The sequence below is a fragment of the Sorangium sp. So ce327 genome, assembly GCF_051530205.1.
Lineage (GTDB): Bacteria > Myxococcota_A > Polyangia > Polyangiales > Polyangiaceae > Sorangium > Sorangium cellulosum_B.
The window spans coordinates 11,814,794-11,872,464 of record NZ_CP150330.1 but is presented as its reverse complement, the minus strand read 5'-3'; the positions used below and the strand labels follow the sequence as shown (position 1 = coordinate 11,872,464).

General features: G+C 71.5%; 46 protein-coding genes and 1 tRNA gene (2 of these 47 running past the window's edge). 29 read left to right on the top strand and 18 right to left on the bottom strand.

Annotation, left to right across the window (positions count from 1 at the left end):
* The 5 genes from tssI to WME95_RS44615 form a co-directional block, all read left to right on the top strand.
* Nucleotides 1-631, top strand: partial view of a type VI secretion system tip protein TssI/VgrG gene (tssI, locus tag WME95_RS44635; protein WP_437905276.1) — the 3' end only. Its footprint begins 2,027 nt before the window's first position; 631 of the gene's 2,658 nt are visible here — the last part of the coding sequence; its start codon lies beyond the left edge, outside the window; the stop codon is at nt 629-631.
* Nucleotides 632-682: 51 nt separating this feature from the next.
* Nucleotides 683-2,356: a hypothetical protein gene (locus WME95_RS44630; protein WP_437905275.1), complete on the top strand. Its 1,674-nt coding sequence runs from the start codon at nt 683-685 to the stop codon at nt 2,354-2,356.
* Between the two features lie 222 nt (nt 2,357-2,578).
* Nucleotides 2,579-3,376 carry a hypothetical protein gene (locus WME95_RS44625; protein WP_437905273.1) on the top strand — a complete coding sequence of 266 codons (798 nt, stop codon included), beginning with the start codon at nt 2,579-2,581 and terminating at the stop codon, nt 3,374-3,376.
* A 34-nt stretch (nt 3,377-3,410) separates the two neighbouring features.
* The gene (locus tag WME95_RS44620; RefSeq protein WP_437905272.1) at nt 3,411-3,827 is read left to right on the top strand and encodes a PAAR domain-containing protein; all 417 of its coding nucleotides are present in this window, start codon (nt 3,411-3,413) and stop codon (nt 3,825-3,827) included.
* Between the two features lie 11 nt (nt 3,828-3,838).
* Nucleotides 3,839-5,638 (top strand): hypothetical protein, encoded by a 1,800-nt coding sequence (locus WME95_RS44615; protein WP_437905271.1) that lies wholly within the window; start codon nt 3,839-3,841, stop codon nt 5,636-5,638.
* Nucleotides 5,639-5,830: 192 nt separating this feature from the next.
* Here the strand turns inward: WME95_RS44615 and WME95_RS44610 are convergent.
* The 3 genes from WME95_RS44610 to rpe all read right to left on the bottom strand — a co-directional run bounded on the left by WME95_RS44610 (nt 5,831) and on the right by rpe (nt 8,239).
* Nucleotides 5,831-5,917, bottom strand: a tRNA-Ser gene (locus WME95_RS44610).
* A gap of 151 nt (nt 5,918-6,068) precedes the next feature.
* Complete coding sequence (locus WME95_RS44605) at nt 6,069-7,340, bottom strand: hypothetical protein (protein ID WP_437905270.1); 1,272 nt, start codon at nt 7,338-7,340, stop codon at nt 6,069-6,071.
* 185 nt (nt 7,341-7,525) lie between these two features.
* The gene (gene rpe, locus WME95_RS44600; protein ID WP_437905269.1) at nt 7,526-8,239 is read right to left on the bottom strand and encodes a ribulose-phosphate 3-epimerase; all 714 of its coding nucleotides are present in this window, start codon (nt 8,237-8,239) and stop codon (nt 7,526-7,528) included.
* A gap of 174 nt (nt 8,240-8,413) precedes the next feature.
* Between rpe and WME95_RS44595 the strand changes: the two genes are divergently transcribed.
* A complete protein-coding gene (locus WME95_RS44595; protein WP_437546919.1) occupies nt 8,414-8,848 on the top strand; it encodes an N-acetyltransferase family protein in 435 nt (144 codons plus the stop codon).
* A 185-nt stretch (nt 8,849-9,033) separates the two neighbouring features.
* Nucleotides 9,034-9,537, top strand: a complete 504-nt coding sequence (locus tag WME95_RS44590; RefSeq protein ID WP_437905268.1) for a cyclic nucleotide-binding domain-containing protein — start codon at nt 9,034-9,036, stop codon at nt 9,535-9,537.
* A 679-nt stretch (nt 9,538-10,216) separates the two neighbouring features.
* Here WME95_RS44590 and WME95_RS44585 read toward each other — a convergent pair.
* Nucleotides 10,217-10,663 (bottom strand): hypothetical protein, encoded by a 447-nt coding sequence (locus WME95_RS44585; protein WP_437905267.1) that lies wholly within the window; start codon nt 10,661-10,663, stop codon nt 10,217-10,219.
* 216 nt (nt 10,664-10,879) lie between these two features.
* Here WME95_RS44585 and WME95_RS44580 point away from each other — a divergent pair, with 216 nt between their 5' ends.
* The 3 genes from WME95_RS44580 to WME95_RS44570 are packed head-to-tail and all read left to right on the top strand — an operon-like array spanning nt 10,880 to nt 13,541.
* Nucleotides 10,880-11,575, top strand: coding sequence for a YggS family pyridoxal phosphate-dependent enzyme (locus tag WME95_RS44580; RefSeq protein ID WP_437905266.1), 696 nt, complete (start codon nt 10,880-10,882; stop codon nt 11,573-11,575).
* The gene (locus WME95_RS44575) at nt 11,572-12,156 is read left to right on the top strand and encodes a TlpA family protein disulfide reductase (RefSeq protein ID WP_437905265.1); all 585 of its coding nucleotides are present in this window, start codon (nt 11,572-11,574) and stop codon (nt 12,154-12,156) included. The genes WME95_RS44580 and WME95_RS44575 overlap by 4 nt, the downstream gene beginning before the upstream one ends.
* On the top strand, nt 12,153-13,541 hold the full coding sequence (locus WME95_RS44570) for a replication-associated recombination protein A (RefSeq protein ID WP_437905264.1): 1,389 nt from the start codon (nt 12,153-12,155) through the stop codon (nt 13,539-13,541). Before WME95_RS44575 ends, WME95_RS44570 begins: the two co-directional genes overlap by 4 nt.
* Before the next feature lie 33 nt (nt 13,542-13,574).
* Here the strand turns inward: WME95_RS44570 and WME95_RS44565 are convergent, their stop codons facing one another.
* Together WME95_RS44565 and hpt are read right to left on the bottom strand one after the other, a co-directional pair.
* Nucleotides 13,575-13,907, bottom strand: coding sequence for a tetratricopeptide repeat protein (locus tag WME95_RS44565; protein ID WP_437546905.1), 333 nt, complete (start codon nt 13,905-13,907; stop codon nt 13,575-13,577).
* Nucleotides 13,904-14,425, bottom strand: a complete 522-nt coding sequence (gene hpt, locus WME95_RS44560) for a hypoxanthine phosphoribosyltransferase (protein WP_437905263.1) — start codon at nt 14,423-14,425, stop codon at nt 13,904-13,906. Before hpt ends, WME95_RS44565 begins: the two co-directional genes overlap by 4 nt.
* A gap of 151 nt (nt 14,426-14,576) precedes the next feature.
* Here hpt and WME95_RS44555 point away from each other — a divergent pair, with 151 nt between their 5' ends.
* On the top strand, nt 14,577-15,023 hold the full coding sequence (locus tag WME95_RS44555; protein WP_437546901.1) for an acyl-CoA thioesterase: 447 nt from the start codon (nt 14,577-14,579) through the stop codon (nt 15,021-15,023).
* Nucleotides 15,024-15,069: 46 nt separating this feature from the next.
* On the opposite strand, the gene WME95_RS44550 is transcribed toward WME95_RS44555, so the two are convergent.
* Nucleotides 15,070-16,374: a hypothetical protein gene (locus tag WME95_RS44550; protein WP_437905262.1), complete on the bottom strand. Its 1,305-nt coding sequence runs from the start codon at nt 16,372-16,374 to the stop codon at nt 15,070-15,072.
* The gene (locus tag WME95_RS44545; protein WP_437546897.1) at nt 16,371-17,126 is read right to left on the bottom strand and encodes an HAD family hydrolase; all 756 of its coding nucleotides are present in this window, start codon (nt 17,124-17,126) and stop codon (nt 16,371-16,373) included. The genes WME95_RS44550 and WME95_RS44545 overlap by 4 nt, the downstream gene beginning before the upstream one ends.
* A 218-nt stretch (nt 17,127-17,344) precedes the next feature.
* On the opposite strand from WME95_RS44545, the gene WME95_RS44540 reads away from it, so the two are divergent.
* Nucleotides 17,345-17,737: a hypothetical protein gene (locus WME95_RS44540; RefSeq protein ID WP_437905261.1), complete on the top strand. Its 393-nt coding sequence runs from the start codon at nt 17,345-17,347 to the stop codon at nt 17,735-17,737.
* Between the two features lie 9 nt (nt 17,738-17,746).
* Here WME95_RS44540 and WME95_RS44535 read toward each other — a convergent pair whose 3' ends face one another.
* On the bottom strand, nt 17,747-20,746 hold the full coding sequence (locus WME95_RS44535) for a carboxypeptidase regulatory-like domain-containing protein (protein WP_437905260.1): 3,000 nt from the start codon (nt 20,744-20,746) through the stop codon (nt 17,747-17,749).
* 88 nt (nt 20,747-20,834) lie between these two features.
* Nucleotides 20,835-22,097 carry a LeuA family protein gene (locus WME95_RS44530; protein ID WP_437905259.1) on the bottom strand — a complete coding sequence of 421 codons (1,263 nt, stop codon included), beginning with the start codon at nt 22,095-22,097 and terminating at the stop codon, nt 20,835-20,837.
* Nucleotides 22,098-22,255: 158 nt separating this feature from the next.
* On the opposite strand from WME95_RS44530, the gene WME95_RS44525 reads away from it, so the two are divergent.
* The 6 genes from WME95_RS44525 (at nt 22,256) to WME95_RS44500 (ending at nt 29,797) form a co-directional block, all read left to right on the top strand.
* A complete protein-coding gene (locus WME95_RS44525; protein ID WP_437905258.1) occupies nt 22,256-24,550 on the top strand; it encodes a heme lyase CcmF/NrfE family subunit in 2,295 nt (764 codons plus the stop codon).
* Entirely contained in the window at nt 24,547-25,119 is a 573-nt protein-coding gene (locus WME95_RS44520; protein WP_437742437.1) for a cytochrome c-type biogenesis protein, read from the top strand. The genes WME95_RS44525 and WME95_RS44520 overlap by 4 nt, the downstream gene beginning before the upstream one ends.
* Nucleotides 25,116-25,865: a hypothetical protein gene (locus WME95_RS44515; protein ID WP_437905257.1), complete on the top strand. Its 750-nt coding sequence runs from the start codon at nt 25,116-25,118 to the stop codon at nt 25,863-25,865. Before WME95_RS44520 ends, WME95_RS44515 begins: the two co-directional genes overlap by 4 nt.
* The gene (locus WME95_RS44510; RefSeq protein ID WP_437905256.1) at nt 25,862-27,442 is read left to right on the top strand and encodes a carboxypeptidase-like regulatory domain-containing protein; all 1,581 of its coding nucleotides are present in this window, start codon (nt 25,862-25,864) and stop codon (nt 27,440-27,442) included. The genes WME95_RS44515 and WME95_RS44510 overlap by 4 nt, the downstream gene beginning before the upstream one ends.
* Before the next feature lie 30 nt (nt 27,443-27,472).
* A complete protein-coding gene (locus WME95_RS44505; protein WP_437905255.1) occupies nt 27,473-28,345 on the top strand; it encodes a formylglycine-generating enzyme family protein in 873 nt (290 codons plus the stop codon).
* A 210-nt stretch (nt 28,346-28,555) separates the two neighbouring features.
* Entirely contained in the window at nt 28,556-29,797 is a 1,242-nt protein-coding gene (locus tag WME95_RS44500; RefSeq protein ID WP_437905254.1) for a CinA family nicotinamide mononucleotide deamidase-related protein, read from the top strand.
* Between the two features lie 97 nt (nt 29,798-29,894).
* Here WME95_RS44500 and clpB read toward each other — a convergent pair whose 3' ends face one another.
* The 4 genes from clpB to dnaN all read right to left on the bottom strand — a co-directional run bounded on the left by clpB (nt 29,895) and on the right by dnaN (nt 38,020).
* On the bottom strand, nt 29,895-32,504 hold the full coding sequence (clpB, locus tag WME95_RS44495) for an ATP-dependent chaperone ClpB (RefSeq protein WP_437905253.1): 2,610 nt from the start codon (nt 32,502-32,504) through the stop codon (nt 29,895-29,897).
* Nucleotides 32,505-32,812: 308 nt separating this feature from the next.
* Nucleotides 32,813-35,311 (bottom strand): DNA topoisomerase (ATP-hydrolyzing) subunit B, encoded by a 2,499-nt coding sequence (gene gyrB, locus WME95_RS44490; protein ID WP_437905252.1) that lies wholly within the window; start codon nt 35,309-35,311, stop codon nt 32,813-32,815.
* 430 nt (nt 35,312-35,741) lie between these two features.
* Nucleotides 35,742-36,893 carry a DNA replication/repair protein RecF gene (recF, locus tag WME95_RS44485; protein ID WP_437546873.1) on the bottom strand — a complete coding sequence of 384 codons (1,152 nt, stop codon included), beginning with the start codon at nt 36,891-36,893 and terminating at the stop codon, nt 35,742-35,744.
* The gene (gene dnaN / locus WME95_RS44480) at nt 36,890-38,020 is read right to left on the bottom strand and encodes a DNA polymerase III subunit beta (protein ID WP_012240773.1); all 1,131 of its coding nucleotides are present in this window, start codon (nt 38,018-38,020) and stop codon (nt 36,890-36,892) included. The genes recF and dnaN overlap by 4 nt, the downstream gene beginning before the upstream one ends.
* Nucleotides 38,021-38,390: 370 nt before the next feature.
* On the opposite strand from dnaN, the gene WME95_RS44475 reads away from it, so the two are divergent.
* Nucleotides 38,391-39,947 (top strand): protein kinase domain-containing protein, encoded by a 1,557-nt coding sequence (locus tag WME95_RS44475; RefSeq protein WP_437905251.1) that lies wholly within the window; start codon nt 38,391-38,393, stop codon nt 39,945-39,947.
* A 33-nt stretch (nt 39,948-39,980) separates the two neighbouring features.
* Nucleotides 39,981-40,628, top strand: a complete 648-nt coding sequence (locus WME95_RS44470) for an ATP-binding cassette domain-containing protein (RefSeq protein ID WP_437905250.1) — start codon at nt 39,981-39,983, stop codon at nt 40,626-40,628.
* A gap of 148 nt (nt 40,629-40,776) precedes the next feature.
* Here WME95_RS44470 and bioD read toward each other — a convergent pair whose 3' ends face one another.
* The 3 genes from bioD to zapA all read right to left on the bottom strand — a co-directional run bounded on the left by bioD (nt 40,777) and on the right by zapA (nt 43,029).
* Complete coding sequence (bioD, locus tag WME95_RS44465; protein WP_437905249.1) at nt 40,777-41,475, bottom strand: dethiobiotin synthase; 699 nt, start codon at nt 41,473-41,475, stop codon at nt 40,777-40,779.
* Nucleotides 41,472-42,626, bottom strand: a complete 1,155-nt coding sequence (locus tag WME95_RS44460) for an aminotransferase class I/II-fold pyridoxal phosphate-dependent enzyme (RefSeq protein WP_437905248.1) — start codon at nt 42,624-42,626, stop codon at nt 41,472-41,474. The genes bioD and WME95_RS44460 overlap by 4 nt, the downstream gene beginning before the upstream one ends.
* 73 nt (nt 42,627-42,699) lie before the next feature.
* Entirely contained in the window at nt 42,700-43,029 is a 330-nt protein-coding gene (gene zapA, locus WME95_RS44455) for a cell division protein ZapA (protein WP_012240768.1), read from the bottom strand.
* A gap of 187 nt (nt 43,030-43,216) precedes the next feature.
* On the opposite strand from zapA, the gene WME95_RS44450 reads away from it, so the two are divergent.
* Complete coding sequence (locus WME95_RS44450) at nt 43,217-43,831, top strand: hypothetical protein (protein WP_437905247.1); 615 nt, start codon at nt 43,217-43,219, stop codon at nt 43,829-43,831.
* 33 nt (nt 43,832-43,864) lie between these two features.
* Here the strand turns inward: WME95_RS44450 and WME95_RS44445 are convergent, their stop codons facing one another.
* Nucleotides 43,865-44,620 (bottom strand): hypothetical protein, encoded by a 756-nt coding sequence (locus WME95_RS44445; protein WP_437905246.1) that lies wholly within the window; start codon nt 44,618-44,620, stop codon nt 43,865-43,867.
* 259 nt (nt 44,621-44,879) lie between these two features.
* Between WME95_RS44445 and WME95_RS44440 the strand changes: the two genes are divergently transcribed.
* The 8 genes from WME95_RS44440 to WME95_RS44405 form a co-directional block, all read left to right on the top strand.
* Nucleotides 44,880-45,218 (top strand): DUF167 domain-containing protein, encoded by a 339-nt coding sequence (locus WME95_RS44440; RefSeq protein WP_437546856.1) that lies wholly within the window; start codon nt 44,880-44,882, stop codon nt 45,216-45,218.
* On the top strand, nt 45,215-46,012 hold the full coding sequence (gene dapF, locus WME95_RS44435) for a diaminopimelate epimerase (protein WP_437905245.1): 798 nt from the start codon (nt 45,215-45,217) through the stop codon (nt 46,010-46,012). The genes WME95_RS44440 and dapF overlap by 4 nt, the downstream gene beginning before the upstream one ends.
* Entirely contained in the window at nt 46,009-47,895 is a 1,887-nt protein-coding gene (locus tag WME95_RS44430; protein WP_437905244.1) for a diguanylate cyclase domain-containing protein, read from the top strand. Before dapF ends, WME95_RS44430 begins: the two co-directional genes overlap by 4 nt.
* 37 nt (nt 47,896-47,932) lie before the next feature.
* Nucleotides 47,933-49,567 (top strand): DUF4388 domain-containing protein, encoded by a 1,635-nt coding sequence (locus WME95_RS44425; protein WP_437905243.1) that lies wholly within the window; start codon nt 47,933-47,935, stop codon nt 49,565-49,567.
* A 156-nt stretch (nt 49,568-49,723) separates the two neighbouring features.
* The gene (ald, locus tag WME95_RS44420; RefSeq protein WP_437905242.1) at nt 49,724-50,836 is read left to right on the top strand and encodes an alanine dehydrogenase; all 1,113 of its coding nucleotides are present in this window, start codon (nt 49,724-49,726) and stop codon (nt 50,834-50,836) included.
* 16 nt (nt 50,837-50,852) lie between these two features.
* A complete protein-coding gene (locus tag WME95_RS44415; RefSeq protein WP_437905241.1) occupies nt 50,853-51,944 on the top strand; it encodes an isocitrate/isopropylmalate dehydrogenase family protein in 1,092 nt (363 codons plus the stop codon).
* Between the two features lie 122 nt (nt 51,945-52,066).
* A complete protein-coding gene (locus tag WME95_RS44410; RefSeq protein WP_437905240.1) occupies nt 52,067-55,729 on the top strand; it encodes a response regulator in 3,663 nt (1,220 codons plus the stop codon).
* Between the two features lie 99 nt (nt 55,730-55,828).
* Nucleotides 55,829-57,671, top strand: partial view of a sulfatase-like hydrolase/transferase gene (locus WME95_RS44405; protein WP_437905239.1) — the 5' portion only. Its footprint extends 467 nt past the window's final position; the window shows 1,843 of its 2,310 coding nt (coding positions 1-1,843); the start codon lies at nt 55,829-55,831; its stop codon lies off the right edge, out of view.

Below are 57,671 nucleotides of genomic sequence, written 5' to 3'. Positions count from 1 at the left end.
GAACGGGGCGAGCATCAAAGGAAAGGGTCCTGCGCTCGAGCTGGGCGAGGAGGCTGAGCTCGTCGCCAAGAAGATCCGGATCTTCTCCCCGAACGCCTCGCTCGATCTGGACGACGATGCGCACTTGCGCGGCAAGCTGGTCAAGCTCAACTGCGACTCGGCCGACCTGCTCTCCGGCGATGAAAACGACGAGCCGCCGAGGACCCGGCCGCTGCGGCTCAAGCTGTCGGACGTCGCGATGGTACCCTACGCGGAAAAGACCTATCGCCTCACGGTCGACGGTCACGTCTACGAGGGAACCACGGGCCCGAACGGTGAGCTCGAGCTGGAGGTACCGGAAGCCGCAAGAAGCGCGGTGCTTGTCGTCTGGATCGAGAGCTACCCGGAGGGGCCACGCCAGCAGTGGACCCTCAGCCTGCGCGAGAGCGCGCCGGCGGACTCGGTGCCCGGCGCAGCGCTCAGGCTGCGCAACCTGGGCTACTACGAGGGGCCGCTCCGGGACGACATGGCCGAGCTACCCGAGGGAGCCGTGCGAGGGCTCAAGGATTTCCAGCGAGACCATGGCGTGCAGGTGACCGGTAAGCTCGATGCGGCGACGGTCGCGAAGCTGAGGGAGACATACGGCCACTGAGGTCGTGATGCGGGCGCGAGTGAGGCAAACAAGGTCTGATTGAGGTGTTGCATGAACTGGACGGATGGCGGTGGCGGCGCCGGGGGAGCGAGCGGAGGGAACGACCCGCGATTCGATGGGGCCGAGGGCGGGCCGCAGGCGTACGATTATCACACGCCCGATCCCCACGAGCCCGAGGCGCTGCCGCCCGAGCAGCCACCGGCCCCTCCACCGCCGCCTCCTCCCCCGAGCACCTTGCCAAAAGATCCGCCACCACCCGCGGCTGCAGACGTAAGCCCAGGACCTGACAACCACATATCCCAGGCAGCCGGCACGCCCTTCACGGGCGCGTTGCCGAAGTGGGTTCTCGAGATTACCAAGACGCAGGACGCCGCCGATCTGGAGCTTACCTACCCTAAAGGCGGGCCGACCACCAAGCGAACCGTTCGGCTCTATTGGTTCCGATTTCTTGGCGTCGGTTTCCTTTCTGAAAATGTGATGGGTGTCAATCGGGAGCTCCTCAAGAAGCTGCTTCGCGCGCAGGAGGAGCTCTATCGACAGTACCGCGAATCGATGGGCGCTCCGGTCGACGATGCCGATGATCAGAAGAAGTTCAAGGAGTGGTGTGCGGCGAAGGAGCTTGTCGGAGGACAGGGGAAGCGCGGCGGGGGCAACCACCGAGATGGGAGTGCGATCGATATCGAGTATACGGCCTCGCCGTGGGTACCGATCTACGGCGGCGATGGCCCAACCGGCGAGATCCACAACAACAGGAACGTCGAGTGGAGCAGGATCAACGTGTGGGAGCCTTGCTTGGAGGTGTGCCAGCGGGCCACGCTCTTCTGCTTCGGCCACAGCATTCAGCCGCGCAAGTCGAGCGATGCATCACGCTCCTACGATACGTTCAAGAAGGTCCATGATGGGCTGATAGGCTACCTCGCCTACCGTTATCCCAACGGCGCACAGGGGGACCTGACCGAGGCATCCCTGAGCGACTTCATTAACCGTGTCAAATCTGAGAAGGATACAACGCTCAGCGGTTGCAAGATTTTACTCCGCGATGGGAGCGGAAAGCTCGCTGAACGGAGCCCATACGACGAGCAAGGGGGCCTCGATGAGCGGCTCCTGGGCGAGGCGTACGCCCAGATCGAGGCCGATCGCAAAGTGATGCGGTACGGCATGGTGAAGAACGCCTTGAAGATAAACGCCGACCGAATCGATGAGAGCGCGACCAATTTCCGAGAACCCTGCCGAGGGTTTCTGATGCTCAAGAAAGAGGTCGTGCTGGCGCTGATCAAGGTGGGCCTACGCTGGGGAGGACAGGATTTTGGCGACATGATGCACTTCGATATGGGATTCGAGGTGCTCAACGAGTTCTACGATGTCTCCGTCGCACACAAGGCATTGCAGTCCTTGAAGTTGTTGGGGACGAAGGACGATGTCGGCCTCCAGAAGCTGAGGGATGCGGCCGCGGCAGTCAAGAGTGCAGCAGAGACGGCGGGGCCAGCGGCCAACCAGGCAAGCCTCGCCGGCAACACGGCGAAGGAGGACGCATGCCGCGCGGCGGTACGCTCGGCGGACGCAGCGCTCAGCAAGGTTGTCGCTGCCGTTGATGCCGTGAAGAGAGCGGCTTCCAGCGAGAAGATGCCAGAAAACAAGAGGCAAAAGGCGCTGGATGCTGCGGACGCGGCGCTGGCGGCAGCCAAGCAGGCCGAAACCGAGGCACAACAGGCGGCCGCGATGTAGGTCGACGCCGTGTCCCAGCCGTTCCGATCCGGTATCATGAGGCGCGAGATGAGTCGTCTTGTTCTCCTTGGTCTGTTTGTTGCAATCGGTGTGACCTCCTCTTCCTGTCGGCCAGCGGCGCGACAAGCCCAGCCCGAAGCCGGTGTCGCGCACGCCGCTCCTCGTCCGTCCGCAGCGTCGAGGGAGCAGGTCGGCCTATGTCCCCCGATTCAACGCGCCCGGGTGGCCACGTTCAATGAAGAACAACGCACCCATGACAAGCGCTGGCTCTTGCCCGAAGTGGTGGAGAGTCCGCCCAGAGAGCCCGTGCAGGAGGACTCCGAGGTACCGCTGGACGAAGCCAGCGCGCGGGCGCGAGGTGCCACCTCTAGCAACGATCCGGTGTGGATACTGGGCGACGGGGTTCCGCCGTGCCGGATGATGCCGAAGCAGTATCTGCTCCAGCGCGAGAGCTGGGGACCCCAGATCGCGAGAGTCGTGCGGGTGCTCGAGGGGGTGTGCCCTGAGCAGGGTCGGTCGGCACGGTCGGTCGTGTTTCAGCAGACCGAATCGCCGGAGAGGTGCCTCTTGCATAAGAAAGAGACATTGACCCAACGTGCTCCACCCGAAGGTCTCATTCCCCAGAAGCGTTGCGAGGAGCCGGAGTGCCGCTATATGGAGGAGGTGGGCGGCGGTGAACTACCCGGCGGTAGCGGAAGCGCGGTGCTCGAAGTTACAGCCACCTGGCTCTACCCTACGGAAGAGCATGAATGTTCCTGGGCGCACGACGACTTCTACGGCATCTTCGTCCAGGCGAGAAAAGAACTACCGTTTATCAAGATTCCCGAGGTGGACAGCCTTTTCGGTGTCCTGGTCGATGGTCGAGGGCTCCGTGCCGTGATCGGCGACGCGTTATGGATCATGACTTTCGTGCCCATTGCGCCGTCTGGGCAACCGGAGAAGTCGCTCAGCGTGACGGCCCATGTGGCCCATCATGAGGAGAAGACCTGGAACTCGCTCGCGCCCTACTGCGGGCCGTGAGCCGGTGGTTGCCGCGAGAGAAGGAGAGGCGAACATGCCAGCGCATCAATTGAAGGCGGGCAAGCCCGCGGCAAAGCAAGGGGACAAGGTCGTCGGCATCGACACGCACGTGGTGATGATCCCCTCGCCTGGCGGGCCGGTGCCCACGCCGACGGCGCTGCCCTTCAGCGGGACATTGAGCGGCGATCTGAGCCGCGACGTCCTGATCGAGGGCAAAGCGGCCGCGATCCAGGGCAGCACCGCGGCGAATGCGCCCGCGCATGTACCTCCAGGGGGCACGTTCCAGCGGCCACCGTCAAACCAGGCCCGTGTTCAGGCGGGCAGCAAGACGGTGCTCATCAACAACAAGCCCGCCGCGCACCTCGGGGATCCGGCGATGACCTGCAACGACCCGGCCGACGCGCCGAACGGCAGCGTGATCGCCTCCGGAGCCGTGCTGGTCGGCGACTAGGGATCCGGGGGATGGCGGCAGCCACGAAGCCCGCAACAGGGGCGCAGGAAGCGAGCGAAGGGATCTCGCTGGCGCAGTACGCAGCCGTCAGGGCGGCGGTGACGGAGGGGTTCTCGCTGGCGGACGTCCTCGCGGTCGAGGGGCTCACCCCGCGTACGTTCGCGCGGGCCGATCTCGCCTGGAAGCAGCGGCTGGCCGCCGAGCCGGAGCTGCTCGCGGCCTACGAGCAAGAGCTGGCACAGGCGGAGGATTGGCTGGATCGACCGGTCGAGCCGCTCGCGGAAGACCCGACCGCCTGGGCGAGCTTTCTTGCCGCCTTCGGGGCGCACCCGGCCCCATTCGATCTGCTTCAGGAGAACGACCTGGGCATGAACGACGTCGCGCGACTCCGCCGCCGATGGGCGCGGCGCGTTGAAGAGGACGCGAAGGTCGGCGAACTCCTCGAGGATCTCCACGCGAAGCCGGGGAAGCTGGGATCGCTCCGGGTCGGCCCCCGGGTGCTGCAGCCGTCGAGGGTGGCCGAAGCGCGGGGCTCGGGGAAGGCGGTCGCAGATGAGCACTCTGCGGCGGTGCCGCTGGGCGAGCCCGGGCTGGGCCTGGCCGAGTACGCTGCGCTCTGCGCGGAGCTCGACGCGCTGCCTGAGCAACGCGAACGGGTACTGCGGCGCCACGGTCTGGCCGATGAGGAGATGCGGGCCGCGCTGGATCGGCAATGGCGGGCAGCGCTGGGGCGTGACGCGGCGCTGGCGAAGGACTTCGAGCGGCTCCACGCGCATCACGCGCGTCGGCTGGAGATGCTCCTCGCCCGAGCGCGGGAGGTCGGCAACGTCGAGCGCCGGCCAGCATCCGTCGCCGCCTCGTTCGCGCCTGCCGCGCCGTCTTCCGAGGCGATGGCCGGTCCTGGAGCACCCCTCATGTCCTCGGCGCCGCTGCAGGGCACGGGGCCCCTGCTGGATGTCCCCCGAGGCGCAGCGGTCCCCTTCGTGCCCGTGCACGCCCAGCTCGCGACCGTGAAGGCAGAGCCGAAGCCTCCTCGCGCTGCGGAGTCGCTCACCGGCACCGCTCCCCTGCCCGACATTCGGCGAGGGCCGGAGCTGCCGTTCCCTCAATCGGGTGCGGCGAAGGTGGTGAAGCGCCCGCCTCCTGTGATCGCGGAAACCGCACCGCTTTCTGACATTCCCCGCGGCCCCGCTCTCCCGTTCACGGCCGGAGCATCGGGGACTCCCGTGCCGTCCACATCGACAGCCCGGCCGCAGCAGCCGCGAGCCCCCTCGGAGGTCGCAGAGACGTCACCGTCGCAGGCTCCCCCTTGCGGCCCGGTGATCCCCTTCACGGCAACGGACCCTACGAGGCGCGCCGGAGCGCTGGCAGCATCGAGGCCCGCTCCGCCGGCCGCAGCAGACCTCCGGGAAACGTCGCTGAACCTCGCAATTCCCCGTGAGCTGCTGACACAAACCGCGTCCTCGCCGGCCCCGGTGACCGGAGCAGCCTCCCAGACGGCCAAGGTGCCGCCGCGCTCCGCGCCGTCGAGCACAGCCGGGGACGGAGGTACAGCGCCCCCCTCCGAGGCGCTGGAGACGATCCTGCCGCTCGCGCGGTATGCCGCGCTCTGCGCGGAACTGGCCCTGTCCCCCGCCATGGCCGAGTCGATCTTCCAGCGCTACGGCCTGGGTTCCAGCGAGATGCGATCAGCGGTCGATGCGGCCTGGAAGGAGCGGCTCCGAGAGCACCCGGCGGAGTACGCGAGGTGGCAGGACATGTACCAGCGCTACTACGCGCACTTCGCCAGGCGAGGTGCGCCCCCGCGGTGAACAGCAGCTCGCCGGCCACCTGCACCTCTCCGCCACGCAGCGCTACGCGCACACCAACGACAACCTGAAGGAAGAACGCAGTGCAGGCCTTCACGCGGCGGTCGGCGTAGCCGTGTGAATGGCGTGTGAATGATCTCCGCTAGCCCGCTCGAGGACGCCCTCGCCCCTCGATGAAATTCTCAATGGTTTCAGCGGAGGAGAAGGGATTCGAACCCCTGGTTGAGTTGCCCCAACGGCGGTTTTCAAAACCGCTGCCTTCGACCGCTCGGCCACTCCTCCAAACATCCAGAACGACTCGCTTTTCTGCCTCTTCTACCGCCCCCTGTCAACGCCGCCCTGAGACCCGCCCCCTGCCCTGGTCAGGGCAGCGCCTGCGCCCTCCATCCCCGGCCCGGCCGCTTCCGCCCCCACCGCCCTTCGCCCCCTGCCCTTACTTCTCCCTCCCCACCGCCACCGCCCCGGCGCCCTGCCTCCCCACCCCGCCCTTCATCACCTCCGCCAGCCACTTCCCCGCCCCCGCGCACGTCCCCGCCGCGCTGACCTCCCCTCCCCCGCCTCCCCCACGCCTCGCGTACGGCCCAGCCACGATCGCCACGTCGCTCCCTCGCGCCGTCCACGCGATCGGCCCGAGCGCCGCCCGCTGCCGGCACACCTTCCCGAAGCGCCGCTCGATCACCTTCCCCGCCTCTGCCGCGTCGCCCGCGCTGTCGAACCGCAGCCGCCACGCGAGCGCGAACTCCCTCCGCGACGGGTCCTCCGGGTCGTCTCGCCGCACCACCGCGAACCGATCCCCGCCCCACCCCGCCGCCGCGCCGATCGCCGCATCGCGGTGAGCATACGCCGCGAACGCGATGCGCAGCGCCTGCTCGCCCATCACGTCATCGAAGACCACACGAAACCCCGGGCCGAGCGCCGCGGCCGTCGGGACCGCCACCGCGACGGCGGGCTCCCGCGCCGCGAGCTTCTCCGGATGGAGCAGCTGCTCGGTGGTCTCCGGCAGCGCGCGCCAGACCGCATCCACCGAAGCCCACCCGCCGTCCCGGCGCAGCGCCTGCACGAACGCGAAGCCGTCCGTGTACGGGGCGCCCAGCGACTCCTGCAGCACGAGCGGCGTGTCGCCCACGGACGACAGCGCCGTCGACATCGCCACGAGCCTGCGGAGCATCGACTCGTCGACCTGGAACGCCGAGCCGACCAGCACGTCGAACATCGCGCTCATCGCCTCGCCCTCGACGAGCGCGTGCGTGGCCGCCAGGCGATCGCTGTCGCCGAGCTTGAAGTCGAGCAGCCTCCCCAGCGAGAAGCTCTGGTCCTGGAGCGCGTGGACGAGCTCGTGCGCCAGCGTCTCCTCGGCCTCGGCCTCGCTGAGATCATCGACGAGGTACATCGTCGCGTCCTCCGGCTCGTAGAAGCCTGCGATGCGGCCCTCGAGCAGGCGGTACATCCCGGCGGTGAAGTCGTAGTCGGCCGGGATGAGCTCGAGCGCCGCGAGCACCTCGCGCTGGTGATCGAGCACGCCCTCGGGGATCTCTCGCTCCACGTGCGCGCGGACCCGCTCCAGGATCTGCCCGCGGGCGAGCACGCGGCTCCGCACCTCGCGGTGGACCGGCAGGCCCCGCGCCTTCGCCACGCGTGCGAGCACGCGCGCGATCTCGCCGTCGGTCAGGCGAGCCGCGTCCTCGTCGAGCTCGCCCGCATCCACCGGGCTTGCGCCCCCAGCCGGCCGAGGCGCAACCGACGCCGCAGGGAGCGCCGCAGCCGAGGCCTGCGCTCGCGGCGGCGCCGCAGGCGCGGCCGTCGGCGCGCACCCGGCGAGCACAACCGCCCCGACCAACCCGATCGCGCAGCACGCCCGACCCACCGCAGCAGCGTCCTCGACGCGCCGGGTCACGCCTGCTCCCCGCCGGGCGCGCGGAGCGCGCGGATCGCCTCGGCGTACCGTGCGACGCGCGCATCGAACGGCACATCCTCGCCCCGCGCCACCGCGCCGAACACCGCCGAGCCCGCGACGAGCGCCCGCGCCCCGGCGGCGATGACCTTCCCGGCGGTCGACGGGGCGACGCCGCCGTCGACCTCGAGCGCGATGTCCAGGCCTGCCTGGTCGATCGTCTGCCGCAGGCTCTGCAGCTTGGTGAGCGCCCCTGGGATGAACTGCTGGCCGCCGAACCCGGGGTTGACGCTCATCACAAGCACCAGATCGATGTCCGCCATCACGTGCCGGATCGACTCCTCCGGCGTGTGGGGGTTCAGCACGACGCCAGGGCTCGCGCCTGCGTCCCTGATCTGCTGGAGCGTCCGGTGCAGGTGAGGCGACGCCTCGACGTGGACCGAGATGCGATCGGCGCCGGCGGCCGCGAACTCCGCGACGTAGCGCTCCGGCTCGACGATCATCAGGTGGACATCGAGGGGAAGACGCGTCGCGGCGCGGACCGCGCGAACGACGAGCGGCCCGATCGTGATGTTTGGCACAAACCGGCCATCCATCACGTCGACGTGGATCCAGTCGGCGCCAGCGGCCTCAGCGGCCCGCACTTCCTCCGCGAGACGACCGAAGTCAGCCGACAGGATCGACGGAGCGACGATGATTTTCTCGTGACGCACAGGGTAGCGCTAGCAGGCGTGACGCGCGGCGGCTAGCCGAGCATCCACGAGCGCGCTTACGGGGAGGCCGGCGCGGCTGCTAGGCTGCGCAGGTCTTCGCAAAGCGTTCGTGTCGTGCGCGCGGACGCTGCAGATCGAAGGCTGGGGATCCGAACCGTTCGAGTGAGGTGATGCATGGAGACACGGCCGCTGACGAAGCCCGACTACGACCGGATCGTGGGCGAGATCGATCGGTGGTGGGCGGGCCCAACCAGCGCGCTCGCGCACCCGATCTTCTTCTACGAGCTCGGCAGGCTCGCGCGCGTCGTCGAGGATCGCGGGCTGCTCGTCGGCTTCCTGCTCGGGTTCAGGTGCCCGGACGCGGCGATCGGGTACGTGCACCTCGTCGGCATTCACCCGGACTATCGCCGCCGCGGCGTCGGCAGAATGCTCTATGCCGCGTTCGAGGAGGACTGCCGCCGCGAGGGCTGCCGGCAGCTCAAGGCGATCACGACCCTGGGCAACGAGGGCTCGGTGCGCTTCCACGCCGCGGTCGGCTGGTCGGCCGCCGAGATCGAGGACTACGCCGGGCCTGGGCGTCCGCGGATCGTGTTCACCAAGGACCTCTAGGTGCGGCCTCTGGTGCAGATCGCGCGGAGCACGCGCGTGTTGCGGCGTACGCTCTCGACGGGGTACATCTGCTCGGGACCGCGAGGTGAAGCGATGCGAGAAGGCGGGCATGTTCGCGACGTGGTGGTAGGCGTTGTCGGGTCAGCCGGCAGGACGGTCGCCGCGGGCGCCCTCGGTGCATCCAGGTGAGCCGTAACCCTTCGCTGATCACGCAGCTGCGCGAGATCGGGCTGTTCGGAGGCCTGGGCGATCACGTCCTCCAGGGCCTCGCCGACAGCCTGGAGCTGCTCGATCTGGAGCCGGGCGCCGTCGCCTTTCGCGAGGGCGACAACGGCCGCGAGATGTTCGTGCTGCTCTCGGGGGAGATGGAAGTGCTCAAGCGGTCGAAGCGCGACGTCGAGGCGCGCGTCGCGGTCCTCGGGCCGAACGACTGGTTCGGCGAGATGTCGATCCTCGACGTGATGCCTCGCTCGGCGACCGTCCGGGCGATCGCCCCGTCGCGCTTGCTGCGCGTCACCGCGCACGATCTCGACGCCCTCTACCGGCGCGATCTCAAGTCGTACACGCTGCTGGTGCTGAACATCGCGCGCGAGATGTCGCGCCGCCTTCGCGTGGCGGACAGCCTGCTCGCCGAGCTGGTGGCGAACATGCTCGACGAGTACGCGCGGCCGCGGCGACCCGCGATCTGAGCCGGCGCCGCCGCGTCAGTCGACGCCGGGCGCTCTGCCCGAGGGCGCCGGGCCCAGCGGTCGCCTCATCCGCCGTCTGGGCCGATCGCTCCACCGGCGCCGGCTTCGCCGCCAGCGCCGCCACCTGCACCACCTGCACCACCGCTTCCGGCTTCGCCACCGGCGCCGGCTTCGCCACCCGCGCCGCCTGCACCACCGCCGTCGGCTTTGCCACCCGCGCCGCCCGCACCACCGCCGCCGGCAGGGTTGGCCGGTTCGCCCCCCGTGCTGGTTGAACCGGTGCTGCTAGCGGACCCAGTCGAACCGGCGCCGTTAGCGGCCGCGTCTGGCGGCAGGAGGCCACCGCCGCCCGCGCCGTCGTCTTCGCTGGGATCGCCGGCCGCGATGCCCCCTCCTGCGCCGGTCGCGCCGAGGTCGTCGCAATCACCGCACCCGATGCCCCCCTCGGCGGGAGGCTCCGGTTGTGGATTGAACACACAGCCCGCAAGGACGACCCCGAACACAAGGACGACAAGCTGGCGCATAAGCTCCCTCCTCATAGCACCCTGCGCATCTCCCTGCCCGCTTGTGCGGCGCCCTCGTCCGCGGGAATGCTGCGTCGAGCGCGCTCCGTCGGCTGCTTCTCGCTCGCTCTTACCGCCGGGTCGACATCGCCGTCAGACCCGGCCCGCGTGCTCCTTCAGCCGCACTCGACCGCTCCAGCGCCTCCAGCGCCTCCAGCGCCCCCCGCACCGCAGGGCTCGCCGCCCGCGCCGCCCGCGCCGCCCTGGCCGCCCGCGCCGCCCTGGCCGCCCGCGCCGCCCTGACCGCCCGCGCCGCCCTGACCGCCCGCGCCGCCCTGACCGCCCTCGCCCCCTCCAGCACCGCCCTGAGCGCCCATACCGCCGTGGCCGCCCGCCGCGCCCCCATTGCCGCTGCCGCCCGCGCCCGTGGTCTCGCCGCTGCCAGTGCTGGCCCCTACCGCTGTGTTGCCGGCGCCGGTGCCACCCGAACCTGAGGTGCCGACCGCCCCACCGGTCGACGACGACGAGGGATAGGGATCCCTGTCATCGAACGGCGGTTCAGGCTGCGGGTTGAACGAGCATCCAACCGCGAGGAGCAGGGTGAGGAACAGCAGGCTTCGCATGGCGGGTACGCCGAGTATGGCAATCAACATGCCACATGAAAATAGCCGGAAAGTACCTCGATCGGTCCACTATTGACGCGGTGCTCAGGCACACTCTGGCACGCCTCTCGGGCGGTTGGATCCGGCACTTCCCTCCGCGCCACGACCTGCGCGGGCCGTCCGCTGCGGGTGTCCCCCTGGTGTCCACGGCGGCAGCTCGCGGTATCGTGCGGCGTGATGTCGGAAGACCTGGGGAACGTCGCGTCGCGGCTCGACGAGGTGCGGCGCCGGATAACGAGCGCCGCCGCGCGGGCAGGGCGCGGGCCAGAGGAGGTCCGGCTCATCGCCGTGTCCAAGGGGAAGCCCGCGGAGGCCATCCGCGCCGCCTACGCCGCCGGGCAGCGCGATTTCGGCGAGAACTACGCGCAGGAGCTCGTCGAAAAGGCCGAGGCGCTCGCCGATCTCGACGGGCTCGTGTGGCACGCCATCGGCCAGCTCCAGAGGAACAAGGCGAAGCTCGTTGCGCGCGTCGCGCACGTCGTGCAGTCGGTCGACCGGGAGGAGCTCGCCGTGGAGCTCGATCGGCGCGCGGCCGCGCTCAACCGCACCCTCGACGTCCTGATCGAGGTGAACGTCGGCGGCGAAGCCTCGAAGGGCGGATGCGCCCCCGGCGACTTCGCGCCGCTCCTCGGCGCGATCGCCCGGTGCGCGCACCTCCGGCCGATCGGCCTCATGACCATCGCGCCGTTCCTCGAGGACCCGAACGACGTCGCGCCGTTCTTCGCGCAGCTGCGCGCCCTGCGCGACGCGCACGGCGGCCGGGCCGTGCTGCCCGAGCTCTCGATGGGCATGTCGCACGATTTCGAGGCAGCCATCGCGCAAGGCGCGACGTGGGTCCGCGTCGGCACCGCCATCTTCGGAGCCCGCGGATGACGGCCACGTCCGCCGCGTCGCGCCTCGGCTCGGCCCTCCCTGGCGGTGGCGTCGCGCGCGGCGCCACGCTGGCTGCGTGCGCGCTGCTCGCGCTCGGGTGCGGGCCGGGCGCGATGCCCGCGTCGGTGCGCCACCCGCTCGTCGGCAGCGCCGCGCCGGAGTTCCACGCAGAGTCCACGGCGGCGGTCACCGTCGGCGTGCCCGGCACGCGCAGGACGCGGGTCACCGTGATCGACTTCTGGGCGTCCTGGTGCGCGTCGTGCAGCCGGACCATGCCGGCGCTCGACCGGCTCTGGCGCGACCGCAAGGCGGACGGGGTGGCCGTGATCGGCGTGAACGTCGACGACTCGGAGGCCGCCGCGGCGGCCGCCGCCTACGAGCTCGGCGCGACGTTCCCCATCGTCGCGGATCTCGATCAGCGGCTCTCCGGGACCTACGGCGTCGCGCAGGTCCCCCTCACGTTCGTGGTCGACGGCGCGGGCACCGTGCGCTGGGTCGGTCACGATCCGGCGAGCGCGCGCCGCGCCGTCGATGTCCTCCTCTCGGAGCGCCCCGCGGGCGCGCGGTCGGTCTTCGAATGAGCGCGTCCCGGGGCGGCGGCGGCGCGCGACGGCGGCCCGCGGGCGACGACCCGACGCTCTTCGACGCCGCCCGGCAACGGGAGCCGGAGCTCAAGGCCACGGTCCCCCTCGCCGAGCGCATGCGCCCGCGCTCGCTCGAGGACATGATCGGCCAGGGCCACCTCCTCGGCGAGGGCAAGCTGCTCGCGCGCGCGATCGCGGCCGACCGGATCCCCTCGATGATCCTGTGGGGCCCGCCGGGCGCCGGAAAGACCACGCTCGCGCGCGTCGTCGCGCACACGACGAACGCCCGCTTCGTCCCCTTCAACGCCGTGCTGGGCGGCGTGCCGGAGCTCCGCGAGATCCTCGCCCAGGCGCGCACCGCGCGCTCCTACGAGGGCAAGCGGACGATCCTGTTCGTCGACGAGATCCACCGCTTCAACAAGGCCCAGCAGGACGCCTTCCTCCCGCACGTCGAGGACGGGACGATCACGCTCATCGGGGCGACCACCGAGAACCCCTCGTTCGCGGTCAACGCGCCGCTGCTCTCCCGGTGCAAGGTCTTCCGGCTCCAGGGCCTCGGCGCCTCGGAGCTCGTCGAGCTCCTGCGCCGCGCCCTCGAGTCGCCCGCCGGGCTCGCCGGCGCGATCGGCGCCGACGACGACGCGCTCTCGGCGATCGCGGCGCTCGCGCAGGGCGACGCGCGCAGGGCGCTCACCACGCTGGAGATCGCCGCGGACGAGGCGGGGCGCGCGGGCGCCTCCACGATCACGCGCGAGCTCATCGCCGGCGCGAGCGAGCACAAGACGCTGCTCTACGACAAGGCCGGCGAGGAGCACTACAACGTCATCAGCGCCTTCATCAAGTCGATGCGCGGCTCCGATCCCGACGCCGCCATCTACTGGCTGATGCGCATGATCGAGTCCGGCGACGACCCGCTCTTCCTGCTGCGCCGGATGATGATCTTCGCCTCCGAGGACATCGGCAACGCCGACCCGCGCGCGCTGGAGATCGCCGTCGCCGCGGACGCCGCGTTCCGGCGCATGGGGATGCCGGAGGGGCTCTACCCGATCACGCAGGCGGCGCTCTACCTCGCCACGGCCCCGAAATCGAACGCCTGCAAGACCGCCTGGCACGCGGCGCAGGCCGCCGTGCGCGAGCACGGCGCGCTCCCGGTCCCGCTCACGCTGCGCAACGCGGTCACGCGGCTGATGCGCGACGAGGGCTACGGCGAAGGCTACCGCTACGCGCACGACGAGCCGGGCGGCGTCGCGCTGGGCGAGGCCTACCTGCCCGAGCCGCTCGCGGGCAGCCGGTTCTACGAGCCGACCGATCGCGGCTACGAGCGGACCATCGGCGAGCGCCTCCGCCGGATCCGCGGCGAGGGGGAGGGCGAGGGCGGCTGAGGCGCGGCGCCGGCCGGCCCATCCGTCACGGCGTCACGCGTCGTCGTCGTCGCCGCCGCCCGCGCCGGCAAGGGCCTGCTCGAGCTCGCTCAGCGCGTGCTGATCTCCCTTGCTGCGCGCGGCCCCGATGCCGTCGACGAGCCAGGCGCGCCCCTCGTCGAGGCGGCCTGCCTTCACCAGCATCGTCCCGCACATGAGGTACATCGGCACGTACGCCGGATCCATCGCCCGGAGCGCGCCGAACGTGGCGAGCGCGTCGTCGTGGCGGCCCTGGCCCGCGTACTCCAGCGCGAGCGCGTACCAGTGAAACGGATCCTTCGACCCATCCCGGGTCATCTTCTCGAGCATCAGCAGCCGCTTGCTCACGTCGCCTCCACAACCCCGATGAACGGCAGGTTCCGATAGCGCTCGGCCCAGTCGAGCCCGTAGCCGACCACGAATTTGTCCTCGATCGTGAAGCCCAGGTAGTCGACGGGCACCTCGACCCGCGCGCGCGCCGGCTTGTGCAGGAGCGCGCAGACCTTCACGCTGTTCGGCATCCTCGTGCGGAAGAGCTGGAGCAGGTGCGAGATCGTGAGGCCCGTATCCACGATGTCCTCGATGAGGAGGATGTCCTCGCCCTCGATCGGGCGGGTGAGGTCCTGCGTGATCTGGACGACGCCGGTCGAGGCCGTGCCCTCGCCGTAGCTGCGCACGCCGAGGAACTCGATGCGCACCGGCAGGTCGATGTGGCGCGCGATGTCGGCGGTGAACACGAAGCTCCCCTTGAGCACGGAGACGAGCACGAGCCGGCGCTCCGCGTAGTCCCGGGTGATCTGCGCGCCGAGGTCGCGCACGCGAGCGCCGATCTGTTCGGCGGACAGGAGCGTCCGGACATTCGCCATGGTGCCCGCTAACATCGCGGCGCCCGCGCCACCAGCGCCCAGGCGGACCCTCCGTCGCCGCGCGCCGCGATCCCATGTCATGCCGCTGATGTCGCGCGGTCGCTCTGCTGCTGCCCGGGTCGAAACTGGGTTAGTCTCTGCGCCTCCCGCGATGCCGCTCCCTTCTCCGCCCGACGCGCCCCCGCACCTCACCTCGCGCACGCCCCTGGCCGTCCGCTTCTGCGAGACGGATCTCATGGGCATCGTCCACCACGCGAACTACGTCATCTACCTGGAGGCTGGCCGCATCGACTGGCTGAAGCGCCGCGGCCTCTCCTACGAGGAGATGGTGCGGCGCGACCTTCACCTCGCCGTCGCGGAGCTGCGGATCAAGTACCGCCAGGCCGCGCGGTTCGGCGACGACCTCGTGGTCGAGACGACCTGCCGCGAGGTCCAGCGCGTCACCGCGCGCTTCAGCTACCGGATCCTCCGGGGCGAGGACGTGATCTGCGACGGCGACATCCTCCTCGCGTGCCTGGGATCGAACCTGACGCTGACGCGGATCCCGGACGACATCGTCCAGCTCCTGGCGAGCCCCGAGACGACGGCCGATCGCTAGGGCAGGGGACGCCGCCCTCGCTTCCGCCGCCGTCCGCCGCCCCGCTTCAGCCGCCGTCCGCCGCCCCGGCCTCGGCCCCGCTGTGCACGATGCGCGCCGGCATCTCGACCGTCTGCGGCGGCTCGATGCGCTCGCCGAGGAACGTGCGCCACTGGACGACGTAGCGCCCGCGCAGGGGCCCGATCACGTAGCGCTCGCTCGCCGGAGGCACGGCGACCGCCGGGATCCCGTCGACGAGCAGGTAGAGCAGCGCGTCGGTCTGGTTGACAGCGACGAACCCCTCGCCGGGCGCGCCCGGGTCGACGCTCGCGGGCAGCTGGAGCGGCTCTTCTCGGATGGCCGCGAGCTCGTCGCGCGTCAGGAAGACGCCGCCCTGCGCCGACGGGAGCCCGGCGGCGGCGTACGCGGCGCTCGGGGGCGGCATGAGCATGTCGGTCGAGATCAGGTCCGTTCGCCGGGCGATCGACGTGACCTCGAACGCGACGCCGCCGCCGCCTTGCCAGGCATAACTCGCGTAGAGCGGCACCTCGCCGGCCACGCACTCGGGCGACTTCGGATCCACGCCGACGATCTCCAGCAGCGCCCGGCAGAGCAGCGGCCCCCCGTCGCCGGCCTCGGGGACCCTGCCGAGCTCGACGTACAGCGCGCCGAGGCTCCCGTGCACCTCGACCTTGCGGACGTCGATCTCGAGCCGCTTGCCGTCGCCGACAGGGCGCGCCGAGCCCGTCGACAGCGGCGTCACGTCGACGCGCCGCTCGCCGAGGAGCGTGCGGAGCGCCCCCGGCGGCACGACCCGGTACTGGGTCAGGGACGGCCAGAGCAGCACCTCGCCGTACACGTCGTGGCGCGCGCGGAGCTCGGAGCCCGCGGGCAGCGGGAGCGCGCGCGACGTGAACTGGACCCGCATCCGGCCCGTCTCCGCGAGCTCGACCTTCCACGTCAACTCGGTGAGCTTCTGCGCCGCGTGGATCCCGGAGGCCGCCACCTCAGGCGCCTTGGGGGGCTGCGGCACGTCACGGAAGCGGAACGCCGCCTCGAGCATCACGCCGGGGAGCTCGCGGGGCGAGAGCGCGTCGTCCGGCAGGGGGGTTGCGGGCGAGAGCGGCAGCGGCGACTGCGGGCTCGCCTCGGACATGATCAGCCGGCCGTAGTCGTCGGCGATGATCTTCGCGGTCGCCTCCGCGGCGGACGCGTCGAGCAGGTCCGGCGTCTCGTTCGCGAGCGGCGCGGGGAGGATTTTCGCGTTCGGGCTCGCGCCGGCGTCCAGGGGATCGACGGGCGCGTGGCGCGACGGCTCGCACCCGGCGGCGGCGAGCAGCAGGAAGGCCGCGGCGACGCGCGTGGCGATCACGGCTCCAGCTCGAACGTGTGGATGACGCGCACGCGCGCGTCGAGCGGCGGCGGGTCGGGCGCGCACTGCGTGTCCAGGAAGACCGCGGTGCAGCGGGGATGGCAGCCCAGGAGCAGGTTGCAGTTGGCCGCCTCGTTGTCGAACACCGCGATGACCCGCCCGAGCCGCGAGAGCTGCGGCGCGACGCTCCGCTTGAACTCGGTGTCGGGCATCTCGAACCTCGGCTTCACGACGAGCTCCGTGCCGATGACCCCGATGGGGAAGCCGAGGTCGCGCAGGCTCGCGAACGAGCCGAGCGCCATCTTCGGCAGGTCGCGGCCGGTGAGGTACACGAGGGTCGCCCCCGCCGCGTGGCAGTCGCGCGCGTACTGGCTCGCGCCCGGCACCTCGACGTCGTGCCGGATGTGCGGATCGTTGAAGAAGCGGGCCCTCCAGAAATCGAACGCGTGCAGGTGGAGCGCCTCGTCGTCGATGCCGAGCCGCCGCAGGTTGTCCTGGAACCCGTACACGATGCCGTCGGGCGACGCGCCCTCGAGGAGGGCGGCGGCGTGCGGGTGCTTGCGGCGCCACTCCTCCGCCAGCTCATGGAGGATCGCGACCACCCGCGGCCGGTTGTCCATGAGGGTGCCGTCCAGATCGAAGACGATCACGGGAGGCCCCTCCGACCGATCGGCCGCGCGCTCGACGATGGATCTCAGGAGCCGCGTCCGCTCGAGAGGGACGAGGCGCTTCTCGTGAAACAGCGTGCTCAAGGTCGTCGCGCCGCGGAAACGCGCACCGTCCGCGCGGCTCCTCGGGCCGGAACCCTAGCGCGAACTGGCCCTCCCCAGAAGCGGCGGCGCCCCACCCCTTCGCCGGGCCCTGCGGGTCTGCGTAAGTGTGCAGAAATATCCTACATTGTTGGCCTATTCATTCCGCTCTTCGTAGGATTTTCCAAATCGGGACCCGTCGAGGCTCCGAAGGAAGGCCCATGCAGAACCGCATCAAGACCGCTCTGGCCCTGGCGATGGCGATGACCGCCGTGGTGGGCTGCTCGAAGACCCCTCGCGATCGTCTGCAGGGGCGCTGGTATGGCGATGCCATCGAGAACGCCCCTGTGGAACAGCTCACCAAGGCGACCGGATGGGTGAAGGGAACGGCGCTCGAGTTCAACGGCAGCAAGGTGACGGTGACCGTGCCCGCGGAGACGCCGCGCAGCGGCACCTTCAAGGTGACGAAGGCGGACGGCGATCAGGTGACCGTCGCGTTCCTCCGCCCCGAGGGAGGGCTCGATGAAGCGGCGTTCCGCTTCACCACGGATCAGACGCTGCGCTGGGAGATCGGCGACGGCCGCGCCATCGTGCTGACGAAGGCGAAGAACTGAGCTCGGCGGCTATCGCCGCACCCGCTCCCTCCGCACCCGCGTGAGCCACCGCGCCTCGCCGCGATCGCCGTCCCGCGCGAGCAGCACCACGACATCCTCCGAGAGCGGCCCGGTGAGGCGCCGCCGCGCTTCCTCGATGGAGCGCACCTCGACGCCGTTCACGGACAGGAGCCGATCGCCGGGCTCGATGCCGGCCTCCTCGGCCTCGCTCGCCGGGGGCACCGACACAACGGTCACGGTCTTTCGCTCCTCGCCGAGCGTCACCGCCAGGCTCCCTGCGCCCTTCGGATCTTGCCGCGCGCCGTCTCCTGGCAGCGCGATCCTCACGCGCTCGGTCGTCCTGCCGGCCCGGACCTGCACCGGCTGCGACTCGGCGCGCCCGAGATCCGCGCTGTACGCCTCGAGGATCGCCGTGCCCTCGGGCAGCCCGCCGAGCTGGAACCGCCCGTCGCGGTCGGTGGTCACCACGCCCGGCGGCAGCGGGCCGAGCGGCAGGTACGTCGGCACGCGGTCGCGCGCGACGCGGGCCCCCGCGACCGCGTCCCCGCGCTGATCGACGACCTGGCCGGCGACCTCTCCCGCCTCGGACAGGTCGATGCGCCCGAGGTCCGTCGGGCGATCGGGATCGCCGGCGATCGTCACCCGCAGCGTCGCCGGCGCGTACCCGTCGCGGCTCACCGTCACGCGGAACTGGCCCTGCGCGAGGTCGGCGAGCGTGAAGGCCCCCTCCGCGTCGCTCGTGGCGCGGCGCGGCCCCGTCGTCGAGAACAGCGTGATCCGCGCGCCCTCGAGCCGCTCCCGCCCGCCGCGCCCGGTCACGGTGCCGGTCGCCTTGAGGGCGGCGCCCATCTCGAGCCGCAGCTCCTTCGGCGCGGCGTCGACCTGCTCGACGCGCGGGGACTTGCCGGAGCGCACGAGGCTTACCCGGAGCGGCAGGCCGGCGGCGTCGGGCAGCAGCGCGTCGCCGTCGTCGTCCGTGAACAGCGTCTTTCGGAGCGGAACGGCCACGTCGAGCGAGAGCACGCGCACCTCCACCCGATCGAGCGGGTAGCCGCGATCGTCGGCGACGTGGATGGCCACCGCCTCGCGCACCTTCGGGAGGACGACCTCGATCTCCTTGCGATCGCGCTCCGGCACCTCGACGACGAGCCGCGCCACGACGTCGCCTGGCGACTCGGCCCGGGAGACCGAGACGAGCACCTCGTCGGGGACCGCGGCGAAGGCGAACGTGCCGTCGTCCGCGGAGTACGTCACCCGCTCGAGCGAGCCGGCGGTCGCGGCCAGCTCCACGCGCGCGCCGGCGACCGGCTTGCGGTCCTCCTCGAGGACGCGTCCCTCGAGCAGGCCGCCCTGGCGCATCACCACGCGCACGCGGGCCTCGCCGCCCGGCTGCAGGGTCACGATCTCGCTGGGCGTCTCGACGTACTCCGGGTGCCGGACGATGGCGTGGACGCGCCCGGGGGTGACGGGCTCGGCCCGGAACGTGCCGTCGGCGCGCGTGACCCACGGCTCGCCCGACCGCACCGAGGCGGCCGGCAGGACGGCGTCGCCACGCGGCAGGTCCGGGATGGGGCCCGGCATCACCCCGAGCTCGCCCGCGGGGATCAGCGGCGCCGGGCCGGGCAGGGCGCGCTCGAAGTGCTCGTCCCTGAACTCGGACATCGCGGTGGTCTCGTCGATGGGCATCCCCTCGGCGTCGGCGCCCACGACCTCGATCGTCGCGCCCGGGACCGGGTAGCCGCGGTCGTCGACGACCTCACCCACGAGCGCGCCGCCGCGGAGCAGGGGGATGCGCACCTCGGTGGCGCCCGCGTCGACCTGCACGGCGTTCCTCGGCACGAAGCCGGCCGCCAGGGCCGAGGCGCTCGCGTATCCCGGCGCGATGGGCCCGAGCGTCACGGACCCGTCGTCGCCCGTGCGGCCGTGCAGCGGGAACGCCGACAGCCCCTGCTCGACGAGCACGACGTTCGCGCCCTTCACGGCCGGCGCGTCCTCGCCGTCGCCGTCGGTCACGAGGAGCCGCACGTGGCGGCCGGGCCCGAGGACGAGCTTCACCTCCTTGCCCTCGCCGCGCCTCACGGGCACGGCCAGCGCGGTCGCGCTCACGGCGGCGCCGCGCCGGGCCTTGAGGTCGTACACCCCGTCGCGGAGCCCGGCGATCCTCGCGACGCCCGTCGCGTCGGCGGTCGTGCTGCGCGCTGGCCACAGCCCGGTGCCGGCGGCGAGCACGGTCGCGCCGCCGGCCGGCTGCCCCTCCGCGTCCACCACGCGGACCGTGAGGGCGCCGAGCCGATCCATCCGGAGCCTGAGCGGCGCCGGCCCGGGCACGATGCCTGTCCGCACGGTGTCCTCGAAGCCGAGCGCCGACGCGCGGACGACGTAGGGCGCCGCCCCGAGCCGATCGAACCGCGCGCGGCCGCCTTCGGCGGTGGTCGCCACGAAGGGGAGGGGATCGGCGGTCGCGACCGTCACCTCGGCGCCGTCGATCGGGCGCTCGGCCTCGTCGACGACCAGCACGTCCAGCACCTTCGCGGGCCGCAGCACGAGGTCGACGGCGCGGGGGCCTGGCTCGAGCGCGACGCGGGTCGAGGCGCGGGCCCGCTCCGCGCCGTACGCCATGATCCAGGCCTCCCCGGACGGCAGCCCGGTGAAGCGAGCCTCGCCCGAGGGATCGGTCTTCAGCTCGCCCGCGAAGTAGGCGCGGTCCTCGCGCAGGGCGAAGACGCGCACGGTGGCGTCCTTCAGCGGGCGCCCCTGCTCGTCGCGCACGGTGGCGGTGAGCTCTGCCGCGCGCCCTTCCACCCACGCGGGCACCGGCGGCGCCGGGATCGGCGCCCGCGGCAGGTACCGCGGCCCCAAATCGCGCAGCGTGGTCGCGGCGAAGAAGCAGACCAGCGCGGCGATCGCGGCCAGGACGGTATCGAGCCGCGACCGGCGATCGGCCCGGTCGGCTTCCGCTGCGGGTTGCTTGTCCTGTTCCGCTGCGGGTTGCTTGTCCTGCTCGGCCACGGCCTGGATTTCTACTCCGGATCCGCGAAAACGCCGAACGTCCCGCCGCCGTTCCCGGATCCCGCGGCGCCGCGCCGGCGTCCCGAGATCAGGCCTGGCGGCCGCGGTGCAGCGCGATCACGGCCTGGATCTCCCCCTCGGACAGGATGTGATCCGTCGCCTTGGCCTTCGCCAGGATGGCGTCGACGAGCTCCTTCGAGGGCTCGATCTTCCGCTGCCGGAGCCAGTAGTTCACGTTGGAGGCCCCGGACATGTAGCCCACGCAGATCTCCTGCTTTCGCCCGAACATGCCGGCGGGCACGCCGGAGTAGATCCGGTCGGCCATCCAGGAGTCGCCCTTCGACTCGGCCTTGATGATGGCCGCCGCGTGCACGCCGGTCGCCGTGCGGAAGGCGTCCCGTCCGACCAGGGGATAATTGATGGGCACCTCCCAGCCGACCGCCTGCGCGGCCGTCGTGCAGTACTCGAGGAGGTGGGTGAGGTCCTGGTGCTCGAGGAGGCCGAGGAGCTTCATGTTGAGCAGGATGAGCTCCATCGCGGCGTTGCCGACCCGCTCGCCGATCCCGAGGGCGGTGCCGTGCACCCGGTCCGCGCCGAACTGGAGCGCCCAGATCGCGTTCTCGAGCGCGAGGCCGCGATCGTTGTGGCCGTGCCAGTCGATGCCCACCGACGCCCCGGCCCCCGCGACGATGGCCCGCGTAAAGTTGATGAGGTTGCGAACCCCGTCCGGCGTCGCGTGCCCGACGGTATCGCACAGGCATAGCCGGGACGCGCCGTGATCGATGGCGACCTTGAAGAGCGTCGCCAGCACCTCGGGGCGCGAGCGCGTCGTGTCCTCCGTGACGTAGGCGACCGGGAGCCCGGCCTTCACGCCCGCGTCGATCGCCGCGGCGCTCCGCTGCGCGATGAGGTCGACGTCCCACGCCTCCGCGAGCTGGCGGATCGGGCTCGATCCGATGAAGGCGTAGATCTCCACAGGGATCCCTGCGCGCTGGGAGATCTCGATCATCGGCGTGATGTCCGAGACGACCGTGCGGCCTGCGCAGGCGACGCGGAGCGGCAGGTTGTTGTCGGCCACCTCCCTGCACATCCGGAGCACGTCCTCGAACGCCCGCTGCGAGCTGCCGGGCAGGCCGACGTCGGCGATCTGGATACCGATCCTGGCCATCAGGTGGAGCAGCTTGAGCTTGCTCTCGATGTTCGGATCGGCGACCGAGGGGTTCTGCAGGCCGTCGCGCAGGGTCTCGTCGAAGAAGCCGATGTTCTCCGGGATGACCCGCCCGGCGCGCCCTACCTCGTTCCAGTCGTAGATCAGCTCGGTCGGGCGGTTACCGGAGGCAGCGATCGCCATGCACTATTATAGTGCGCCTCGCTCGACGCCGGTCCTGAAGCGAAGCTTTTGCGGGGCGCTCGACATGACGCACGGCGCAGGTGAAGACGGGCGATCGATCGCACGCTGCGGTGCGCTGGCCCTGCGCGCCCGGCAAGCCTAAGCTTGCGCCCACGACGATGTGGCAATCCCTACCTGAGTTCGGGACCGGCGTCCTTTACGCCATTCTGGTCACCGCGGCGTATACCTTCGCCGTCGGTCTCGCGTCGGCGCGCGGGCGGCCGCGGCTGCTCCAGGCCGCGCGGCTCGGCGCGTACGGCACGATCGCGCTGGTCGGCCTCGCGGTGCTCGTGCTGGCGTACGCCTTCGTCAGCCACGATTTCCGGATCGCCTACGTCGCGCAGTACAGCGATCGGTCCATGAGCACGCCGTACCTCATCGCCGCGCTCTGGGGCGGGCAGGACGGCTCGCTGCTCTGGTGGATGTTCCTGACCGCGCTCTTCTCGGGGACGTGCGTCGTCTGGCTGCAGCGCCGGTATCTGGAGCTCCAGCCCTACGTCATCGCGACGCTGATGAGCGTCCTGATCTTCTTCGCGGCGCTGATGATCTTCGCGGTGAACCCGTTCCGGACGAGCGTGGCGGGCGCCCCGCTCGACGGCAACGGGCTGAACTACCAGCTGCGCAACTTCTACATGATCATCCACCCGCCGAGCCTCTACATCGGCTTCACGAGCGCGGCGGTCCCGTTCGCGTTCGCGATCGCCGCGCTCGCCACGGGCCGGCTCGACAGCGAGTGGATCGTGGCGACGCGCAAGTGGATGCTCTTCTCCTGGCTGTTCCTCTCCATCGGCAACGTGCTCGGCATGCTGTGGGCTTACGAGGAGCTCGGCTGGGGCGGCCCGTGGGCCTGGGATCCGGTCGAGAACGCCGCGTTCCTCCCGTGGCTCACCGCGAGCGCCTACGTCCACTCGACGATGATCCAGGAGCGCCGCGGCATGCTGAAGGTGTGGAACATCTCGCTCATCTGCGGGACGTTCTTCCTCACCATCTTCGGCACCTGGCTCACGCGGTCCGGCCTCATCGCGAGCGTCCACTCGTTCGCCCAGTCCGGCATCGGCATCTGGTTCGTCGGCTTCATGGCCGTGATCCTGGCCACGTGCACCGCGCTCATCGTCTACCGCCTGCCGCGGCTGCGCAGCGACGGGCAGTTCGAGTCGATGCTGTCGCGCGAGGCCGCGTTCCTCTTCAACAACTGGGGCTTCTTCAGCATCATGATCTTCATCGCGGTCGCGACGGTGTGGCCGCGCATCAGCGAGTGGCTGCTCGACCAGAAGTCGACGCTCGGGCCGACGTTCTACAACATGTGGCTGCCCCCGATCGCGCTCGTGGTCTTCCTGCTCATGGGCGTCGCGCCGCTGCTCGGGTGGCGGAAGACGTCGCCAGAGCTCTTCCGGAAGAGCTTCCGCTGGCCGGTGCTGGTCACGGTCGTCACGGCGGCGCTTCACCTGACGCTCGGGAAGCGGGTGGGCTTCGCCCCGTTCGTCGCCGTGGACCCGATCTACCCCGGCCAGCTCGGCGACGCGCTGGCGAAGCTCGCGTCGACCTACCCGTTCTTCACGGTGGCCATCGCCGCGTTCAACATCGCCGTGGTCGCGCAGGAGTTCGCCCGCGGCATCGCGGCGCGGCAGAAGCGCGGGAAAGAGCCGCTCTTCACCTCCTTCTACAACCTCGTCGCCAGGTCGCGGCGCCGCTACGGCGGCTACATCGTGCACGTCGGCATCGCGGTGATGTTCATCGGGTTCGCCGGCCGCGCGTGGGGCGTCGACAAGGAGATCAGCCTCCACCCGGGCGAGTCCGTGCAGATCGAGGAGTACCGCCTCACCTACGCCGGCCCGCGCATGGAGGTCGACAGCGAGAAGCGGATGGTCTTCGCCGACCTCGACGTCGAGCGCCACGGCGCGCCGATCGGCCGGATCAGCCCCGCGAAGTTCATCTACAAGGCGTCCCCGGAGGCGCCTTCGACCGAGGTCGCGCGGCACATCACCGTCAAGAACGACCTCTACGTGATCATCGGGATGGCGAACCCCCAGACGAAGGTCGCTTCGTTCCAGATCCACGTGAACAACCTGATCTCGTTCATGTGGTTCGGCGCGGGCATCCTCATCCTGGGGGCCCTCGTCGCGATGTGGCCTGACATCGCGCTCGAGGAGGCCGGCGCGTTCGGTTATGTGCGGGCGGCGGGGTCCGTCACCGCGTCGGTCGTGTTCGCCTTCCTGCTCGCCGGCGGCCCGTCGCAGGCCTACGGGCGCCCCGTCCAGGAGGGGCTCGGGCGACCTGTCTTGGTCGCGCCCGGCGCGGCGGACGGCGACGTCCGCGCCCCGGGCTCCGGCGCGTCGCTTGATCCCGGGCGGTCGCCCGCGAAAGGTGCCATCCTCCCGACCGCTGCCGAACCGAGGCAGCCGGCGTTCGAATGAGCCGCACACGAAGACTCATCCAAGGCATCACCCTCCTCGTCGCGGGCGCCCTCGCCCTCGTCGTCCTGCTGCGCTCGCCGGAGTTCGCCCACAGCCAGCAGCTCGGCGAGGGGATGCAGCGCTCGGGTGTCGTCGGCATCGCGAACGACATCGAGCGCAAGCTCTTCTGGAGCCTGATCTGCACGTGCGGCTGCCCGCGCGAGACCCTCGGGACGTGCACGTGCGGCACCGCGCACGAGCGCCGCGACCAGCTCCGCGCGGCGCTGGCGTCGGGGCTGTCGATCGAGGCCATCCAGGCCGCCTACGCCGAGCGCTACGGGGCGGAGGCGCTGGCCGTGCCGCCCAACAAGGGGAGCCAGCGGCTGCTCTACCTCCTCCCGCTCGGCGCCATCGTGGTCGGCGCGGGCATCGTCGTCGCGACGCTCCGCCGATGGAAGCGGCGCAGCGACGAGGCGGGCGCCGCCGGCCAGCAGCGATCCGCGAAGGGCGTTGTCCCCGGCGCCCGTGACGATTACGACGACAAGCTCGACGAGGAGCTCAAGAGCCTGGACCGCGAAGACCGCGAATGAGCGCCGAACAGCCCGCCAAAAGCGCCACCTCGGCCACGGCCGACGAGACCGTGACCCGGGGTACTGACTCGCCGCTGGAGCGGCAGATCGTGCACTACGCCCGCTTCGGGGCGCCGCTCGCGGCGCTCGTCGGCGCCGGCGTCGCGGGGCTCGTCGCCGGGCCGCCCGCGGCGATCCTCGTGCTCGCGGGCGGCGCGCTCGTCGCCGTCATCGCCATCTTCTGGGCGAGCCTCCGCGTGCTGATCGGGGAGACGCCGCTGAGCGGCGCCGACGCCTACGCGATCGGCGCGCCGCGCGCCGAAGAGGAGCAGAAGCAGGCCGTCCTGCGCGCGCTCAAGGACCTCGAGTTCGAGCGGAGCGTCGGGAAGATCAGCGATGAGGACTACGCCGAGCTCGTCGCGAAGTACCGCGCCGAGGCGAAGCGGCTCCTCCGCCTGCTGGACGCCGACGCGCAGCCGCGGCGCGAGCAGGTCGCGGCGCTCGTGGAGAGGCACCTCCGGCGCGCCGGGCTCCAGGACGACGGCGCGCCCAGGGAGCCGGACGAGGCCGCGGCGACGGCGGAGCCCGCGGCGACGCAGGGCGTGGCGTGCGGGGAGTGCGGCACGCTGAACGACGAAGACGCGGTGTTTTGCAAGAAGTGCGGGACGAAGCGCGCGCTCGGCGCGCCTCAGGACGACCCGGCTGCGACGGACGACGCCGCGGCCACCGTCGATGAGGATGAGAACGATCGCAGGAGGGCCTCGTGATGCGCTGGACCGGGTGTACCGCGCTCGCCGCGATCGCCTCGCTGAGCATCACCGCCGCGCAGGCGGTGCAGGCGCAGCCGGCGGCGTCGGCGCAGCCCACGGCGGACAAGGCCGCGCCGGCGCAGTCCGCAGCGGCGAAGCCGGGTGAGAAGCCGGCGGCGGCGCCGGGCGGCGCCGCGCCTGCCGGCGCCGGCGGTCCTGCTGCGACCTCGACGGCCGTAGCGGCGGACGCGGGCGCGCCCGACGCTGCGGGCGAGCTCCCGCCGGGGCATCCCGAGGTGGGGCAGGCGCTGCCTTCGGGCCATCCGCCGGTGGGGAAGCCTCCCGCGGCAAACGCGGCCTCCCGGCGCGCCTCGGAGCAGCTGACGGGCATGTTCGAGGCGCCCGATGACACCGTCCAGGAAGACACAGGGCTCCCGCCCGGCGTCCTCGTGCTCACCGTGCAGGACGCGGATGGGAACCCCGTCCCTCGCATCTCCGTCGACGTCGACATCTTGCAGAGCTCGGTGACGAAGGGCGACTCGCGCGAGCGCATCAGCCGAGAGACGGACGACGCGGGCGCCGTCCGGCTCGAGAACCTCGCTATCGCCGGCGGCACGAGCTACGGCATCTCGGTCACGCGCGACGGCGGAACGTTCTCGATCCCGCATTTCGGGCTCAGCGCCGAGGCCGGAAAGCGGGCCGTGCTCCACATCTACGACGCCACGCCGAACGTGAGCGGCCTGATGGTCGGGACGCAGGGCATCGTCTACCTCCAGCTCCGGCAAGACTCGATCTCGGTGGAGCAGCTGTTCCAGGTCTTCAACCTCGGCCGCGTCGCCTGGCTGCCGAACGAGACGTTCGCGCTCCCGCGCGACTACAAGGCCTTCAACAAGACCGAAGGCATGGGCGAGGAGATGCGCTTCGACGAGGTCAAGGGCACCGGCGTGGCGCTGCGCGGCACCGTGAGCCCCGGCCGGCACGAAGGGCAGTTCCGCTGGCAGGTCCCGCTCCATAACGAAGAGCGCCAGACGATCCGCATCGAGCTGCCGCCGCGCATCGCCCAGATGCGGGTGATGGCCGAGGCGTCGAAGTCGATGACGCTGAACGTCGCCGGCTTCCCCGCGGCCCAGCGCACCCAGAACCGGGACGGGAAGAAGATCCTGATCACCGAGATGCAGGGCACCCGCATGGAGGGCGGGATGAAGGTCATCGAGATCACGCTCGGCGGGCTGCCGACGCCGGGCGTGGGCCGGTGGATCGCGCTGGTGCTGGCCGGCGCGACCGTGATCGGCGGGGCCGCGCTGAACCTGGTCCGGCGGCGCGACCAGGACCGCGGGCCCGACGACGAGGAGCGGCGGGAGCTGATCGAGGCGCGGAACGCGCTCCTCGACGAGTTCGTCGAGCTCGAGCGCGCGCGGAAGCGGGGCGACGTCGGCCCGAAGACGTACGATCGCGTCCGTGCGGCGCTCCTCGACGCGCTCGCGCGCATCGTGGCCATGATCGAGGCCAGGCCGGCGCGCGGGAAGGCCGCTGACGCGCGCGGGAAGGCCGCCGGCGCGCTCAAGGCCGACGCCGCTGGATCGCCGCGCTCCTGAGGGGTGGGGGCAGCACCGGACGTCGGGCGGATGCCGGGGTGGAAGGCCGGTCTCGCCGCGGGCGCGGCCCTCCTGATCGGCGCCATCGTCGCGCTCGCGCTCCATCGCGCGGAGCCGCCGGCGCGCTGCGCGCCGGGGATGGTCGCGCTCGGCCCGCGGTGTTGCGGCGAAGGCCAGCGCCTCGATGACGCCGGCCGCTGCGCAGGCGCGCCGGGGCGATGCGGCGCCGGCCTCACGGTGACCGCCGCTGGCTGCGTCGCGCCGGGCGCGGCCGTCCGCATCGCCTCCGGGACGCTGCGCCTCGGGCCGAGCGACTGGGAGGCGCAGGGCATCGTCGAGCCGCGCGCGGTGTTCGTCCCGGCGTTCTCGCTCGACGCGTTCGAGATCACCGAGCAGCGCTACGCCGCTTGCGTCGACGCCGGCGCGTGCGCCCCGCTCCCGCTGCGCGGCGAGCCCGGGGTCCCCGTCACGGGCGTCACCCTGGCCGAGTCGGCTCGTTATTGCGCCTTCGCGGGTGGAGCGCTCCCTTCGCGGGATCAGCTCGCCTTTGCCGCGGCGGGCGACTCGGGCCGGCGGTACCCGTGGGGCGACACCGGCGCGGTCTGCCGGCGCGCCGCCTTTGGTCTGCGAGCGGGCCCGTGCGGCTGGGGCGCGACGGGCCCCGAGCTCGCCGGCTCGCGCCCCGACGGCGCCGCCGTGCACGCGGGCGGGCGGGTGTTCGATCTGGCCGGCAATGTTGCCGAGTGGGCGGCCCCTGATCCGCTCGAGGGCGAGTTCTCGGGAACTCACGGCGGATCATGGACGGATGGGGCCGCGGCGGCGCTCCGCACCTGGAATCGTCGCCTTGTCCCGGTATCCATCCGAGCGCCGGATCTCGGCTTCCGGTGTGTCTATCCACCGTAGCGCTCGCAGGCGCGCCCCGCTCGGCGGCGGGCGGGTGGGGGAGGGGACGGGGTAGGGGGACAAACGGGGTAGGGGGGCAAACGGGGTGGGGGACAAATGGCGTAGGGGGACAAATGGCGTAGGACGACAAAACCACCTCGTTTTCCGACCGCAAAACAATCCGGAAACGCGCTCCGGCGGCGCCGGATGGAGTTAGAGTCCCAAGTCCCAATGACTGTCGCGCTTCTCTCGATCGGGACCGAGCTCACCCGGGGCGAGATCATCAACACCAACGAGGCCTGGCTCGCTGCCGAGCTCACCGCAGCGGGCTTCACGGTCAGCGAATCCAGCACCGTCGACGATGACATCGATCGCATCGTCGCCGCGGTCCGCCAGCTCGCGAGCGCGCACCGGCTGGTGATCGCCACCGGCGGCCTTGGCCCCACGACCGACGACCTCACCGCGAAGGCCGCGGCCCGTGCGATGGGCACCGACCTCGTGCGTGACGAGAGCACGCTGCTCGCCATTCGCCGGCGCGTCGAGAGCCGAGGCAAGACGATGAACGCGGGCCACGAGAAGCAGGCCGAGGTCCCCGCCGGGTCGGAGATCCTCCCGAACTCCTCCGGCAGCGCGCCCGGCTTCGGCATCCACCTGGGCGAGTCCACCGTGTTCTTCCTCCCGGGTGTGCCGCGGGAGATGAAGAGCATGTTCGCCGAGCAGGTGCTGCCGCGCGTGCGGCCGGCCGCGCCGAACAATACCTTTCAGGTCCGCCTCCGCACCTACGGCCTCCCCGAGTCCACGCTGGGCGAGCTCCTGAAGGGCGTGGAGGAGGCCCACCCCGGCATCACGCTCGGCTACCGCGTACACTACCCGGAGGTCGACGTGAAGGTCCACGCCCGCGCCGCCACGCAGTCGATGGCGCACGAGCTGGCCTTGAAGGCGACGGCCGATGTCCGTGAGCGGCTCGGCACCGCCGTGTACGGGGAGGGGGGCGACGCCTTCCCGGAGATGGTCGGGCGTTCGGTGCGCGCCCGTGGCTGGAGGCTCGCCGTGTCGGAGTCGTGCACCGGCGGCCTGATCTCTCACCTGCTCACCAGTTATCCGGCGAGCGACTACCTGGTTGGCGCCGCGGTCACCTACGCGAACAGCGCCAAGACGCGGCTGCTCGGCGTCGCGGAGGACACCCTGCGCGGCCACGGCGCGGTGTCGGCCGAGGTCGCCGCCGAGATGGCCCAGGGCGTCCGCCGCCTCTGCGAGGTCGACGTCGCCATCTCCGTGACGGGCATCGCCGGCCCGACGGGCGGCACGGCGACCAAGCCGGTGGGCCTCTGCTACTGGGCTGTGTCGCACCCCGGCGGCCTCGTCGTGCGCGACCGGGTGTTCTCGGGGGATCGCGAGGAGGTCCAGCTTGGCGCCGCCTACGCCGTCCTGGACCTCCTCCGCCGCATCGCTGGCAATCTTCCCGAGCGCTGACGCAGGCCGAGCGCTGACGCAGGCCGAGCGCTGACGCAGGCCGCAGGCCGAGCGCTGACGCAGGCCGAGCGCTGACGCGGGCGCGGGCTGGCGAGCGTCAGTTCGGCGCTGCGCGCGTGAAGGTGAGCCCTCCGGCCCCGCGGTCGATCCGCACCGTGTCTCCCTGCTTGAACTCGCCGCCGAGGATCCGCTTCGCGAGCTCGTCCTCGATGCTCCGCTGGATGGCGCGCTTCAGCGGCCTCGCGCCGTACTGCGGATCCCACCCCTGCTCGATGAGGTAGCCCTTCGCCTCGGACGAGATGGTGAAGAGCAGCCCGCGTCGATCCAGGCGCTTTCGCAGCAGGTCGAGCTGGATATCGACGATCTGCTCCATCTGCTCGCGCGCCAGCCGCCGGAACACGATGAGATCGTCGAGGCGATTCAAGAACTCCGGGCGGAAGTGCTTCCGCACCTCCTCGATGACGGCCCTCCTCACGAGCTCGGCCTTCTCGTCCGCCGGCAGGTTCGCTCGCTCCTCGATCGCCGCGGCCGCCGGCGTCCCGAGGTTCGATGTCAGGATGATGATCGTGTTCTTGAAATCGACCGTGTGCCCCTGGCCGTCCGTCAGGCGGCCGTCGTCCAGCACCTGGAGGAGCGTGTTCCAGATGTCCGGGTGGGCCTTCTCGATCTCGTCGAACAGCACCACGCTGTAGGGCCGCCGGCGCACCGGCTCCGTGAGCTGGCCTCCCTCCTCGTAGCCGACGTACCCGGGCGGCGCGCCGATCAGGCGGGCCACCGCGTGGCGCTCCCCGTACTCGCTCATATCGAGCCGCACCATGGCCCGCTCGTCGTCGAAGAGGATCTCGGCGAGCGCGCGCGCGAGCTCGGTCTTGCCGACGCCGGTCGGCCCGAGGAACAGGAACGATCCGATCGGCCGGCGCTCGTCGCCGAGCCCGGCCCTCGAGCGCCGGATGGCGTTCGACACCGCGCGGAGCGCGTCCTCCTGCCCAACGACGCGCCGGCGCAGCTCTTCCTCGAGGCGCAGCAGCTTCTGCATCTCGCTCTCGAGCATCTTGGAGACGGGGATCCCGGTCCATTTCGAGACGACCGCGGCGATGTCCTCGTCGGTGACCTCCTCCTTCAGGTAGCTCTGCTTCGACTGCACCTGGGAGAGGGTGGCGCGGATCGACTCGAGCTTCTTCTCGATCTCCGGGATCTTGCCGTAATGGATCTCCGCGGCGCGCCCGAGGTCTCCGGCGCGCTTCAGCCGCTCCTCCTCGAGCCGGAGCTCCTCGATCTGCGGCTTGAGCCGGCGCAGCTCGGAGATGAGCTCCTTCTCGCGCATCCACTGCGCCCGCATCGCGTCGCGCTGCCCCTGGAGGTCGGCGATCTCGCGCCGCACCTCGTCGAGGCGGACCTTGCTCGCCTTGTCGCTCTCGCGCTTGAGCGCCTGTTCTTCCATCTGCAGCTTGAGCAGATCGCGCTCGACCTGATCGATCGGCGTGGGCAGGCTGTCGATCTCCATACGGATCTTCGACGCCGCCTCGTCGACCAGATCGATCGCCTTGTCGGGCAAGAAGCGCTCGGTGATGTACCGGTTCGACAGGACGGCGGCCCCGACGAGCGCCGCGTCCTGGATGCGGATCCCGTGGTGGACCTCGTACTTCTCCTTGAGGCCTCGCAGGATGGCGATCGTGTCCTCGACGCTGGGCTGCGTGACGAGCACCTGCTGGAACCGCCGCTCCAGCGCCGCGTCCTTCTCGATCCGCTTGCGGTACTCGTCGAGGGTGGTCGCGCCGATGCACCGGAGCTCGCCGCGCGCGAGCGCCGGCTTCAGCATGTTGGCCGCGTCCATGGCGCCCTCGGCCGCGCCGGCGCCCACCAGTGTGTGGAGCTCGTCGATGAACAGGATGATGCGGCCGTTCGAGCCCTCGATCTCCTTGAGCACGGCCTTCAGCCGGTCCTCGAACTCCCCTCGGAACTTCGAGCCTGCGACCATGGCCGCGAGATCGAGCGCCGCGATGGTCTTGTCCTTGAGCGACTCCGGCACGTCGCCCGCGACGATGCGCTGCGCGATGCCCTCGACGATCGCCGTCTTGCCGACGCCGGGCTCGCCGATGAGCACCGGATTGTTCTTGGTGCGCCGCGAGAGCACCTGGATGACGCGCCGGATCTCCTCGTCTCGGCCGATCACCGGATCGATCTTGCCCTGTCGAGCGAGCTTCGTGAGATCCCGTGTGTACTTCTCGAGCGCCTGGAACTTCCCCTCGGGGTCCCGGTCCGTCACGCGCTGATTGCCGCGCACGGCCGCGAGCGACGAGAGGAGCTTGTCGTACGAGAGCCCCGCTCGTTCGAAGATCGATTGGATCTCCTTGTCGGCCTTGATGCCGGCGAGCAGGACGTGCTCTGTCGAGATGTACTCGTCCTTGAGCGCCTTCGCCTCGTCTTCGGCCTTCTGCAGGACCGTGAGCGCGCGCCTCGACAGGTTCGGCTCGGCGCCGCCGCTGACGCGAGGGTAGGTGTCGATCTTCGCGTCGAGGAGGCGCAGCACGCCTGCCGGATCGGCGCCTGCCTTCTGCACCAGGGGCGCGCCGACGCCGCCGTCCTGGCTGACGATCGCCCGCACAAGGTGCTCGGGATAGAGCTCGGGGTTTCCCCGACGGCTGCCGAAATCGACAGCGTCTCGTATGGCCTCTTGGGCCTTCGTCGTCATTCGCTCGATTTTCATGGCCCCTCGAAGCTAAGGCGGGTGCCCCGCCTAGCAAGGGGACATCCAAGCAAGCGGCTTGCCAAAAATGCGGAAGGGCGCTGAAGCGCGCTGAAGGGCGTTTGAAGGGACGCCGAAGAGGCGCTGAAGGGATACCGAGCGAACAGGGCAGGTGAGCGATGCAGCGGCAGCGCCCTGTCAACCCCCGACCGTGCGCAACGAGCGGGGGGCTCGACGCACCGCACGCCCGGGCGCGGAGCCGGGGCGCCGCGCCCCCGGGCGCAGGAGCCGCGCCGGGCGCGCAGGAGCCGCGCCCCGGCGACGCAGGCTCAGATATCGAGGTTCTTCACGTTGAGCGCGTTCTGCTCGATGAAGTTGCGCCGCGGCTCGACCTGATCCCCCATCAGGATCGTGAAGAGCTCGTCCGTCTTCACCGCATCGTCGATGCGGACCTGGAGGAGAGTCCGAGCGTCCGGGTTCATCGTCGTCTCCCAGAGCTCGTCGGCGTTCATCTCGCCGAGGCCCTTGTAACGGCTGATCGCGATGCCCTTCTTGCCGCGCTCCTCGATGTACTCGACGAGCGACTCTCCGTTCTCGATGGTCTCCTCGCCGCTCGACGTGCGCGCCCGGTACGGGGGCGCGCCGATGGACCGGAGGTCCTGCTCGATCGACCAGGCTTCCTGGTACTCCGGCGAGTTCACCAGATCCCAGTCGATGACGCTCTTTCGCGCGCTCGCGCCCGGGCGCGGCACGACCTCGATCCGGCTCGTCCCGTGCTCCGTGTCCCTGGGCGTCGACAGCGTGAGCGGGAACAGGTCCGGATAGCGCTGCTTCAGGTAGGCGCGGAGCTCGTCGGCGGCCGCGGCGACCTTCTTGGTCTCGCGCAGGTCGTCGCGCCCGAGCCCGCTGGACCGCAGCAGCGCCGCCACGATCCGCGCGTCACAGCGCTTGTCGATGTTGGAGAGCACGGCGCGGAACCGCTTCAGGCGCTGCGCCAGCCGGTAGAGCGGCTGGCCCGCGATGCCCGTCTGGGCGCCGCTGGCGACGATCTCGAGCCCGTCCACGGCGTTGCCCACGAGGAACTCGTCGAGGGCGCCCTGGTCCTTCAGGTACAGGTCCCGCTTGCCCTTGCGCACGCGGTAGAGCGGGGGCTGCGCGATGAACAGGTACCCCTTCTCCATGATCTCCGGCATCTGCCGGAAGAAGAAGGTCAGCAGCAGCGTGCGGATGTGGGAGCCGTCGACGTCGGCGTCCGTCATCAGGATGATCTTCTGGTAGCGGAGCTTGTCGATCTCGAAGCCGCCGGCGTCGTTGATCCCGCAGCCGAGGGCGGTGATCAGCGTGCCGACCTCGGCGGAGCTCAGCATGCGGTCGAGCCGCGCGCGCTCGACGTTCAGGATCTTCCCCTTCAGCGGGAGGATCGCCTGGAAGTGCCGGTCGCGCCCCATCTTGGCGCTGCCGCCGGCGCTCTCGCCCTCGACGATGTAGATCTCGCTCTTCTCCGGGTCCTTGGACTGGCAATCGGCGAGCTTGCCCGAGAGCGAGGTCACGTCGAGCGAGCCCTTGCGGATCACCTCGCGCGCCTTGCGGGCCGCCTCGCGCGCCTTCGCCGCGACGACCGCCTTCTCGATGATCTTCTTCGCGCTCTGGGGGTTTTCTTCGAAGTACTGCCCGAGCTTGTCGCTGACGGCGGCCTCGACGATGCCCTTCACCTCGCTCGACACGAGCTTGGATTTCGTCTGCGAGTCGAACGACGGGTCCGGGTGCTTGATGCTGAGCACGCACGTCAGGCCCTCGCGCGCGTCCTCGCCCTGCAGGCCCTGCTTCAGCTCCTTGAAGAGGTTGTGCGCGCTCCCGTAGTTGTTGATCGTCTTCGTGAGCGCGGCGCGGAGCCCGGTGAGGTGGGTGCCGCCATCCTTGTTGTGGACGTTGTTCGTGTAACAGAAGATGGCTTCCGTGTAGGAGCCATTCCACTGCAGCGCGACCTCCACGCCGACCGGCGGAGTCGCGGAGCTGCCGCGGCCGTTCGCGCCGTCGCCCGTGGCGCCGGCCTCGTGCTGCGACACGAAGCTGATCACGTCGTCGTGAATCGGCTCCTTGGTCTTGTTGAGCAGCGACACGAACTCGGAGATGCCCCCCTTGTACTCGTAGATCTCCGCTCTCCCGTCGGGGCGCTGGTCGTGGAGGTGGATGATGAGCCCGGCGTTCAGGAACGCGAGCTCGCGCAGGCGGCTCGCGAGGATGTCGAAGCTGAACTCGACCGTGCTGAAGACGAGCGGATCGGGCTTGAAGGTGAGCTTCGTCCCCGTCTTGTCCGTCACGCCGATCCCCTTGAGCGGCGCCTTCGGCACGCCCCGGGCGTACTCCTGAAACCAGAGCTTTCCTTCGCGCTTGATCTCGAGCTTCAGCCACTCGGAGACGGCGTTCACGGCGCTCACGCCGACGCCGTGCAAGCCCGCAGAGACCTTGTAGCTGGAGTTGTCGAACTTGCCGCCGGCGTGGAGGACGGTCATGACGACCTCTGCCGCGCTCACGCCCTTGGCGTGCATCCCGACCGGGATCCCGCGGCCGTTGTCCTCGATCGACACCGAGCCGTCGAAGTGGACGGTGACCCTGATCTCCGTGCAGGCGCCGGCGAGATGCTCGTCGACCGCGTTGTCGATGGCCTCCCAGACCAGGTGGTGGAGCCCCGATCCGTCGTGCACATCGCCGATGTACATGCCGGGTCGCTTTCGCACCGCTTCAAGGCCTTCGAGCGCCGTGATGCTGTGGGCGTCATACGACGCCTTGGTGAGGTCGGTCGGCTGGCTCAGGGTGGGTTCCGTCATCTCGGTCCTGGTGGCGCGCCCGCCGCCTCTCACCGGGGGCGCAGAGCGGCGGAGGCCGCTCGGATTGCCGGAGTTCTTGCAGTGGAGGGGCCGGCTCGATGGCAGCTCGTCTGGTGACGACCCGGGCGCCGCGGCAGCGGCGCCGGATCGATTCCGGGGCCACGAGCGTTCATGTGCGGACCGCCCGTCGATGCCCCGTAAAGACTGCGGAAATGTAGCCGAAATCAGGGGCTCGGGCAAGCGTTTCGCCGGGTCCGGAAGGCTCGTAACACCGTATTTTCGGTGCCCGTCGCGGGCGCGTCCGGAGCATCCCAACTCGCGCGCTCCGGGGCCGGGATCAACGCGTTTGACGGCGGTCGCGGCGCGGTCGGCGGACGTTCGTCCATCGCGCGGCGCGCGCCGCGCGCGTCCGGCGCCCCCGCGACGAGCGTCAGCCGACCGCGCCGCCTTCGACGTGGAAATCGCGCCGCTCCGAGGAAGGTACGCCCGGCGTGACGATGAGATCGCGCCGCGTGGTCGTCAGGAATACCTGTCCGCGCGCCATTCCGAGGAACATGAACAGCGCAGCCGTCCGGTCGGGATCGAGCTCGCTCGACACGTCGTCGAGCAGGAGGATCGGTTCTACGCCCCGGACGGAAGCAATGGCAGCGGTCTCTGCTGCTTTGAGCGCGAGCGTGAGGGCCCTGTGCTGGCCCTGGGAGGCGACAACGCGGGCGGGGTGGCCGTCGAGCTCGAGCAGCAGGTCGTCTCGGTGGGGGCCGTAGCCCGCGCTCGGCCGGTGCGCGTCGCGGCGGCGCTGCTCGCGCAGCGCCTCGCGCGCCTGCTCGGCGTCGCCGCTGCCGCCCGGCGCGTACCGCGCGGCCAGCGTCAGGTCGGGCGCGGCGATGCGGGCGAAGGCGTGCGTGAGCTCCGGCGCCAGCGCCTGGACGGCGGCCTCGCGGGCGCGGGTCAGCGCCGCGCCGTGGAGGGCGCAGAGCGCCTCGAACGCGTCGAGCTCGGCGCTCGCCTGGGCCTGCGCGCCCCCGCCCCGGTGGAGCAGCTCGTGGCGCGCGCGGAGCGCCTGCGCGTAGCGGGCGCGGTGGTCGGCGCTCTGCGGGTCCATGAAGAGCGCCAGGCGATCGAGCAACGTGCGCCGCGCGCTCGCGGGCCCGGTGGACAGCGCGAGCTCCTCCGCGTGGAAGGCGACGACCGGCGATCGCGTCGCGAAGCTCGCCAGGCTCGGGGGCCGGTTGCCGTCGATGCGCACGACGCACCGCTTGTGCTCCACGGCGGCCGTCTGCTCGCGCGCGAGCGGCTGCAGCGCGTCCCGGCGCTCCACGAAGCGCGCCCGCGCGCTCGCGATGGGGGCGCCGTGGCGGACCAGCTCGGCCAGCCGGTGGGTGCGGAAGCTCCTCGAGGTCGCGGCGAAGTAGATCGCCTCGAGCAGGCTCGTCTTGCCCTGCCCGTTGTTGCCGGCGATCACGTTGATGCGCGGCGCGGGCTCGACATCGACGCGGCCGAGGTTCCGGAACTCGCGGATGTGGAGCCGCTCGAGCAGGAGGCTCGGGGAGCGCCCCTCGGGCTCGTCGGAGGGCGCGCTCAAATCCGCATCGGCATGATGACGGCGACGTAGCTCTGCTGGTTCGACTCGCTGCCGGGCCGGATCACGGCGGGGTCGAGCTCGCCGGAGATGCCGAGGATGACCTCCTCGTCGTCGATCGAGGCGAGCACGTCGAGGAAGTACTTCGCGTTGAAGCCGATGGTGACCTCGGGTCCGCTGTAGTCGACGGCCACCTCGTCGAAGCCGGCGCCGGTGTCGGGGCTCTCGCTGGTGATCCGGAGCGTCCCCGGCGCGATCGACAGCTTGACGCCGCCGGTGCGGTCGTTGGCGGCGAGCGCGATGGCGCGGAGGGCCTCGGCGAACGCGACGCGGGGGGCGCGGACCGAGCGCTCGGTGACCGACGGGATGACCTGCTGGTAGGGCGGGAACTGCGCGTCGACGAGCTTCACCGAGAACTGCATCCCGGCGATGTTGAAGAAGGCGTTCGGCCCGCTCTGGGTGATGGCGACCATCGGGGTCTCCTTCTCGGCGCGCGCCTCCTCGGCGAGGCGGCGGAGCTCCGTGATCGCCTTGAGCGGGATGAGCATGGTGGCCGTCGCGGAGCTGCCCGACACGGTCGCCTCCATCTTGGAGAGGCGATGGCCGTCGGTGGTCACCATCCTGACGCGATCGCCGGCCCACTCGAACAGGGCGCTGTTCACGTGCGCGCGGGTCTCGTCGGTGGAGATCGAGAAGTGGGTCCGGGTGATCAGGAGCGCGAGCTGCTCGACGGGGAGCTCCAGCGAGGGCGCGTCCACCGCCGGGGCGGGCAGCTGCGGGAACTCCGAGCCGGGGAGCCCGGGGAGCGTGTAGCGCCGGGGCGATCCCACGGCCTTGAGCGACGTGTGCGCGCCCTCGGTGGTGGTGATCTGGATCGGGCCATCGGGCATGGCCTTCACGCGCTCCAGCAGGTCCCTGGCCGGCACGGCGACGGTGCCGCCGGTCTTGATGTCCGCGTGGGTCTGGCCGGTGACGCCGAGGTACAGGTCGGTCGCGGCGACGCGGACCGCGTTGCCCTCGGCGGCGAGCAGGACGTTGGCGAGCGCGGGCATCGCGCTCTTTTTGTCCGCCACGCCTTGGCAGCGCGCGACGAGGCGAAGCAGATCTTTCTTGGGGATCACAAGGTCCATAGCCGACTCCGGAGCCGCTCCCTTTAGCAGGGTTATCGCCCGGGGGTGCGCTGGAAATGAGCGCTCGCGTGACCTTGCGCAACGCCTCTTCTTTCCATGAAATAGATAGATAAAGACATCGTCTTCGTCGTAGGCGCTGTGGAGGGCGGGGATAACTCAGAATGCGCAACGAATCCAACGAGTTAGAAGCGAACGCCCTGGGGTAAATGGACCGTCCTCAGGGGTAGGTGGACAGGGGAGAGCTGGCGGATGGCCGATCTCCCCCGTTTTGCCCCCAGGGTTGCCGGCGGGGTTATCCCCAAGGATCCCCCAGGGGGCGTGCGGGGTGATGTGGAACCGAGCGTTGCTGCGTGCTCTACCCCGATGCGCTGTGCAGTTTCGAGCAGCACCTGGATGGAGTATTTCAAATTGTACGGACTTGAGTTCGGTGCGGTGCATCCACTGCGGTAGCCACCACGATCTCGCGGTGGTCGTGTGTCCGGCGACCGGGCTGGTCGTCGCTCCGGCCGATCCGCCGCCCTCCCGCGCGGGCGCTCGCGCTGGCGTGGCTCCGTCGCAGCCGATCCACCGGCCATCGGCGAATCCTTCGTCGAGGGTGGCGCCGCCGTTGCTGAGGTGGCCGGCGGGCGTGGCGCCGAGCTCACCGGTGCGCGGGGCGCTGGCGCCAGGTGCGGAGCAGCGGGCTTTCGCGTCACGCGCTCCGTCGTCTGCCGTGGCGGGCTCGCGGACGCCGGCATGGCCCGGGGGCCGCGGCGTGAGCCGGACCTCTTCCGGGCGTTCGCTGCTCGGCCACGTGATAGGCGACAAGTACGCGGTCACCGCCATCATCGGGGAGGGTGGCATGGGCGCGGTGTACGAGGCGGAGCACCTCCAGATCGGGCGGCTGGTCGCTGTCAAGGTGATGCATCCGCGGGAAACCCAGAAGCGCGAGGCCATCTCGAGGCTGGAGCACGAGGCGCGGGTCGCCGGGCGGATCGGTCATCCCAACATCTGTGAAGTGTACGATATGGGGTGGCTCCCTGACGGCAGTCCCTACCTCGTGATGGAACGTCTCCACGGGGAGACGCTGGCGCAGCGGATCGAGCGCTGTGGTGTCGTTCCGCCGAACGAGCTCGTCGACATCATGCTCCAAGTGCTCTCGGCGCTGGTGACGGCACATGATCGCGGGATCGTCCACCGGGATCTGAAGCCGGAGAACATCTTCCTCTCGGAGCGCGCCGGCATGTTGCCGGTGGCCAAGCTGCTCGATTTCGGCATCTCCCAGGCCTCAGGCATGGCTGGGGTGATGACGGATCTGACCCGCACCGGCATGGTGATGGGCACGCCGTATTACATGGCGCCCGAGCAGGCACGGGGGGACGTGGAGCTTGACCGCCGGCTCGATCTGTGGGCTGCGGGCGTCATCCTGTACGAGGCGCTGACGGGCCAGCGCCCGTTCGTGGCCCGCAACTACAATGCGTTGCTCGTCCAGATCCTCACGCTGTGGCACCGGCCGGTGACTGAGCTCGATCCGACGATTCCGCCCGGTCTCTCGCGCCTCGTGGATCGCGCTCTGGCGAAGGCGCGGGATGAACGATTCCAGAGCGCGCGGGAGTTCCTGGAAGGGCTGCGGCGGTTCAAGAACCAGGTGCCGGTGTCACAGAAGCGCCGGCTGGAGCGCGTCGCCGTTCAGAAGGTCGTCGACGACCACTCCTGCGGCGGCGCTGTGCACAGACCGAGCGAGCCGGTCGCGGAGACGAATGACGGGCAGTCTCGAGACGATGAGTCGGAAGACCGACCGACGATTCCGTCGTTGAGCCCGCTCGAAGCGGAAGGGGAGCTCTCCGACGATTCCGAGGCGACCGTCGTTGATCCGCCAGCGTTCCCGGAGGACATCACCACCGTCGTTCAGGGCGAAGGTCGCGCTCGAGGCGGCGACAAGAGCTGACGGGAACGCGAGCGCAGGAGCGAGGTGAGCGCGGTGAGGACGATCGAGCGCGTGGTGGCCCGTGGCGTCGTGAAGACCTACGGAGCGACGGCGGCGTTGCGTGGGGTGAACGCGACGATCGAGGCAGCGCGATTGACGCTCATCGAGGGGGCGAACGGGTCGGGCAAGTCGACGCTGCTCGGGATCCTCGGGACCGTGATCCGTCCCACGTCGGGCGCGGTGGACTACGAGCCGCTCGGCGACGACGTCGGGACGGCGCGCGGGACCATCGGCTGGCTGTCCCACGAGTCGCTGGCGTACCCGGACCTCTCCGGTCGGCAGAACGTCGAGCTGGCGGCCGGCTTCCACGGGCTGGACGCGCACGAGGCGTGGCGTCATGCGGAGGAGCGCTTCGAGCTCGGGAGCTTTGCGCTAAGGCCGCTCCGCACGTGTTCGCGCGGCCAGCGACAACGAATCGCGCTCGCGAGAGCCCTGGTGCACCAGCCTTCGCTGGTGCTGCTGGATGAGCCGACCACGGGCCTCGACCGCGCAGGGGTGGCGCGGCTGCTCGCGGTCGTGGATGCGGAGGTGGCGCGGGGCGCCGCGGTGGTCGTGGTGTCCCACGAGCCGGAGGTCTTCCGGGAGCGGGCGGCCGCCCGTCTCGTGCTGGAGCGGGGTCGCGTCGTCACCGGCGCGTCCTGACGAGGCGGACCGGTCCTTCGGAAATCCCGCGAACCCGCCGAGTGGGGCCTCGGACCGGAGCTCAGAACCGGGTACTCGGGTCCGGTAGCTCGGCTTGATTTCTCACGACCTCGGGGCTGCTCACCCCCTTGCACGTGACGATGTCTCGCTACGACAGCGCGAGACGCGCCAGGGCGACCTGCGCCGCGGCGAGCGATGCCGGCGCTGTTGGAGCGGCGCGTGGCATCACGACGGCGCCGGACGCAATGCCGAGCGCGGCGAGCTCCTCCGCGTTCGTGCCGGTGGATGCATCGGGCACTGTCGGCGGGTTCAGCACGATCACGGCTGGCGGAAGACCAGGGGCGAGCGCACGGAGGGCGAGCATGCAGCAAGCGACCTCGTGAAGGATGCCCAGCCGATCGAGGCCGACCAAGACGACGGCATCGGGCGAGAGTGCGCGCACGAGGTCTGCGTTCGTCAGTTCCGGTCCGAGCGGTGAGAGGAGCGCGCCGGCGCTCTCCACGATCGCGAGGGGAGCGGAGTGCCTGTCGACCCACGTGGTGGCGACGTCCAGCGAGATGGTGCGTCCGCAACGGCGCGCTGCCAGATGAGGGGAGATCGGTTCAGCGAAGCGGTAGGGTGCTGGCTCGGGCTGGACCGAGCTGACGAGCGCCAGCTGTTCAGCGTCGGTCGTCGAGGTGCCGTCGATGCCCGATTCGATGGGCTTCAATCCGCAGACCTTGTCGCCGCGCGCCGCCAGCGCTGCGACCAGCGCGACCGACACGTGCGTCTTGCCCACCCCGGTCCCGGTTCCGACCACGGCGACCCGGATCCGTCCTGTTTCACGTGAAACAGGATGTCCCCTCATCGCATCGCCTCCCGGAACCCTGCGAGCGCACGCTCCACGTCCGACTCGGAGAGCGACGCGTTCGCCACGATGCGGAGCCGCGACGTGCCCGCCGGCACCGTCGGCGGCCGGATCGCTTGGACAAGGACGCCCTCGCTCGCCAGGCGCCGAGACATCTCCACCGCGGCCCCCGGCGACTTCAGAAGCCAGGGGAGGATCGGCCCCGAGGAATCAGCAAGCAGCTCGGCTCCCAGCGCCAGCAGACCGGAGCGAAGCCGGCGGGTGATCATCGCCAGGCGCGCCCGAGCCGGGTCGTCCGCGGCGGCGCGGTGGACCCGCTCCACCGCAGCGAGCGCCACCACGGGGCTGATGCCGGTCGAGTAAACGAAGCTCCTGGCGCGGTTCCACAGGTAGGTTCGCAACGTCGAGGAGCCCGCGACGAAGGCGCCGTGGAGCCCGAGCGACTTGCCGAGCGTGCCGATGAGCACGTCGGGGCGCACCCCGGCCTCGGCGCAGAGGCCAGCTCCGCGCGGTCCGAAGACACCGAGGGCGTGCGCCTCGTCCACGATCAACGCGGCGTCGTGACGATCGCAGAGCTCACGGAGGCGGCGGAGGTCGGGGGTGTCGCCATCCATGCTGAAGAGCGATTCGGTCACCACCCACCGGCGGCGCGCGCCCCTGGCCCGCTCGAGGGCGCTCTCCACCGCTTCCAGGTCGACATGGCCCACCACCTCGACCGTCGCCCCCGAGAGACGACATCCGTCGATAAGCGACGCGTGGTTCAGCGCGTCCGACACGACGACATCCCCCGGCCTGGCCAGCGCAGCGACGGTGCCGACGTTCGCCGCATACCCCGAGGAGAACAGCAGCGTCGCTTCCACGCTCAGCCATGCGGCGATCTCCCTCTCAGCCAACAGGTGGGCCTCGTGGGTCCCGCTCACCAGCCGGGACGCCCCCGCACCGCTCGCGGTCCCGACCTCGGAAGGCAAGGCGAGCCCGGCGTAGCCGAGGTAGTCGTTGGAGCACAGGACCAGCAGCCGGTCGGAAGCCGGGGCAGCAGGGGGTGTGCGCAGCAAGCCGGCGCGCTCCATCTCGGAGAGCTCGTCCTGAAGATGGCGAAGGGCGTTCACGCCTCCAGGCGTGGGGTCGAGGGCCTGGAAAGCTTCATCCATGGGTGCAGGCATGCCATCTCCAGTCAGCGGCAGGGCCGCTCAGCGGGACCCCGCCAGGTACGGGCACTCCAGCTCAGCGCGTGCTGTCGTTCGCTCCGCTGGACGAGGGCGACTCGGGACCGGCGCCGAGGACCGCGTCGACCCGCTGCAGAATACGGCCAAATGCGTCCCGCGCGCGCCCCGCGATGACCGACGCCCGGGTCCGCTCCTGCTCGAGATCGTGCGCGAGCGCGATGGCGGCGAGCAACATGGCCTGGGGGGTCACGGCGCGGCCGGCGGGCACAACGGTAGCGAGCTTTTGATCGACGACCGCGGCGAGCCGCTGGAGCTCTTCGTCGCTCGCGGACGTCACCACGCGGTAGGTCTGACCTCCTACCCGTAGCTGCACTGTGCGTCGCGCCATTGCCCCCGGACGCTACCATGAACGCTAGCAGGCGCGCAGGGCGGGCTGCGCGGTGCGAACGGAGGGACTCACCGGCGACGGACGCGACGCACCGAAGACGAACTCCGGAGAGCCTCACGCAGGGCGGGGCTCCGTGCAGCAGAATTCAGGCGCGCTCCCCGCCAGCGCCCTGTAGCATCGCTCCATCATGGCCACCGCGGGCCGCCCAGCTGCCTTGGTTGCCACGCTCCTCGGAGTCGTTCTCCTCCACGGCGCAGCCCGTGCCGAGCCCCAGGCGAGCGCCGGCGTCACCGTTGGCCTTGTCGGCGTCGGCCTCGACCGGCAGCTGTGGGACTCCACGGTCTTCCACCTCGGGCTGCGCGGGGACGTCCTGTTCGGCCGCGCTGCCAACGACGACTTCGGCGTCGGTCCCTACGCCGAGGTGCTCACCCACGCGTTCGACGAAATCCAGACCGGCGCGGGCGTCTCCGTGCTCGCGCCCATCCACGACTCGTTCCCCCTGGTCCTCTCCACCGGCGCCTACGGCCGGTGGAGCGATGACGCTCGCGGCGTGGAGCCAGGGATCGCCGCCGCCATCTTCTGGGGCGGACGCAGCTACAACTTCCACTCGCGCTACGGGATGAGCACCGGGCTGCTCGCCCAGGGGCGGTTCGGGCTCGGCGGCTCGAAGGAGACCGCGGTCGTCCTCGCGGCGCAGCTCGATCTCGCGCTGCTCGCCCTTCCGTTCGTCTACCTCTTCGAGGCTGCGAAAGGGCCGTCGCCCGAAGCAGCCCCGGTGCCCCGCGCCGGACCGGCGCGGTGACAGGGGCTCGGGCCGGGGCCTGCGGGGAGCGCTCTACAGGCCGAAGCTTGCGATGTGATCGGCGCAGGGCTGACCGAGGTCACGACAGTCCTGAGGGCCCCGGGCGCCAGGGCAGGCGCCCTCGAGCTCCTTGGCGTCCTCGCACTCCTCGTTCGCGGAGCTGTAGCAGCAGTCCGGCGGAGACGTGTCGACGCACCGGCTGCAGGCGAAGCAGACCCTGATGGGGTAGGTCCACTCCGTTGTCTCGACCTCCTGGCCGCCCAGCGTCCTGCCGCGCAGCACCACCGTCGCCCACACCTGGATATCGAGCCGTTGCTGCGCGGCCTGCCTGCGCAAGGTTTCCATCGTGGCGCCGTCGAGCAGGAGGACCTCGGTGCAGTTGTAGCCGGGGTCGCCGGACGAGCCCGGGTCGACCGTGCCGGTGATCGGAACGACGTAGCCCGGCGTCACGTCATTGCCCTCGATGTCAGCGACACGGACCTCGGCCTCGTAGAGCTGGACGCGGGACGTCTCCGTCCGGAGGACGTCGGGGTCGCCGCGCTCCACGATCTGGTTGCCCACCAGGAGCATCGCGCTGTGGCTGCCCACATAGGCCGAGTCCACCGCGTCCTCGGTCCAGAACGGTTCACTGGGACCGCAGCTCACGGTGCAGTCCCCCGTCTCTGCCATCCGCATGCGGATGAACAGGCTGCTCTCGTTGTCGGCGCATGCAGACCCGAGCAGGCCACCCGACGTCGCGAGCAGCGCGAGCGCGCACAACCTCCTCGCGAGGCTGGGCGTTGCGTTCACGGACCCTTCTCCTTCATCAGTCATGTCCAACGCCTCCACCGCGGAAATGAACATCAGCAGCGAACAACGAGCGCCGCTGATGCAAGTCGACCTGCCGGATCGTACTGCGCGAGCCGACCCACGGCCGGGGCGAAAAGAGTAGCGGGTCAGGCCGCCGACCGGCAAATTCGCGATGGCCGTCGCCGTCCGAAGAGCGACATCACCGCGCCTCGCGGGAACCACGCGTGAGCTCCAGATACGCTACGATGCCGCCGGCCAGATGAGCAAACCCGAGGAGAGCGGCGCCGTCGGCGAGTGGAGTCGCCTCGCGATCACCGAGCGCGCCGAAGGCGTCCGCATCTCGGTCCAGGTGCGCCCGAAGTCGTCGCGCTCGGCCATCGTCGGGGTGCGCGAGGGCGCGCTCGACGTGTCGTTGACCGCGCCGCCCGTGGAGGGCGCCGCCAACGCGGAGCTCGTCAAGCTGCTCTCGCGCGCGCTCGACGTGCGCCAGAGCGATGTCCAGATCGCCCTCGGCGCGAGCGGCAGGAGCAAGGTCGTCGCCGTCCGCGGGCTCAAGGAAGCCGAGGCGCGAAAGCGGCTCGCCGGGGCGAAGCGATGAAGGAAAACGTCGTCCGGTTCGAGAAGTGGGAAGGTCTTGGCAACGACTTCATCCTGGTCGAGGCGGTCCCGATGACCGCCGAGGCGGCGCGGCGCCTCTGCGACAGGCGGTTCGGCATCGGCGCCGACGGCGTGCTCGTGATCGAGCGCGAGCAGCCGCGCATGCAGGTCTGGAACGCCGACGGGAGCCGCCCCGAGATGTGCGGCAACGGGATCCGCTGCGTCGCGGCCTACCTCGTCTCCCGCGGGACCCCCCAGAAGGCGCTCACCATCGCGACCGACGCCGGCGACAAGCGGTGCGAGGTCACACGGGCGGGCGATCGCTTCGACGTGCTCGTCGGCATGGGCCGGGCCCGCATGGGCGAGACGCTCGTCGTCACAGCGCTCGGCGCGGAGCACCGGTTCGCCTGCGTGGACGTCGGCAACCCGCACGCGGTGACGTTCGATCCCTACACGGAGGATGCGATCGATGAGCTCGGGCCGATCGTCGCGACAACGCCGGTCGAGGGCATCAACGTCGAGTTCTGCCGCGTTCGACCGGCCGACCACGGCGAGGCCGCGCGCATCGACGTGACCGTCTGGGAGCGCGGGGTGGGCCGCACGCTGGCGTGCGGCACGGGCGCCTGCGCCGTGGCGGCCGCGGCGTGCGCGCAGGGCCGCGCGCCGTACGGGGCGCCTCTCCGCGTGGCGCTGCCGGGCGGCTCGCTGCGCATCACCGTCGCCCCCGGATCCCTGGAGCTGCTCATGCAAGGCCCGGCGCGCCGGGCGTTCTCGGGCGAGGTGGTGATCGCGTGACCGCCTCACTCGAGGGGGTCTGGAGTCCTGGCCGGGCGCCGGCCCACGAGTTCTCGCTCAAGGTGCTCGCCGTCATCGCCGACGAGGCGACCCGCACGCTGTTCTCGCGGGTCATCACGTCCGATGAGCTGATGCTCGCCGGCGATCTCGCCGAGGGGATCGTCCTCGCCGAGACCGCCGCGCCCGACGTCGCCTTCATCGATGTCGGGCTCGGGGAGGGGGCCGGCCTCGCCATGGTCCACCACCTGAAGGCCCTCGCGTCCGAGGCCACCGTCTTCGCGCTGGCGACGAGGGCGGAGCTCGAGGCGGGCGCCCATGCGGTCGCGCTCGGCGGCGCCGGGCTCTTCCTGCTGCCGCTCGGCGGGGACGAGGTGCTGAACGCCGTCGGCTCGGTGCGCCTGCGCTTCGCCGAGCGGGCTCTCCGGATGCAGCTCGAGCAGGAAGCCGCGCGCAGCGCGCGCGCTGCCGGGTGGATCGCCCGCGTGGCCGAGCTCGCCGATGCGCGCGACCGCAACGCGGCGGCTCAGCAGCTCGCCGAGGTGTTCGTCGAGGCGACGGGCGCGGCGGCAGCCGCCGTCTACCTGGCCGCCGGAGAGCGCTCCAGCGAGCTGGTCCGCTCCGCGGCGATGGGGCCGCTCGACCGGGCGCCCGCCTACGGGACCGAGACCGACATCCTCGATTTCGCCCGGCGCGAGCAGCTCATCGTCGTCCCGCTGGCGCTCCGCAAGCTCGCCGCAGGGCATCTCCTTCTCCAGAAGGAGCCCGGCCGCAGCTCCGCGTTCCCGTCGGTGAGGCGCCCGGACAGCGCGGCCTCGACCCCGCGGCGCGCCCCGCTCCTCGACGGCCTCGTCAAGCTGCTCGCCACGCAGGCGACGACGGCGCTGGCCCTCCTCGGCGAACGCGAACGCTCGGCGGGCGGCGCCGCGATGAAGGATCCGGCGTCGAGCGCCTACTCGTTCGCCTACTACGTCGACGTCGCCGGCCGGGAGATCGACAAGGCCAGGCGGTACGGCCGCCGGTTCACGATCGCGACCATCGTGATCGAGCCGGATGCAGCGGCCGCACCGGAGCGCCCAGGCGACCTCGCTTTCTGGAGGACCACGCCGGCGCCCCCTGCGAACACGCACAACCCGGGTCAGGTCGTCGAGCACCTGCTCCGCGCCGTGCGCGACACCGACATCCTGGCCCGCGTCGACGAGAACGAGTTCCACCTGCTCATGCCCGAGACGGCCGCGCTCGAGGCCCACGCCTGCCATCGACGGATGCTCTCCCACGTCGCCGAGAGCGAGAAGCGGGCCGGGTACCTGCCGAAGGGGCTGCTCGTCGGGGTCGCCACCTTCCCCCATGACGGCCAGAGCCTCGCTCAGCTGCTCCGCATCGCCCGGCGGCGCGCCGACGCCACCAAGTCCTCGATCGTCCACCGCGTCCCTCAGGACCGGCGGAGCATCGGCGAGATCGTCAGCCTCCTCGTCCGGGAGCCCCCCGCGCCTGGCGGAGCTCCCGCGATCTCGGCGCCCCGCGCGCTCGATCTGTCGGTGTCCGATACGATCCTGCTCGCGACGTCGGTCGTCAGGAACGCGCTCCGCGGAGGCGCCGTGTTCCTGCTGGTCGCTCACCACGACGGGCTGAGCCTGGGAGCGCAGGTCAAGGCGCAGCTGGCCTCGCCGCGCGACGACGTGGTTGTGCACACCGTCGACCTCCGCTCCTCGCCAGGGTGCGACGACATCGAGGCGCTCTGTGTCCTCGCGGAGCACGGCGCGTATGCCCTGGTAGGGCGCAATCAGGGGGGATTCGTGAAGGGTATCCACGCCGCCGATCCGCTGCTCGCGGACTTCCTCGCCGAGCGGCTCGGCCGCGCGGCCGGGCTGCGGGTCTTCGGCTGACTCGGAGGGCGCCGATCCAGTGTCTCGCAGGGTGCTGTTGGTTGATTCGGACGTGGACGCGCTCGGCGCGCTCGCGTCGGCGCTCAGGGCGCGTGGTCTCACCGTGACCAACGCGAACGGCGCGTTCGAAGCCGTGGAGCAGGCGTTCAAGCGCCGGCCCGACGTCGTGCTCGCCGCCAGGGCGCTCGACGAGGACAACGCGCTCGCGGACGCGTTCGCCGCCGTCCCCGACCTCGCCGATACGCCGATCCTCTTCCTCGTCGACGGCGCCGAGGGCGATCCGGGCTTCGACGAGGTCCTGCGGGGCGACGTCGATCACATCGTCTCGCGGATCACCGAGGCGTCGCCGCGCGGCTCCAAGCCGACGGTGCCGCAGGAGATCCGCGGAGACCTCCAGCAGGTCCCGCTCGTCGACCTGCTCCAGCTGCTCGCGATGAACCGCCGGAGCGGCACCCTCGGCATCACGACGCCGACCGGGGCAGGGGAGCTGCGGCTCCTGGCAGGGGAGGTGATCGATGCCGTCTACCGCCGCCTCGAAGGGGAGAAGGCGCTTTACCGGCTGCTCGGCGAGCGGGACGGACACTTCGCGTTCTCACCCGGCGAACCGGCGAGCGTGCGCCGCATCATGGCGCCGACCTCGCGTCTCCTGATGGAAGCGCTCCGCCAGGTCGACGAGGTCCAGCGCCGGCGCTCCGAGCTGGCGCCGGCCGGTGAGGCCTTCCTGGTGACCGAGCCCGCCAGCGACGATCTCGACCTGTCCCCGCTCCCGGACCACGAGACGTTCAGCGTCGACGCGACCTTCGGCGACAGCGCCGCATCGGACCGAGCGAGCGCCGCGCCCCTGGCGAGCGCCATGGCCTCGCTGCCCGACTTCACCGCCTCGCCGATGCCGGCCAGCGACGTGAAGGGCAACCGCGGCGGGTCGATGCCGCCGCCGCCCACGCTCCGCGCCGCGGAGCCGGCCGCGTTCAGGCTCGAGGCGCTGCGCACCCCGACGACGTCACCGCCGGCGCCCCTCGGAGAGCCGGCGGAGCGCGCGGCCGTGGCCGAGAAGCTGGCGGCGCTGCTCCAGATGCCGCACAACCTCGACGAGCTGCTCGACGAGATCAGCGGGCCGGATCTCCTGATCCTCGAGGTCCTGATGGAGCTCACGGCCTCCGGGAAGATCCGCCGCATCTCGCTCGCCGATCTCACGACGCCGTTCGCGCCGTCGGAGCACCTGCCGGTCCTCCGATCCCTGGTGACCCGCCTGGCCCGGCCCGGCTTCGCCCCGCCGCCCCACCTCGTCATCGCCGCGAGCACGCGCCGCATGGCGACGCTCTCTCATGCGGTGCGCCGCATCGGAGACGCCATCGTCCCCGCCGAGCCTCCGCCGCAGGCGGCGATCCCGAGGCCGCTCGGCGTCATCCGGCTGGGCGACGGCGTCGAGCTCGCGCTGGTCGGCCTCCCCATCGAGGAGAGCTTCGCGCCAGCCTGGCCGCTCGCCCTGCACGGCGCGGCCGCGGTCGTCCGGCTCGGTGACGGCGGTGAGGACGCGCTGGCGGCGCACTGCGAGGCCCTGGAGCTCCTGCTGCTCGACGCAGAGGCCATGATGGGGCCGCTCGATCTCGCCTCGCCAGGACAGATCACACTGCTCGTCCGCGCCGCGCTCGAGGCCGCCGCGGGCGTGTGACCGGCCGACGAAAACGTAGCTTCAGAACGGATCTTCCGGGTTTCTCGCCTCGGAAACCGGCGTTTGACTCGGTGGCTCGCGGCGTTGCGAGGGCAGGTTTCTGCTATCGTCGCACACGCCTCGCTTCAGCAGTTCGGCGAGGAGAGGAGCGCGATCGTGCTTATCGGAGTCCCCAAGGAGATCAAGACACGTGAGTACCGCGTCGGCATGACGCCCGCGGGAGTCCGGGCCCTGGTCGGGCACGGGCACAAGGTCCTCGTGGAGTCCGGCGCCGGCGAAGGCAGCGGGATCTCCGACGAAGCCTACGGACGCGCGGGCGCCCTCATCGCGAGATCGGCAGCGGAAGCGTGGAGCGCCGACATGGTCGTGAAGGTGAAGGAGCCGCTCCCCGCCGAGTACGGCCACTTTCGCCAGGGTCTCGTCCTCTATACCTACCTGCACCTGGCCGCCGAGCCGGATCTCACCCGGGAGCTCGCCAGGCGAGGCGTGACCGGCGTCGCGTACGAGACCATCCAGCACGAGGACGGCTCGCTGCCGCTGCTGCGGCCCATGAGCGAGGTGGCCGGCAGGATGGCCGTTCAGGTCGGCGCCTCGTGCCTGGAGAAAGAGCGGGGCGGCAAGGGCGTGCTCCTCGGCGGCGTGCCGGGGACGCGGCGCGGCCGCGTGGCGATCCTCGGCGGCGGCGTGGTCGGCCGGAACGCTGCGACCATCGCGGTCGGGATGGGGGCGCAGGTCACCGTGCTCGACGTCCGTGCCGAGACGATGAGCTACCTCGAAGACGTGTTCGGGGGCGCGATCGAGACGCTCTACTCCAACGCGGAGAACATCGAGATGATGTGCGAGCGCGCCGATCTCGTGGTCGGCGCGGTGCTCGTGCCCGGCGCCAAGGCGCCCCAGCTCGTGACCGAGGAGCACATCCGCCGCATGGAGAGAGGGACGGTCGTCGTCGACGTCGCCGTGGATCAGGGCGGGTGCATCGCGACGTGCCGCCCGACGACCCACGACAACCCGACCTACGAGGTGCACGGGGTCGTCCACTACTGCGTCACCAACATGCCGGGCGCGGTCTCGCACACGAGCACCTGGGCGCTCACGAACACGACGATCGGCTACGCGGTGGCGATCGCCAACCAGGGCATCGTCGCCGCGGCCAAGGCCGACAGGTCCGTCGCCCTCGGCATCAATACCCACGGCGGCCACGTGACGTACGGCCCCGTCGCGGCGGCCCACCGGCTGGAGTACGTGCCGGTCGAACGCGCGCTCGGCTGACCGGGAGCGCGACCTCGTGACAGCCAAAAAGAAGAAGAAAATCGCGATCATCGGCGGTGACGGCATCGGCCCGTCCGTCATCGCCGAGGCGAAGCTCCTGCTCGAGCTCTATCAGGAGCGAGCAGGGCTGCCGATCGACCTCTGGGAGCTCGATCTCGGCGCCGACCGGTACCTGCGCGACGGGACGACCTTCCCGAACCAGATCCAGATCGCCATCCAGCGCGAGTGCTCGGCGGTGCTGCTCGGCGCCCTGGGTGATCCCCGCGTACCCAACCTGGAGCACGCGCGCGACATCCTCTTCGGCATGCGCTTCGGCTACGACCTCTACGCCAATGTGAGGCCCGTCCGCGCGCTGTCGGACCGGCTGGTGCCGCTCAAAGGCCGCACGGCGAAGGACATCGACTTCGTGGTGTTCCGCGAGAACACCGAGGGGATCTACGTCGGGATGGGCGGGCAGTTCAAACGCGGCACCCCCGACGAGGTCGCGATCAATGAGGACGTAAATACGAGGAAGGGCGTCGAGCGGATCATCCGCGCGGCGTTCGACTACGCGCGCGTGAACGGTCGGACGCGGGTCACGATGGCGGACAAGTCGAACGCGATGCGGCACGCGCACGAGCTCTGGCTGCGCGTCTTCCACGAGGTGCGCGCCCAGTATCCGGAGATCCAGTCGAACCACGTCTACGTGGACGCCCTCTGCCTGTACGTCATCCAGGATCCCGCGCAATTCCAGGTGATCGTGACGAACAACCTGTTCGGCGACATCGTGACCGATCTCGGCGCGGCGCTGCAGGGGGGGCTCGGCATGGCGGCGAGCGCGAACGTGCACGCGTCCGATCCGGCGCGGGTCGCGCTGTTCGAGCCGGTGCACGGGTCGGCGCCGCCGCTCGCCGGCAAGGACATCGCGAACCCGTTCGCGGCGATGCTCACCGCGGGGCTGCTGCTCGCTCACCTCGGGTGGCCCGAGGAAGAGCGCCGCATCGAGCGCTGGGTCTCCCAGGCGCTCGACGAGGGGAGGTGCACGGTCGATGTGGGCGGCACGCTCGGCACGCGCGCCGCCGGCGCATGGGTCCGGGAGCAGATCGCCGCCGAGCTGGGGCCGCCGTGAGGTGACCCGGGGGCGCCGGCGCGCGGCCGGGGGCCACGGGCGCGGGGGCGCGATCGCCGAGAAGTTCGGGTGTCCGATCCTCCTGTGATACGGGACCGCCAATGGGCGTAGGATCGACGGCAGTGGAGCACGCGGGGCCGCGCAGCAATCCAGCGAGCGAGGCTCGGCAAGAGCGGCTGGGCGGAGCGCGCGCCGAGTTCGTGGCGAACCTGGGTCGCCGCGTGGCGGAGCTCCGCGAGATGGTCCGGCGGATCGAGGCAGAGGGCGATGCGCCGCGGCTCGTCGAGGAGCTGAAGCGGCGCCTGCACTCGCTCGGCGCGGGGGCGCGCCTCCTGCGCTTCGTGCGCGTCGCCGAGCGGCTCGCCGAAGGGGAGTCGCAGGTCGCCGCCGCGAACGGCGCGCGGCTCGGCGGCGAGGCCGCGGCGGCCCTGCGGAAGCTGCTCGAGGAGCTGCCCGCCCTGGCCTGGGGGCAGTCGGCCATGGGCGAGCAGGCGGCGCCCGCGCGCGCCGCCGCGCCGCTCGAGCAGGCGCCGGCGCCGCCCCGCGCGCGCGCCGCCGCGGAGCAGCCGAACGCACGCAGCGCCAGCGCGCGGCCGGAAGGCGCGGTTGCGGCCAAGGGCCAGGCCACGACGTGGATCGCGGGCGTGAGCAACGGCCGCGCGCTCGCCGCCGAGCCGCTCTCGCTCGAGGATGAAGAGGAAGCGCGCGCGTCCTCGACGCGCGGCGCGGAGCAGGCGCCCCCCGCCGAGGCGCCCGAGGCCGCGCCGGCCGCGTCGATCGACGCGCCGATCACGGTCCTCGTCGTGGGCGCCGCGCCGCTCGCCGAGGCGCTCGACTCGGCGAGCGCCGACGCCGGGCCGTCGTTCGAGGTCGAGCGGACCGACGACGTGGAGACGGCGATCGATCTCGCGCGGGCCTTCGCGCCGGATCTGGTCCTGCTCGACGCGGACATGCCGGGCGCGCGCGGGCTGGCGGAGGCGCTGGCCGCCGATCCGCTGACCGACCTGGTCCCCGTCGTCGCCGTCGGCCGCTTCGCGCGGCCCGAGGACGCGGCCCCCTACGTGGCGCTCGGCGCCGCGCGCGCGCTGCCGAAGCCCGTTTCGCCGGACGCGCTCCGGCGCGCCGCCGCGGAGGCAGCGGTGGCCTGCGTGCGCGCTGAGACCGCGCGCGCCGCGCGCGGGCCGCTCGGGGCCGTCAACCTCGACGAGCTCGGGGCGCGCCTCGCCGAGGAGCTCCGCCGCGGCCTCTGCGACGCCGCCGAGCCGAGGAGCCGCGGGGAGCACGTGGACCTCGGCGACGGCGCCGAGGTCCTCGCGGCGCTCTGGGGCGCGGTGGCGCGCATCCGCGATCTCGTGACGATCCGCTCGCAGGGCGGCGTGCGGTTCTCGCCGAACGGGCCGGAGGGCGCGCTGCCGCTCGCCCCGTGGATGATCGCGCCGAGCGCGCCCGAGGGCGAGCGCTCGCGGCTGCACAGCGAGATCCGCGCGAAGTCGCCGGCGCGCACGATCAGCGCGTCGAGCGCGGCGCCGGGCGACGCGGCGCTCGACGCGATCGACATCGTGGTGGCGGACGACGATCCGGCGGTGACGTGGTTCCTCGCCGGCGTGCTCCGGGCCGCGGGCGCGAATGTGCACGAGGCGCACGACGGCGCGCGGGCGCTCGACCTCGCGTACCAGACGACGCCGGACCTGGTCGTGAGCGACGTGCTGATGCCGCGGCTCGACGGCTTCGCCCTCTGCCGCGCGCTCAAGCGCGACGTCGCGCTGCGCGACGTGCCGGTCATCCTGCTCTCCTGGAAGGAGGACCTGCTCCAGCGGCTCCGCGAGCTCGGCGCCCAGGCCGACGGCTACCTCCGCAAGGAGGAGAGCGCCGCGGCCTTCGTGCAGCGGGTGCACGAGGTCCTGCGGGGCAGGCGGCGCGTCGCGGAGCGCATCGCGACGGGCGGCGAGGTCCGCGGGCGGCTCGACGGCATGACGGCGCGGACGCTGCTGTCGCTCTCGTGCTCGCGCCGGCCCGACGCGCTCGTGTCGGTCCGGGACGCCGCGTTCCTGTACGAGGTGCTGCTCAAGGACGGCCGCCCCGCCGGCGCGACCCGGACGGCGCAGGACGGGACGTTCCACCGCGGCCCCTCCGTGCTCGCGGCGCTCCTCGGCGTCGGCTCCGGCCGCTTCGTGGTGGCGCCTCTGCCGGAGAGCGAGCTCGCGGCGCCGCCGCGCCCCGGGTTCGAGGGGACGCTCGCGGAGCAGCTCCTGCCCGCGATCGCGGCGGCCCGGGCCGCCCAGCGGCTGTTCCACGGGCCGCCGTTGATGCAGGTCGAGCGCGTCGTCCTCGACCTGGAAGGGATGGGCGCGACCGCCGACGCGACGCCCGAGCCGGCGCGCTCGCTCCTGAGGGCGCTCGCCCGGGGGACGTCGCCGCGATCGGTCATCACCTCGGGGGAGTTCGCCGCGGGCCTCGTCGAGGACGTGCTGAACGACGTCGCGGCCCGCGGCGGCGTACGCCGGGTGATCAGCCGCGAGGGAGAGGACCTGCTCGCCCCCGCCGTGGCCTACGAGGAGGAGACGCTCCGCGGCGTGCGGCGCCTCCCGGAGCGGGCCGCCCCGGTCGCGGCGCTGCCACCCGAGCTCGCCGGCGACGCCGCCGCCGCGTCGTCGCGCGCCTCGGTCGAGCTCACCGACGATCAGCTCACGGTGGTGCCCGGCTCGGTGGCGCCGCGATCGGCCATGCCGGCGCGCGGCTCGGCTGCGCCGAGCTCGGCGGTGTCAGGGCCGGGCTCGGCCATGTCTATCCCCGTGCTGTCCGTGGACGGTGAGGACGAGGACACGGCGTTCGCGAGCGCGGACGAGGAGGCGACGGCGCTGTCCGGCGCGCTGGTCAACGCACGGGTTCCGAGCGATCTCGCCGAGCTTCAAGGTGATGTGGTCAGCGTGCGCGCGGCGCGTAGCCCCCAGGTGGACGCCGCTCTGCTGGCGGGCGTGACGCCGGCCGTTCCCGGCGTGGCGCCCGCGCCCCGCAGGCCGGAGGCCACCCTGCCCGCGCTGGAGTACCCGAAGCCCGAGCGGCTGATGACGCTGGGCTCGCTCCCGCCGCCGCCCGTCGTCGAGGCGCCGGCGCCCGCGGCGCTCAAGGTCCCCTCGGCGCCGCCCGTCGCGCGGCTCGCGGCCCCCGCCCCGGCGCCCGCCGTCGACGAGTCGCCCACGCCGCGCCGCGTGCGCCGTCCGTCGGCCTACGTGCCGACGCCGCAGCCGCCCGCCCGCGACAACCGCATGACGATGTGGGTCCTCTTCGCGGTGGCGGCGTTCGTCTTCGCGGTCGCCGCGCGGTTGTCGCGCGATCACGAGCTGCAGGGCGCCTCGCTGACCTCCGACCAGCCGAGCCCGCCAGCCGCGGAGCCCGCGACCGCTGCCCCGCCCGGCGCTGTGCCAGCCGCCGCCGGCTCGTCGAGCGTGGTCGCGGCGGCGGTCGCCGCCACGCCGGCCCCGGCTGCCGCCGGGCCGATCGGCGAGACGACGTCGAACCCCGTGCTCCCCGAGGATCTGCCGCTGGCCGCCGAGCACAAAGTGCCCGAGGGGCAGGGCATGCTGGAGGTGATCGCCGGCGCGGGCGACACGCTCTTCGTGGACGGGCGGAAGGTCGGCACCGGCAGCGTCAAGCTGCCGCTCGCGCCCAAGGACGGCGCCTACGAGATCCGGGCGAAGCTCCGGGACGAGGAGCGCGTGCGCTTCGCTGTCGTCAAGGCCGGCCGCCTCACCCGGCTCCGCGTCGCGCCGCCGTGGCGCCGCTGAGCGCGCCACGAGCGCTCCCCCAGGCAATCGAGCAGCCCGCGCTCGCCCCGGGGTGCCCAGCCGCAGGCAGGGTGCCCCGCTCGTGGTAGAGGACGCCCCGTGCGCGCCCGCGTGATCCGAACCCGCCATCCCTCTTTCGCGCTCACGCTCGCCTCCGCCGCGGCCGCGCTCCTCTCCGGTTGCACCGGGTGCGAGACGTCGACCCGCGATCTGCCTTCCGGCGCCCCGGCCGCAGCGTCCGCGAGCCCGCGGGCGACGCCTCAGCCGCCGGCGCGCGACGTCGTGCACCTCATCGACGAGCTGCCGAGCTGCGATCTCGAGCACCGAGGGCTCCTGTTCGATACCGGCGCGGGCTCGCTCCTCGGCCGTTTTGCGTGGCAAGGGACCGTGCCCACCGGCATTCAGGCGGTCGAGCACGATGGATCCACCTGGGCGCGGATCTCGGAGCGGCAGATCAAGCTCACGTTCGTCCTGCCGTCCGCGAGCCCCATCTTCGTGTCCGCCCGGGCCGTCGGGCTCACCTCCAAGTACGCCACCGTCTCCCTGGACGACCAGCTGCTCGGAACGCTCCGCCTCCAGCGCGACCAGATCCGCATCGCGTCGACCCCGACCACCACGCTCCCCGCCGACCCCGGCCTTCACACCCTCACGCTCCAGTTCTCCGGCCGGCTCCGCGAGGGGGAGTCGTTCGCCGACGTCGACTGGGTGCGCGTGGGCATCCCGGACGAGGACCCGGCCACGTACGGCCCCCCGACCCTGCGCGACGTCGTCGCGCCCGCCGCCGCGCTGTCGGGCGTCCCCCACCGGTCCATCGCGCTGCGCGCGCCGGGCGCGGTCCGCTGCGCCTTTCGCCCCTCCAGGGTGACCCGCCTCCACACCGCCATCGGCGCGCTGGGGTCGGGAGACGGCGACGCCGAGATCCGCGTCCTCCGCGACGGCCAGGAGCCCCTCGTGATCCATCGCGTCCACGTCGAGGGCGGCGACAAGGCGACCTGGACCGACGTCGAGCTGCCGCTCGCGCCCTTCGCCGGATCCCTCATCTCCCTCGAGCTCCGCGCCGCCGCCGCGGCCCGCGGAGGACGCATCCTCTTCGGCGACCCCGTCCTCGCCGGATCGCCGGAGCCGCCGCCGTCCGTGCCCGCAGCGCGCGCCGTCGTGATCGTCGCCCTGAACGGGGTCGAGCGGCCCGATCTGCCCCCCTGGAGCGGTCGTCCGGAGCCGCACCTCGCCACGCTCTCGGAGCTCGCGACGTCAGCGACGACGTTCGATCACCACCGCGGGCCGAGCACGGTCGTGTCCGCCGTGGCGGCGTCGCTGCTCACCGGTCTTCCGCCGCCGGCCCACACCGTCGCCGACACCGGGGCCCGCCTCCCCGCCCGCGTCACCACCATCGGCGCCATCGCGAGCGACAGCAGCATCCGCACCGGGTTCTTCACCGGGGTCCCCACCACGTTCCGGGCGTTCGGCTTCGGACCCGGCTGGTCCCGGGTCCTCGAGCACCCCCCGACGAGCGGCGAGCCGGCCACCACCCCGATCGACGCCGCCGCCACCTGGATCAGCGAGACCGTCCGCCAGGACGCGTCCAACCGTCTCCTCGCGTTCGTCCACGCGCGCGGCGGCCATCCGCCCTGGGAGGTCAGCCCGAAGGAGCTGAACGCCCTCAAGCCCGTCGAGTACGCCGGCCCCGTCGAGCCGCGCCGCGCCGCCCAGGTGCTGGCCAGGCTGAGGGGCCGGCGCCGCGATGTGCTCAGCCCCGAGGATCGCGACCGGATCCGCGACCTCTTCTCCATCGCCCTCGCCGGCCAGGACCGCGCCCTCGGCAACCTCATCGGGACCCTCAAGGCCGCCGGCCTGTGGGACGAGACCCTCTTCATCGTGACCGGCGATCTGGCCAGCGGGCGCTCCGACGCCGTGCTCTACGGCGAGGGCATGGACCTCCAGG

Bases quoted from the DNA above. Each gene is read 5' to 3' on its own strand.
- WME95_RS44515 (WP_437905257.1), top strand. From the start codon at position 25,116: ATGAGCGCCGAACAGCCCGCCAAAAGCGCCACCTCGGCCACGGCCGAC.
- WME95_RS44530 (WP_437905259.1), bottom strand. From the start codon at position 22,097: ATGGCGATCGCTGCCTCCGGTAACCGCCCGACCGAGCTGATCTACGAC.
- WME95_RS44450 (WP_437905247.1), top strand. From the start codon at position 43,217: ATGGCCACCGCGGGCCGCCCAGCTGCCTTGGTTGCCACGCTCCTCGGA.
- WME95_RS44525 (WP_437905258.1), top strand. From the start codon at position 22,256: ATGTGGCAATCCCTACCTGAGTTCGGGACCGGCGTCCTTTACGCCATT.
- WME95_RS44585 (WP_437905267.1), bottom strand. From the start codon at position 10,663: ATGCGAAGCCTGCTGTTCCTCACCCTGCTCCTCGCGGTTGGATGCTCG.
- WME95_RS44500 (WP_437905254.1), top strand. From the start codon at position 28,556: ATGACTGTCGCGCTTCTCTCGATCGGGACCGAGCTCACCCGGGGCGAG.
- WME95_RS44620 (WP_437905272.1), top strand. From the start codon at position 3,411: ATGCCAGCGCATCAATTGAAGGCGGGCAAGCCCGCGGCAAAGCAAGGG.
- zapA (WP_012240768.1), bottom strand. From the start codon at position 43,029: ATGGCGCGACGCACAGTGCAGCTACGGGTAGGAGGTCAGACCTACCGC.
- WME95_RS44595 (WP_437546919.1), top strand. From the start codon at position 8,414: ATGGAGACACGGCCGCTGACGAAGCCCGACTACGACCGGATCGTGGGC.
- WME95_RS44580 (WP_437905266.1), top strand. From the start codon at position 10,880: ATGTCGGAAGACCTGGGGAACGTCGCGTCGCGGCTCGACGAGGTGCGG.
- dapF (WP_437905245.1), top strand. From the start codon at position 45,215: ATGAAGGAAAACGTCGTCCGGTTCGAGAAGTGGGAAGGTCTTGGCAAC.
- WME95_RS44615 (WP_437905271.1), top strand. From the start codon at position 3,839: ATGGCGGCAGCCACGAAGCCCGCAACAGGGGCGCAGGAAGCGAGCGAA.
- hpt (WP_437905263.1), bottom strand. From the start codon at position 14,425: ATGGCGAATGTCCGGACGCTCCTGTCCGCCGAACAGATCGGCGCTCGC.
- WME95_RS44575 (WP_437905265.1), top strand. From the start codon at position 11,572: ATGACGGCCACGTCCGCCGCGTCGCGCCTCGGCTCGGCCCTCCCTGGC.
- WME95_RS44630 (WP_437905275.1), top strand. From the start codon at position 683: ATGAACTGGACGGATGGCGGTGGCGGCGCCGGGGGAGCGAGCGGAGGG.
- WME95_RS44505 (WP_437905255.1), top strand. From the start codon at position 27,473: ATGCCGGGGTGGAAGGCCGGTCTCGCCGCGGGCGCGGCCCTCCTGATC.
- WME95_RS44570 (WP_437905264.1), top strand. From the start codon at position 12,153: ATGAGCGCGTCCCGGGGCGGCGGCGGCGCGCGACGGCGGCCCGCGGGC.
- WME95_RS44520 (WP_437742437.1), top strand. From the start codon at position 24,547: ATGAGCCGCACACGAAGACTCATCCAAGGCATCACCCTCCTCGTCGCG.
- dnaN (WP_012240773.1), bottom strand. From the start codon at position 38,020: ATGGACCTTGTGATCCCCAAGAAAGATCTGCTTCGCCTCGTCGCGCGC.
- gyrB (WP_437905252.1), bottom strand. From the start codon at position 35,311: ATGACGGAACCCACCCTGAGCCAGCCGACCGACCTCACCAAGGCGTCG.
- WME95_RS44540 (WP_437905261.1), top strand. From the start codon at position 17,345: ATGCAGAACCGCATCAAGACCGCTCTGGCCCTGGCGATGGCGATGACC.
- WME95_RS44460 (WP_437905248.1), bottom strand. From the start codon at position 42,626: ATGGATGAAGCTTTCCAGGCCCTCGACCCCACGCCTGGAGGCGTGAAC.
- clpB (WP_437905253.1), bottom strand. From the start codon at position 32,504: ATGAAAATCGAGCGAATGACGACGAAGGCCCAAGAGGCCATACGAGAC.
- WME95_RS44440 (WP_437546856.1), top strand. From the start codon at position 44,880: ATGAGCAAACCCGAGGAGAGCGGCGCCGTCGGCGAGTGGAGTCGCCTC.
- bioD (WP_437905249.1), bottom strand. From the start codon at position 41,475: ATGAGGGGACATCCTGTTTCACGTGAAACAGGACGGATCCGGGTCGCC.
- WME95_RS44555 (WP_437546901.1), top strand. From the start codon at position 14,577: ATGCCGCTCCCTTCTCCGCCCGACGCGCCCCCGCACCTCACCTCGCGC.